Here is a 55,881-nt window from a genome sequence, read left to right as displayed (position 1 = left end):
GAGCACGGGGCTCGTGACGTCGGCACACCACTGCTCGATGGCGCGCCGGCCCGGTCGCGTGCCACCCGCCTCGGCGGCGAGCACCTCCGGCGTCGTGTCGAGCCCCCATCCCACGCAGTCCTCGATCTGCTTGGTCGAGTGCGGCTCGGGGAAGCACATGCCGAAGAAGAACCAGAGGAAATCCTCGTGGTGGCCCGCCCAGTACTCCGGGTCGAACTTCGCCCAGTGCTCGATCGGGTTCCGCTCCACGAACGGCACGCGCGACGGCGGCAGTCCCGCTGACGAGCCGGCCGCGACCCGCGCCGGATGACCGTCGCAGATGTCGAGCGACGGGCAGATGTGGACGGTGCCCAGCACGCGGTCGCCCGCCTCGGCGGCGAGCTGCAGCGCCCACGCGCACGCCTGGGAGAGCCCGACGACGACCGCACGGTCGGTGCCCGTCGCGTCGAGCACCGCGAGCGCGTGGCGCACCTGGACGTCGTGGTCGTATGCCGTGTGGTCGAGCGGGCGGTCGGAGCGGCCGTTGCCGGGCCCGTCGAAGCAGACGACCCGGAAGTGCCGCGACAGGTAGGGGACCTGCGCCTTCCACAGCCGCCGGTGCACGATCGTCCAGGTCGGCAGGAGCAGGATCGTCGGCGCTGCGTCGCCGGAGACCTCGTAGTCGATCGTCACGCCCTCGCTGCGCACCGAGCCCACCGTGTCGGCGCGCAAGACCTTCGTGGGAGCGGCCACGTCCCGATGGACGGGGTGCAGGGCCGAGTCGACGCGTGCGAGGTCCGCGTCGTACCAGCCCTCGAAGTAGTCCAGCGCGGTCGCGCGGACCGCATCGGCGTCGTTCACAGCAGCTCCTCCAGCATCGCGGCGGCTCGCTCGGCCCCGCCTGACTCGACCGGGAGCGAGGCCACCTCGCTGCCGACCTGCTCGACGATCGCCCCGGCCAGCCACTCCGGGTCGCGGGCGTCGTCGTAGTCCACGCGGCGCCCGGCCCGGTAGTTCTGCAGCCGGTGGTGGACGTGCACGCCCTGCTCGAAGTGGTGGCGCAGCGGCACGTAGAGGAACGGCACCCGGGCCGCCGCGAGCTCCATCGTCGTCGTCAGACCGCCCTGGACCACGGCCACGTCGGCGGCCGCCATCCGCAGGTAGAGGTCGGGGACGTAGCCGCGCACCTCGACGCCGTCGACCGACGGCAGCGACGTGGGGTCGATCCGCGGGCCGGTGACCACGAGGAACCTCAGCTCGGGCAGGCGCGCCCGGGCCGACGGCACCGCGTCGAGCACACGCCGCAGCAGGGGCTCGCCGACCCCGGACCCGCCGACCGCGACGATGCACAGCACGTCATCGGCCCCGTAGCCCAGCTCGCGCCGTGACCTCGCAACCTCCTCGGCGGACGGCGGCTCGAATCCCGTGACGTAGCCGGCGAACTCGTAGTGGGCGACCGTCCACTCGCGGATGTTCGGCAGTCCCGGTCCGAACGACTCGTCGACGACGTCCTCGGGGTTGCCCACGAAGACCTGACGGTCGCGCATGCGGCGGTGACGCGCCCGCTGCTCCAGCATCTCGGCGTTGTAGTCGGCCGTCAGGAGGGCCTCGCGGTCACCGAGGTCGGGCATCGGCAGCCAGCCGACGAAGTCGGTGAGCCACGCGAAGGAGAAGCGCTTCAGCTCGGGGTTCTCGTGCAGGAAGTAGTCCACCTCCCACGCCTCGTCACCGATGACGAGGTCGTAGGGCGTCTGCTCGACGACGTCGTGGAAGACCATGAAGTTGTTGACGGCGATCTCGTCCATGTCGCGGATCGCCTGGAAGACCCGGAGGTCGTGCTCCACGGACTCGGACTCGATGTGGGCCGACTCGCTGGCGAGCCACGCGGAGGCCGGGTGCACGCGCTCGCCGGCGTCGCCCAGCACCTTGGTCACGGGGTGCTGGGCGAGCCAGTCGATGCGCAGGTCCGGGTGCAGGTGCCTGAGCCGCTGCGCGATGGCCAGGTCCCGCCGGGCGTGGCCGAGGCCGATGGGCGAGGACAGGAAGAGCACCTGCCGCGGGCGGCGGCGCGCCCTGGTCCAGGTCGTGCTCACCATCGCAGTCTCCCGCCCGACGGGTCCGTCATCGCGCGAACGCCTCAGCCCGCTTCAGACCGTGCCTGACGGTGTCAGACCGTGGCTGGCTCGCCGGCGGCGAGCGCCCGGACGTCCTCGGTCGTCAGCGCGTTGCCGGCGATGCCCCAGTCGCCGCTGGCCACCTCGCGCACGACGCACCAGGTGACGGGCCGCATGTTCTCCCCTTCCACCTCGACCATGGCGTCGGTGAGCCGAGTGATGATCTCGCGCTTCTGCTCGGGGGTGAACACGTCCTTGATGACGTTGACCTCGATGAGCGGCATGGCGTCCTCCGTTCGAAAACTTTCATTCGGTCGATCGACCGAATATCGTCCAAGGTAGCATTCGGTCGACCGACCGACAAGAGACTGTGGAGTGGCGACCAGATGGCAGCAGAGACCCGCGAACGACTCCTCGAGGCGGCACGCGAGTGCCTCCTGAGCGACGGTCACGCGAACCTCTCGACGCGACGCGTCGCGGACCGCGCGGGCGCACCGCTGAGCCAGATCCACTACCACTTCGGCGGCCGGCAGGGCCTGCTCCTCGCCCTGCTCGCCCAGCAGAACGAGCAGCTGCTGCAGCGCCAGGAGACGATGTACGGCGCCGAGGAGCCGCTGTGGCGGCGCTACGAGCAGGCCTGCGCCTTCCTCAGGGACGACGTCGCCTCCGGCTACGTGCGCATGCTGCAGGAGATGATCGCCGCCGGCTGGACCGACACGGCGATCGGCACCGAGGTGAGTGGCCTGCTCCGCGGGTGGTTCGACCTGCTCGAGCGTGTCGTACGCGAGGCGGCGGACGAGCTCGGGGACCTCGGCCCCTTCTCCCCGCGCAGCATCGCAGCGCTCGTCGGTCTCGCCTTCATGGGCGGGGAGTCGATGCTCCTGCTCGGGGACTCCTGGGAGGCCGACGTCTTCGATGCCCTCGAGCTCGTGGGCGCAGCGCTGAAGGCGCACGGCGCCTGAGCCACCGGCCGCACCGGGTCGAGCCGCGCCTCAGTCAAGGCAGAACTCGTTGCCCTCGACGTCCTGCATGACGAGGCAGGACTCGTTGAACTCGTCGGCGAGCATGAGCCGCACGCGAGTGCCGCCGAGCTCGAGCAGACGCGCGCACTCCGCCTCGAGGGCCTCGACGCGCTCGTCACCCCTGAGGCCGGTGCCCACTCGCACGTCGAGGTGCACGCGGTTCTTGACGACCTTGCCCTCCGGCACGCGCTGGAAGAACAGCCGCGGCCCGACGCCCGAGGGGTCGACGATCGCGTAGGCCGAGCCCTGGTCCTGCTCCGGCAGCGTGTGGTCGAACTCCTCCCACGACGCGAAACCGGGCGGGGGCGGGGGCACGACGTAGCCCAGCACCTCGCACCAGAAGCGGGCGACGCGCTCGGGCTGCGCACAGTCGAACGTGACCTGGACCTGCCTCACGGTTGCCATGCCGCCACCCTAGGAGCGCGCGCCGACACCTGCCACGCGTTCGCGGATCCCTCAGGCGCGCAGGACCTTGTCCATCGCCTTGCCCTTGGCGAGCTCGTCGACGAGCTTGTCGAGGTAGCGGATCTTCTGCATGAGCGGGTCCTCCACGTCCTCGACGCGCACCCCGCACACGGTGCCCGTGATCGCGGAGACGTTCGGGTTGAGGTGCGCCTGGGCGAAGAAGTCCTCGAAGGTCGTGCCGTCCGTCAGGTGCCGGCCGAGCGCCGCGTCGTCGTAGCCGGTCAGCCACTCGATGACCTCGTCGAGCTCGGCCCGGCTGCGCCCCTTGCGCTCGAGCTTGTTGACGTAGGCGGGGTAGACCGACGCGAAGGACGTCGTGAAGATGCGGTGCGCCATCCTCCGAGGGTAGCGACGTGCTGCGACAGTGGGCCGCATGAGTTCCGCCCTCACCGTCCGTCCGCTCGACCTCGGTGACGATGCTGAGCTCGCCGCCGCGCATGCCGTCGAGTCGGCAGCGACGAGCCACGTCCGTCCCGGGTGGGTGCCCATGGGTGAGGCCTCCCGACTCACGGCCTGGCGCGCCGACGACGGCTGGCACCGGGTCCTCGTTGGGGCCTTCGACGGCGCTGAGCTCGTCGGGATCGCGTCGGCCCAGACAGCGCACGACACCCCCGACACGTGCTGGGTCGACGTCGCCGTCCACCTACGCGCAGGACGAAAAGGCTTGGGTATGCGTCTTGCCCGCGCCGTGGAGGACAGCGTCCTCCCCGACGTGAGCCGTTTCGTCGCCAGCGCCTACCGCCCCACGACGGCGGCTGTCGACGAGCTCGTGCACGGCTTCGCCCGGAGCCTCGGCTACACCGTCGCCACGACCGAGACCGTCGTCGAGCTCGACCTGACGCGCGCGGAGCTGGCCGACGACACGGCCGGCCACCACACGGCATACGCGATCTCGACACACGTCGACGGCGTCCCTGCCCACCTGCGCGCGGACGTCGGCGTGCTCACGGGGCTCGTCGACGCGGAGGCTCCCAACGGCGAGCTCGACTGGCAGCCCACGCCCGTCAGCGTGGAGGAGTACGCCGCCGAGATCGCGCTCCGGCAGGAGCAGGGGCGCACGACGATCGAGTCGGTCGCCGTGGACGCGGACGGCGCCGTCGTGGCGTGGACCGGGCTCGTCGTCGCACCGGACCCGGCCCGACCGGCCCAGATCGAGGGGACCCTCGTGCTCGCCGATCACCGCGGCCACCGGCTCGGGCGAGCCGTCAAGGTCGCCTCGCTCCGCGCCGCCCGCGAGCACGGGCGCGCGGTCCGGGTGCGCACGAGCAGCGACGACGCGAACGTGTGGATGCGCGCCATCAACGCCGAGCTCGGCTTCGTCCCCGTCGAGTCCGAGGTCATCCTGCATCGGCGCCGGTAGGTCTCGGGACTCGCTGGGCACGCTCTTGGCACTACTGGCGCACTGCGGACGCCGATCGTCCGGGAGCCGCCCTACCGTCGGGGCATGGCCATCGCTCGCTACCCCAGCTTCGTCATCGACTGCCCCGACGCGGAGGCACTCGCCACCTTCTACGGCAGCCTGCTCGGCTGGGACGTCAAGACGTCCGACGGGTGGGGCGAGATCCGCGACACCGAGACGGGCAACTGCATCTGCTTCCAGCAGGTCGAGAGCTACACGCCGCCGCAGTGGCCCGGACAGGACCAGCCGCAGCAGATGCACCTCGACGTCATGGTCCAGGACCTCGACGAGGCCGAGCCCGAGGTGCTCGCCCTGGGGGCCACCCGGCACGAGCACCAGCCCGGCACGTCGTTCCGCGTCTTCCTCGACCCGGCCGGGCACCCCTTCTGCCTCTGCGTCGACTGATCTTTCGTCTGGGCGGCGACCTCAGCCGATGAGGTGCTCGAGCGCGAGCTGGTTGAGGCGCACGAAGCCGTAGTCGCGCTCGGCCGCCTTCTCCGGGTCGAAGCCGTCGTCGCCCGCGAGGAAGTCCTCGAGCGACTCGCCCTCGCCGATCGTGGGCTCCGCGAGGTCGAGCACGCCGGCATACGCCCACGCCTCGGCCGTGCGCGGGTCGGCGCGGAAGGCGGCGGCCTTGTCGGCGAGCATGAGGTACATCGCCATGTTGGCCTTCGCCGACTCCCAGACCCCGTCGAGGTGCTCGGTGCGCGACGGCTTGTAGTCGAAGTGCTTGGGGCCGGTGTAGCGCGGCCCGTCGGGCACCCCCGGGAAGCCGTTCTCGAGCAGGTCGACGGTGAAGAACGCCGACGTCAGGTCGCCGTGGCCGAAGACGAGGTCCTGGTCGTACTTGATGCCGCGCTGGCCGTTGAGGTCGATGTGGAAGAGCTTGTCGCTCCACAGCGCCTGACCCAGGGCGTGCGTGTAGTTGAGGCCCGCCATCTGCTCGTGGCCCGTCTCGGGGTTGAGGCCGACGATGTCGCCGTGCTCGAGCTCGGCGATGAGCGCGAGGGCGTGCCCGACGGTCGGCAGCAGGATGTCGCCGCGCGGCTCGTTCGGCTTGGGCTCCAAGGCGATCCGCAGGTCGTAGCCCTGTCCCTTGATGTAGCCGGCGACGGTGTCGAGCCCCTCCTTGTAGCGGTCGAACGCGGCGTGCAGGTCCTTCGAGCCGTCGTACTCGCTCCCCTCGCGACCGCCCCACATGACGAACGTCGATGCACCCATCTCGGCGGCGAGGTCGACGGCGCGCAGCACCTTGCGCAGCCCGAAGCGACGCACGCCGCGGTCGTTGGCGGTCAGGCCGCCGTCCTTGAAGACGGGGTGGCTGAAGGTGTTGGTCGTGACCATCTCGATGGTGAGGCCGGCGCGGTCGGTGGCGTCCTTGAGCTGCCCGCAGATGCGCGCGCGGGTCGCGTCGTCGGCGTCGAACGGGAAGACGTCGTTGTCGTGGAACGTGATGCCCCAGGCGCCGAGCTCGGCGAGGCGGTCGGAGTACTCCCACGGGTCGAGCGCCGGGCGGGTGGGGCCGCCGAACGGGTCGGTGCCGGTCCAGCCCACGGTCCACAGGCCGAAGGAGAAGTGGTCGTCGAGGGTGGGCTGGCGCGTCATTGCGACTCCTGCTAGAAGGGTTTGTTTTGTCGTGCAACTTATAGCGGTGACCGGCTAGGGTCAAGGGCATGGCCAACCTGCGCCAGGCGAGCCTGCGCCACGCGAACCTCGCTCTCGTCACGCGCACCGTGCTGGCAGCGGAGGCGCCGCCGTCGCGCGCCGACGTCGCCACGGCGACCTCACTGACCCGCTCGACGGTGTCGCGCCTCGTCGACGAGCTCGTCGCCGGCGGGGTGCTCGAGGAGGTCGAGTCGGTCGTCGGCGGACCGGGGCGACCGGGTCGTCCGGCCACTCCGTTGACCGCCTCACGGGGGCGCTTCGCCGCACTGGGCCTGCAGATCGGCGTCGGCCACCTGGCTGCACGGCTGGTCGACCTGTCGGGGACCGTGCTGGCCGAGCGGCTCGTGAACGTGGACCTCGCGGGGTCGAAGCCTTCGAGTGCGCTGCGTCGGCTGGGAAGCCTCGCGGCGCAGGTGCTCGCGGAGGCGCCCGACGGATGCCGCGTGGTGGGTGCCGGCCTGGCGCTCCCCGGTCTCGTCGATGTCGAGAGCGGCCGGCTGCTCAGTGCGCCCAATCTCGGCTGGGAGGACGTGGTGCCTGGAACTGCCCTGTCAGACACGGTGGGTGGGCTGGGGCTGCGGGTCGGCAACGAGGCCGACCTGGCGGCGTATGCCTTCGCGCACCCGGCGCCCGGACGCGACAGCCAGCCCCAGGACTTCGTCTACCTCAGCGGTGAGGTGGGCATCGGTGGGGCCGTCGTGCTCGACGGTGAGGTGATGACCGGTCGGCACGGGTGGGCCGGCGAGATCGGCCACGTCTGCGTCGACCCCGATGGTCCGGTGTGCCGGTGCGGCTCGACCGGCTGCCTCGAGCAGTATGCCGGCCGGCTGGCCATGCTCTTGGCTGCCGGCCTCGATGCGGCTGCGATCGACGGCGAGCTGCGGGGGCGCGTCGAGGCAGGGGACGAGCAGGCTTGTGACGCGGTGCGATCGGCCGGTCGGGCCCTGGGGATCGCTCTGGGCGGCGTCGTCAACGTGCTCGACATCCCGACGGTCGTGCTCGGCGGTCATCTCGCACAGGTCGGGGAGCTGCTCAGCCCAGAGGTCGAGGCAGTCCTCGCCCGGCGAGTGCTCTCGGCGCACTGGGTGACACCGCGCGTCGCCATCGCCCCGGACGACCCGGCAGCCGGCGCGACGGGAGCAGCCCTCATCGCCCTCGACGAGCTCGTGCGTCACCCGGCCGACGTGCTGGGGACATGACGAAGAGCGCCTTGCCGTGAAAGGGAAAACGCTCTCTTTGGCGGCTCTTCCCAGATGAGGGTGTAGGTCGGCCGGGTGCGTCGGTCCGCAGATAGACGTCGAGGTCTCCCGACGACGGAGGTTCCTACGCCATCCATCCGAAAGACCTCGACGTGACCGACGCTACCCCGCCGGCCGGCTTCGGCCGCCCTGACCTGACCGCCTTCGCGTCTCATCCCAATCGACCCTGATCGAGTCTGCTGACCCCCTCGACGAGAACACAGCGACATCACAGCCACCCAACCCCGACCGTCCGGGAAGCCGGGACACGTCACATGGCCTGTGCTGCGGGCGTGTCGAGTGGGTCGTCCAGGGGCGACGCAGGAGCGTCGACGCGACGTGCTGAGAGGTGGTTCCAGTCAAGCACTAGGACACCGGCTACAGGCATGGCGATAGGTCAGGAACGGCGTCGCTCCCTACGCAGGAGGGAGCGCAGAGTCTCGGCGTTCGCGTAGCCGACCCGTAGCGCGATCTCGGCGGAGGTAAGGTCCGTGGTTGCTGAGAGGTGCCGAGCTCGTTCGATGCGAAGCCGTTGGACGAAGCCGAGCGGAGTGAGGTTGAGCGCCGCACGGACTCGTCGTTCGAGGGTGCGCCGGCTGGTGCCGAGCGACTGCGCGACGAAGGCGACGTTGAACGGTTCGTCCAGGCGGGCGCGCACGAAGCGTTCGAACTCGACGACGATCGGGTCCTCGTGCCGGAGATGTTCGTAGGCGACGAAGGCCGCCTGCGACGGACGCTCGTCGATGATGAGGAGCTTGGCGACATGTTGGGCCAGGTCGGGGCTGATCGATCGCACGAGTGAGAGCGCGAGGTCGATGTGGGCGAACGCGGCGCCGGCGGTGACGAGGTTCCCGTCGACCACGACCATGGTGTCGAGATCGAGGGCGACGGTCGGATAGCGCTTCAGGAACTCCGGCCCCAGGAACCAGCTGGTCGTCGCCCGCCGATGATGCATCCGTCCGGTCTCGGCGACAGCGAACACGCCGGTGCACGCCGCGGCGATCCGGGTGGTCGCGTCGTCGAGGCGCCCGAGCGAGGCGATGACCGAACGAGCATCTCGGCTCTGGAGGGCGTCGTTGGTAGCGGCGGCCGTGAGGGTTCCAAGCGCAGGGACGACGACCACGTCGAACTCTGCGGACTCCGACAGCGGGTGGTCCACCGACAGGGTCATCGATGCCGTCGTGGTCACTCTCCGTTTCGGTCCGAGGATGGCGAGTTCGATCGGGTCGATCCGCGGGTCGACATCGCCGCGGGCTCCGTCGGCCACCCGCACGATGTCGATGACCGACGCGACAGCCGAACCGAAGCAGCCGTCGATCGCGATCAGTCCGATACGCATGGCGCGAACAATAGCAATACTGCCGTATACGCCACTTCTCACATGCCCTTGCTCGTCATACGCTGAACTCGCTTCACCAAGAAACCTCGACACCTAGGAGAACCCCTCATGTCCACACCCGCATCACTTCCGTATGCCTTCGTCGCCAAGATCGTCGCGGCCGATGGACAGCACGACGCGCTCGCCGATCTGCTCGCCGGCGCTGTCGCGCTCGCCAACGAAGAAGTAGGAACGATTGTCTGGTTCGCGGTCAGGACCCACGCCGACACCTTCTGGATCTTCGATGCATTCCCCGATGAGGCCGCTCGCGACGCCCACGCCAACGGCGCCATCGTCGCAGCCCTGATGGCCAACCAGCACCTCCTCGGCGCAGCACCCGAGATCCTGGCGGCCGACGTCCTCGCGTCCAAGCTCCCGTAGTCCGCCAACGCACGAGACGATCGCGCCCCGCCGAGCCGTCGCCAGGTCGCGACGCAACGCCACGCTGCGTTGCCGAGCGGTGCGAGGCCTATCGGCACACGGACAGGATGCCGGCCGCGAGCGCTCAGCCGGCTAGGGGTCCGTCGCAGAGGAGAGCGACGTCGGTGTCGGGCAGAGCCGTGAGGCCAGCGCATCGCGCGACCACCAGAACCGAACCGCCCCTGCCCTGCGTTTCCGCAGGTCAGGGGCTGTTCGCCGGAGCCGCCTGTCGGAATCGAACCGACGATCTAATCACGTCGGCTTTGCGTCTATCGCTTGATGCGCCCACTGGGCGAACGAGCCGCTGACCTGAGCAAACGCCGAGCGTGGGGGACGCCGCCATCCGGTGGTGACCGACGACGACCGACCAGTACCGACCGTTTCACCGGAGCTTGCGGCGGCGTCGAAGCCGAGCAAGCTCCATTCCTTTAGCTCACCGCACCCTCCTCCTCGCCGGTCCCGTCGTCGTCGAAGACGTTTCAGGGGTCTTCTCAGATGACGGTGTAGGTCGGCCGGGCGCGTCGGTCCGCAGATAGACGTCGAGGTCTCCCGACGACGGAGGTTCCTACGCCATCCATCCGAAAGACCTCGACGTGTCCGACGCTACCCCGCCGGCCGGCTTCGGCCGCCCTGACCTGACCGCCTTCGCTCGACTCGACGGCCTCGGTCTGAGCGTGACCGGACAACGACTTGAACCGGATCGTGCGGTCCTCGCGTGCCGCGTGGTGGAACCAGATCAGTGGTGCCGACGGTGCGGCAGCGAAGGCGCTGCTCGTGACACCGTGATCCGGCGGTTGGCCCACGAGCCGCTGGGCTGGCGACCGACCGTGCTGGAAGTTGTAGTGCGCCGCTACCGCTGTGCCGACTGCGGACACGTGTGGCGCCAAGACACCAGCGCCGCGGCGGAGCCACGCGCGAAGCTCTCGCGCACCGGGCTGCGGTGGGCGCTGGAAGGGATCGTGGTCGCACACCTCACCGTCGCCCGTGTCGCCGAGGGACTCGGGGTCGCGTGGGACACCGCCAACAGCGCGGTCCTGGCTGAAGGCAAGCGGCTGCTGATCAACGACCCCACGCGGTTTGAGGGCGTGAAGGTCATTGGCGTCGATGAGCACGTCTGGCGCCACACCAGGCGTGGCGACAAGTACGTCACCGTGATCATCGACCTCACCCCGGTCCGCGATGGCGCCGGCCCAGCAAGGCTGCTGGACATGGTCGAGGGCCGGTCGAAGGCGGCGTTCAAGACCTGGCTCGCCGACCGCGACGACGCCTTCCGTGACGCGGTCGAGGTGGTCGCGATGGACGGCTTCACCGGGTTCAAGACCGCCGCTGCAGAGGAGATCCCGGACGCCGGTCACGGTGATGGATCCCTTCCACGTCGTGCGCCTGGCCGGTGACGCCCTCGACAGGTGCCGGCGCCGGGTCCAACTCGCGATCCACGGGCACCGTGGGTTCAGGGACGACCCGCTCTACAAGTCGCGGCGCACGCTGCACACCGGCGCGGACCTGCTCACCGACAAGCAGAGCGACAGGCTACGCGCGCTGTTCGTTGATGACGCTCACGTCGAGGTCGAGGCGACCTGGGGTGTCTACCAGCGCATGATCGCCGCCTATCGCCACGAGGACCGGCAACGTGGCCGCGAGCTCATGGAGAAGCTGATCACCGACCTCAGCGCCGGCGTCCCCAAGGTGCTCACCGAGCTCACCACCCTGGGCCGGACCCTGAAGAAGCGAGCCGCTGACGTGCTCGCCTACTTCGAACGACCCGGCACCAGCAACGGGCCGACCGAGGCGCTCAACGGACGGCTCGAACACCTGCGCGGCTCCGCACTCGGGTTCCGCAACCTGACCAACTACATCGCCCGAAGCCTGCTCGAGACCGGCGGCTTCAGACCCCAACTCCTACACCCCCGATTGGGATGAGCCTCTTTGGCGTTGTGACGCGAAAAGGATATGAGAATGCGACAACCCCGCCAACGGTGTTGGCGGGGTTGTCGTGAATGTGTGTCCGGCTGCGTCCTACTCTCCCACACCGTCACCAGTGCAGTACCATCGGCGCTGAAGGGCTTAGCTTCCGGGTTCGGAATGGAGCCGGGCGTTTCCCCTTCGCTATGACAGCCGAAACTCTATGGAGATATCAATCAGTGGGCTTGGGTTCCCGTTTGTATCTCGGGAACTGCACAGTGGACGCGTAGCATCTTTGTAAGTCAAGTTATCGGCTTATTAGTACCGGTCAGCTCCACACATTGCTGTGCTTCCACATCCGGCCTATCAACCCAGTAGTCTAGCTGGGAGCCTCTCGCCCTCGCGGGCCTGGAAACCTCATCTTGAAACGTGCTTCCCGCTTAGATGCTTTCAGCGGTTATCACTTCCGAACGTAGCTAATCAGCGGTGCTCTTGGCAGAACAACTGACACACCAGAGGTTCGTCCATCCCGGTCCTCTCGTACTAGGGACAGCCTTTCTCAAGTTTCCTACGCGCACAGCGGATAGGGACCGAACTGTCTCACGACGTTCTAAACCCAGCTCGCGTACCGCTTTAATGGGCGAACAGCCCAACCCTTGGGACCTACTCCAGCCCCAGGATGCGACGAGCCGACATCGAGGTGCCAAACCATGCCGTCGATATGGACTCTTGGGCAAGATCAGCCTGTTATCCCCGGGGTACCTTTTATCCGTTGAGCGACGGCGCTTCCACAAGCCACCGCCGGATCACTAGTCCCGACTTTCGTCCCTGCTCGACATGTCTGTCTCACAGTCAAGCTCCCTTGTGCACTTACACTCGAAACCTGATTACCAACCAGGCTGAGGGAACCTTTGGGCGCCTCCGTTACCTTTTAGGAGGCAACCGCCCCAGTTAAACTACCCACCAGGCACTGTCCCTGATCCGGATCACGGACCGAGGTTAGATATCCAGAACGACCAGAGTGGTATTTCAACGTTGACTCCACCATCACTGACGTGACGGCTTCACAGTCTCCCACCTATCCTACACAAGCCGTACCGAACACCAATACCAAGCTGTAGTAAAGGTCCCGGGGTCTTTCCGTCCTGCTGCGCGTAACGAGCATCTTTACTCGTAGTGCAATTTCGCCGAGTTCGTGGTTGAGACAGTGGAGAAGTCGTTACGCCATTCGTGCAGGTCGGAACTTACCCGACAAGGAATTTCGCTACCTTAGGATGGTTATAGTTACCACCGCCGTTTACTGGCGCTTAAGTTCTCAGCTTCGCCGTGAGGCTAACCGGTCCCCTTAACGTTCCAGCACCGGGCAGGCGTCAGTCCGTATACATCGTCTTGCGACTTGGCACGGACCTGTGTTTTTAGTAAACAGTCGCTTCTCCCTGGTCTCTGCGGCCGATCACGCTCAGACAGCTTGTGTCGTCACGATCAGGGCCCCCCTTCTCCCGAAGTTACGGGGGTATTTTGCCGAATTCCTTAACCACGATTCACTCGATCGCCTTGGTATTCTCTACCTAACCACCTGAGTCGGTTTGGGGTACGGGCGGCTCGAACCTCGCTAGAAGTTTTTCTCGGCAGCATAGGATCACCCTCTTCCCGCATTCGCGGTCACTATCAGGTCTCAGGCTTCATGCGACCCGGATTTGCCTGGATCGCGCCCTACACCCTTGGACGTGGACAACCATCGCCACGCGGAGGCTACCTTCCTGCGTCACTCCATCGCTTGACTACTACCAGATCGGGTCGTGCGCTCCACACACCCGGTAACCCCGAAGGGCTGGTGGGCGTGCTTCAGGCACTTAGCATCACTGGGTTCATCATGGGCGGTCCTTCGCCGGTTCCGGAATATCAACCGGATGTCCATCGACTACGCCTGTCGGCCTCGCCTTAGGTCCCGACTTACCCAGGGCAGATTAGCTTGACCCTGGAACCCTTGGTTATTCGGCGGACGGGTTTCTCGCCCGTCATTCGCTACTCATGCCTGCATTCTCACTCGTGTGGCCTCCACGGCTGGTTCACACCGCCGCTTCCCTGGCCACACGACGCTCCCCTACCCATCAACACGCCTGGACACCAGTCCCGCAGGAGTTGGTGCCGAGCAGTATGTCAATGCCACAGCTTCGGTGGTGTGCTTGAGCCCCGCTACATTGTCGGCGCGGAATCACTTGACCAGTGAGCTATTACGCACTCTTTAAAGGGTGGCTGCTTCTAAGCCAACCTCCTGGTTGTCACAGCAACTCCACATCCTTTCCCACTTAGCACACGCTTAGGGACCTTAGCTGGTGATCTGGGCTGTTTCCCTCTCGACTACGGAGCTTATCCCCCGCAGTCTCACTGCCACGCTCTCACTTACCGGCATTCGGAGTTTGGCTAACGTCAGTAACCTGGTGAGGCCCATCAGCTATCCAGTAGCTCTACCTCCGGCAAGAAACACGTGACGCTGCACCTAAATGCATTTCGGGGAGAACCAGCTATCACGGAGTTTGATTGGCCTTTCACCCCTACCCACAGCTCATCCCCTCAGTTTTCAACCTAAGTGGGTTCGGTCCTCCACGCAGTCTTACCTGCGCTTCAACCTGGCCATGGGTAGATCACTCCGCTTCGGGTCTAGACCCAGCGACTCAAACGCCCTATTCGGACTCGCTTTCGCTACGGCTTCCCCACACGGGTTAACCTCGCCACTGAGCACTAACTCGCAGGCTCATTCTTCAAAAGGCACGCTGTCACCCCACACGCCCAACGGCGGGAGGCTCCAACGGATTGTAGGCACACGGTTTCAGGATCTATTTCACTCCCCTCCCGGGGTACTTTTCACCTTTCCCTCACGGTACTTGTCCGCTATCGGTCACCAGGGAATATTTAGGCTTAGCAGGTGGTCCTGCCAGATTCACACGGGATTTCTCGGGCCCCGTGCTACTTGGGAAACACCACCGGGAGTCCACACCATTTCGTCTACGGGGGTCGCACCCTCTATGCCGAGCCATTCAATGCTCTTCGACTATGACGCAGATTTCTCACTCCCTACAGAGGTGTCAGCCCCTGTTGGCGGGTCCCACGACCCCGAACGTGCAACGCCTGACAGCTATCACACACGCCCGGTTTAGCCTCATCCGCTTTCGCTCGCCACTACTCACGGAATCACATGTTGTTTTCTCTTCCTGTGGGTACTGAGATGTTTCACTTCCCCACGTTCCCTCCACACACCCTATATATTCAGGTGCGGGTGACTGGACTTGCCTCCAGCCGGGTTTCCCCATTCGGAAATCCTCGGATCACAGTCTGGTTATCGACTACCCGAGGCTTATCGCAGATTCCTACGTCCTTCTTCGGTTCCTGGTGCCAAGGCATCCACCGTGTGCCCTTAAAAACTTGAACACTACAAAGATGCTCGCGTCCACTGTGAAGTTCTCAAAATACAACCGGCACCCCACACCCACCACAGACAAACTGCAGCTTCGGCAGGGCCCACATCCAGAAGAAACCTGGCTCCACCACCACAACCACTGGAAACCAGCAGCCGGCAGTGTTGCCCGATCCTTCAGGACCCAACAACGTGTCAGACACCGCACCCCACATCCCCCACGTTCCACTGCGAAGCAAGCTCCGCTTGTACTGGTGAGAGACACCGGGACGGTGTCAAGTAATCGATGTTCCACCCTTGAGCACCCGCTGCCCCACACTCGGGGACAGACCGGGCTGCCATAAATGACTGCTCCTTAGAAAGGAGGTGATCCAGCCGCACCTTCCGGTACGGCTACCTTGTTACGACTTAGTCCCAATCGCCAGTCCCACCTTCGACGGCTCCCCCCACAAGGGTTGGGCCACCGGCTTCGGGTGTTACCGACTTTCGTGACTTGACGGGCGGTGTGTACAAGGCCCGGGAACGTATTCACCGCAGCGTTGCTGATCTGCGATTACTAGCGACTCCGACTTCATGGGGTCGAGTTGCAGACCCCAATCCGAACTGAGACCGGTTTTTTGGGATTCGCTCCACCTCGCGGTTTCGCAGCCCTTTGTACCGGCCATTGTAGCATGCGTGAAGCCCAAGACATAAGGGGCATGATGATTTGACGTCATCCCCACCTTCCTCCGAGTTGACCCCGGCAGTCTCCTATGAGTCCCCACCATGACGTGCTGGCAACATAGAACGAGGGTTGCGCTCGTTGCGGGACTTAACCCAACATCTCACGACACGAGCTGACGACAACCATGCACCACCTGTACACCAGTCCGAAGACGCACCCATCTCTGAGTGATTCCGGTGTATGTCAAGCCTTGGTAAGGTTCTTCGCGTTGCATCGAATTAATCCGCATGCTCCGCCGCTTGTGCGGGCCCCCGTCAATTCCTTTGAGTTTTAGCCTTGCGGCCGTACTCCCCAGGCGGGGAACTTAATGCGTTAGCTGCGGCACGGATCTCGTGGAATGAGACCCACACCTAGTTCCCAACGTTTACGGCATGGACTACCAGGGTATCTAATCCTGTTTGCTCCCCATGCTTTCGCTTCTCAGTGTCAGTAATGGCCCAGAGACCTGCCTTCGCCATCGGTGTTCCTCCTGATATCTGCGCATTCCACCGCTACACCAGGAATTCCAGTCTCCCCTACCACACTCTAGTCTGCCCGTACCCACTGCAAGTCCGAGGTTGAGCCTCGGATTTTCACAGCAGACGCGACAAACCACCTACAAGCTCTTTACGCCCAATAATTCCGGACAACGCTCGCACCCTACGTATTACCGCGGCTGCTGGCACGTAGTTAGCCGGTGCTTCTTCTGCAGGTACCGTCACTTTCGCTTCTTCCCTGCTGAAAGAGGTTTACAACCCGAAGGCCGTCATCCCTCACGCGGCGTCGCTGCATCAGGCTTCCGCCCATTGTGCAATATTCCCCACTGCTGCCTCCCGTAGGAGTCTGGGCCGTGTCTCAGTCCCAGTGTGGCCGGTCGCCCTCTCAGGCCGGCTACCCGTCGTCGCCTTGGTGAGCCACTACCTCACCAACAAGCTGATAGGCCGCGAGTCCATCCCAGACCGAAAAACTTTCCACACCATGCCCATGCGGACTGGTGTCATATCCGGTATTAGCTCCGGTTTCCCGGGGTTATCCCAGAGTCTGGGGCAGGTTACTCACGTGTTACTCACCCGTTCGCCACTGATCAGACCAAGCAAGCTTGATCGTCACCGTTCGACTTGCATGTGTTAAGCACGCCGCCAGCGTTCGTCCTGAGCCAGGATCAAACTCTCCGTTGATGTTCAAACACCCACCCCCGAAAAGAGGACGAGCAAACTTTGAACCCATGAAGGGCTCGAAAACCTGACTGAAGTCGAACAACCAGCTCAAAAAGAGTTGATCATTCAGTTTCAACCAAAGGATAATTCGCACCAAAACCAACCCAGACCACCCTCATGGATGACTCCGAGCCAGCCTCGGGACGAGGTAATTGGCATCGATTTTTGACACGCTGTTGAGTTCTCAAGAATCGGACACACACCATCAACCACCTCTGTGAGGAGGCCTCCGGGGCAACCCTTCAAACTTACCCGCCTCAAGCTTGGGAGTCAAAACCGTGAAACAATCTCAGATTGCCCGATTTGGACCCGCTTGGTGTCAGCGGTTTGTGCTCACCGAACTGTACCGGATCAACCGGAGTGGTTCGGACCATGCTGGTCAGCCCCGGGACCGGCCAACTTCGCTGGCGATGACTCGCTCCGCGGTGGCGTCCGTTTCGCCCTGTCGGGCTGACGAAGAGAACGTTACATGGAGGTCCCGGAGATCTCAAAACCGGGCGGTAGCCGGCGCCCCCAGCAGCCCGAAAGCCCTTGCGGCGTCAGCGGATCCGAGCCAGATCGACGGTCCAGACCGGGTTGCCGGGCACGGCCGTCACCCGCTCACCGCTCGCGAAGCGCGTCGAGGGCTGGAGCAGGGGGACGAACGGGCTGCGCTCGTTCATCGCAAGCTGCCACGCCGCATACGCCCCCGCACGGTTGTCGCCCACGGACGCACGTGCCGCCTCGGTGAGGTCGTCGATGACCTGGTCGGTGCCACGCGCCCACCCGGCACGTGAGCCGACGAGCTCACCCGGCGCGAAGGCGAGGTAGTTCTCGGGGTCCGGGAAGTCAGGGCTCCAGCTCCAGAGGCTGAAGGCACTGCGCCCGGACCGGTAGGCGGCGAGCGCCTCGGCGGCCGGCGCGGGGTTGAGCTGCACCTTGATGCCCACCTGGGCCAGCTCGGAGCGCACGGCCACGGCGAGCGCACTCGTCGGGATCCCCTGGATGGGCAGGTCGGCGGCATACGACAGCGGGATCGGCTGCCCCCGGTAGCCCGAACGGCGCAGCGCCGCCTTGGCGGCCGCGAGGTCACGTGCGGGCACGAGCGGCAGCGTCACCACGGGAGTCGGCATGCCGTTGGGCCCGGTCGTCACGGCACCGCCCGGTGTCGCCGTGGAGGTCGACGTCGCGGAGGTGCCGGTCGGCGGGGAGGTCGTGGGCGAGGTCGTCGAGGACGGGGCCGGGGTGCCCGTGCCCGCGTCACCGGTGCCGGAGGTGGTGGGCGCCGGTGAGGGCGCGAGGTCCTCGAGCGCCCCGACGAGGCCTGCGGGGATCAGGCCCGCCGCCGGGGTCGAGCCGGCCGCGACGCGACTCAGCGCCTCACGGTCGAGGCCACGGCGCACCGCCTCGGCGAAGTTCGGGTCGGCCGTCCACCGGTTGAGCGAGGCGTTGCGGTTCAGCGCGAGGTAGACGAGCGAGCTCGAGCGCATCGACGTGACGGTGATCGTCGAGGAGGATTCCCCCGTGACGGCCTCGGACTGGCTCGGCGACAGGTCGAGGGCGAGGTCGATGCCACCCGACCGCAGCTCGGAGAGCTGGCGCTTCGGGTCGAGGTTGCGCACGACGATCTCGGGGAAGGCGGGCTTGGTCCCCCGCCACAGCGGGTTGGCCTTGAGCCGCACCTCCGAGGTGCCGCGCGCGCTGTCGATGACGTAGGGGCCCGACCCCACCGAGTGCTGCGAGAGGTAGCCGCCCGCCGTGTCGGCCGGTCCGATCGTGCCACCGTGGGCCTTGACGGCCGAGGAGTTGAGGATGCCGAAGGCGGGGTTGGCGAGGATCGCCGGCAGGGCGAAGTTCGAGCCCGTCGAGCTGAGCGTGAAGGTGCGGTCGTCGACCTTGGTCGTCGAGACCGTGCCGATGATCGAGGCTGCCGGACCCGACAGCCCCTTGGCCCGCTCGAGGGTGAAGATGACGTCGTCGGTGGTGACGGGCGTGCCGTCGGAGAAGACGAGCCCCTTGCGCAGGCGCAGCGTGAGCCAGCGTCCCTCGGGGGAGAGGGTGTACTCGGCCATCCCCGGCACGACCTTCGTCGGGTCGTCGGGGTCGAGCGTCGTCAGCGTCTCGTAGAGCGCGTGCGTCAGCATCGAGCCGCTGCGGTCGAACTGCCGCGTCGGGTCGAGGGTCGTGTGGTCGAAGACGGCGCCGACGACGAGCGGCGGGGACGCCGTGGTGGGGGCCGGGATCGTCGCTCCCGTGCCCGGCGTCACCGCGCCGGCGGGCGTGCTGGCCAGCGGCGTCGCATCGGTGGTGGCCGTCGTGCAGGCGGCGGCGCCGAGCGCGAGCACGCCGACCGTCGCCACCATCGCGGGGCGGACGAGACGTCGACGCATGGACTTCCTTCGGGGGCACCCGGCCAGGTGTCGACCGGGCCGGACTCGGGACTGCGGCGGGCACAGGGAGCAACACGGCGAGCGGCGCCGACGGCGACCCGGAGCACCCCTGCCCGTGGTCCGGAGTCTAGCCGCCGCCACCCGCCGCGGTGGTCGCCTGCGACGCGCTCGGCGCGAGAACGAGATAGGCCTGCGCGACGAGCACGACCCCGATGGCGATCCACTTGCCCGTCGGCAGCTCCACGCCGTAGCGCCAGCGGTCGATGAGGACGAGCCCCACCTGGAGCATGACGACCCAGCCCATCGTGACGAGGGCGAGCTCGGCGTACTTCAGCGACGACGCATACACCCAGAAGAGGACGAGGAAGACGCCCGCGCCGAGGACGAGCGCGCGGACGCTGCCGTTCTCGGCCCACTCCTTGGCGAAGAGCGCACCCGCCAGGTCGAGGCCGGCGAGGCAGACCATCGCGATGGTCGCGACGACGGGCACGGGCCACGCCTCGGGCGCCTTGATGAGTGGGAACACGTCGGTCACGCTCATGAGCCGTCCTTCCGGGAAGGGCCCGACCCCACGGACCCTGTCTCCTCAGAGGACGCCGACCGGCGCGGTGATACCCCTCGGCCCGGGGCGAGCCCGCTCAGGCTCCGACGTAGGCGGCGAGGTGCTCTCCCGTCAGCGTCGAGCGACCCGCGACGAGGTCGGCGGGCGTGCCCTCGAAGACGACGGTGCCGCCGTCGTGGCCGGCGCCCGGACCGAGGTCGATGATCCAGTCGCCGTGGGCCATGACGGCCTGGTGGTGCTCGATGACGACGACGGACTTGCCCGAGTCGACGAGCCGGTCGAGCAGGCCGAGAAGGTTCTTGACGTCGGCGAGGTGCAGTCCGGTCGTCGGCTCGTCGAGGACGTAGACGTCGCCCTTCTCGGCCATCTGCGCGGCGAGCTTGAGGCGCTGGCGCTCGCCACCGGACAGCGTCGTGAGCGGCTGGCCGAGCGTGAGGTAGCCGAGGCCGACGTCGGCGAGCCGCGCCAGCACCGTGTGCGCGGCCGGGGTGCGGGCCTCGCCCTCGGCGAAGAAGTCGAGCGCCTCGGTCACCGGCATCGCGAGCACCTCGGCGATGTTGCGGCCACCGAGCTCGTAGTCGAGCACGGCGGCCTGGAAGCGGCGGCCCTCGCACTCCTCACACGTCGACTCGACGGTCGCCATGACGCCGAGCTCGGTGTAGATGACGCCGGCGCCGTTGCAGGCCGGGCAGGCACCCTCGGAGTTGGAGCTGAAGAGGGCGGGCTTGACGCCGTTGGCCTTGGCGAAGGCCTTGCGGATCGGCTCGAGCAGGCCGGTGTAGGTCGCCGGGTTGCTCCGGCGCGAGCCGCGGATCGCGCCCTGGTCGACGACGACGACACCGTCGCGCTTGGCGACCGAGCCGTGGATGAGCGAGCTCTTGCCCGACCCGGCGACGCCCGTGACGACGCACAGCACCCCCAGCGGGATGTCGACGTCGACGTCGCGCAGGTTGTGCGTCGAGGCGCCGCGGACCTCCATGGCGCCGGACGCCTCGCGCAGCGACTCCTTGAGGCTCACCCGGTCGTCGAGGTGGTGGCCGGTCACGGTGTCGCTGCCGCGCAGGCCCTCGACGGTCCCCTCGTAGACGACCTCGCCGCCCGCGGTGCCGGCGCCCGGACCGAGGTCGACGACGTGGTCGGCGATGGCGATGGTCTCCGGCTTGTGCTCGACCACGAGGACGGTGTTGCCCTTGTCGCGCAGCTGGAGGAGCAGCTGGTTCATCCGCGCGATGTCGTGGGGGTGCAGACCGATCGTCGGCTCGTCGAAGACGTAGGTCACGTCGGTGAGCGAGGAGCCGAGGTGGCGGATCATCTTGGTGCGCTGGGCCTCGCCACCCGAGAGCGTGCCGGCGGGGCGGTCGAGCGAGAGGTAGCCGAGGCCGATGTCGGCGAACGAGTCGAGCAGGTGCTGGAGCCCGCGCAGCAGCGGCGCGACCGACGGCTCGTCGAGGTCGCGCAGCCACTCGGCGAGGTCGCTGATCTGCATCGAGCACAGCTCGGCGATGTTCTTGCCCCTGACCTTCGAGGACAGCGCCTCCTTGGACAGGCGCGTGCCGTTGCAGTCGGGGCACGTGGTGAAGGTGACGGCCCGCTCGACGAACCGGCGCACGTGCGGCTGCATCGCGTCGAGGTCCTTGGACAGCATCGACTTCTGCACCTTGGTCAGGACGCCCTCGTAGGTGAGGTTGACGCCCTCGACCTTGATCTTCTCCGGCTCGCCGTAGAGCAGCTTCTGCCGCTGCCTGTCGGTGAACTTCGCGATCGGCTTGTCCATGGGCAGGCCCGCGCCGCTGAAGATCCGGCCGTACCAGCCGTCCATGCTGTAGCCGGGCACGAGCAGGGCGCCCTCGGCGAGCGACTTGGACTCGTCGTAGATGGCGGTGAGGTCGAAGTCGTTGATCGAACCCATCCCCTCGCAGCGCGGGCACATGCCGCCCTGGTAGACCGCCTCGCGCACGATCGAGGTCTCCGTGCGGTTGCCGCGGTCGGTCTTCATGACCCCGCTCGCGACGCGCGTCGGGACGTTGAAGGCGAAGGCGGTGGGCGGCCCGATGTGCGGGGTCCCGATGCGGCTGAAGAGGATCCGCAGCATGGCGTTGGCGTCGGTGGCGGTGCCGACGGTCGAGCGCGGGTTGGCTCCCATCCGCTCCTGGTCGACGATGATCGCCGTCGTCAGGCCCTCGAGGCGGTCGACCTCGGGACGGGCCAGCGACGGCATGAAGCCCTGGACGAAGGCGCTGTAGGTCTCGTTGATCAACCGCTGCGACTCGGCGGCGATGGTCGCGAAGACGAGCGAGCTCTTGCCCGAGCCGGAGACGCCGGTGAAGGCGGTCAGCCGGCGCTTGGGCAGCTCGAGGCTGACGTCCTTGAGGTTGTTCTCGCGGGCGCCGTCGACGCGGATCGTGTCGTGGACGTCGGCCGGATGCGAACCGCCGGTCCCGACCGAGGAGGGGCGGGCGGCGCTGCTCTTCGTCACCATGCTCGTACGCTACGACGCCGGGCACCCCCGCGGCCTCCTGGTTTGTACATCTGGCGAACGAGCCGTGAGGCGCATCAGGCGAACCCGGCGACGAAGCGGCGCAGGACGTCGTGGGCGGCCGAGACGTCGGCCCGGTGCACGCGCTCGATGATCGCGTCCTGCTCGTCGGGCCGGAAGTAGCCGAGGTGGGCGTAGGCCCGGATGCGCTCGACGAAGGTCTCCGCCTCCAGCTCGGGGTGGAACTGGGTCACCCACGCGCACGGCCCGATCCGGTAGGCCTGCACCGGGCAGGCGTCGCTCGTCGCGACGACGACGGCTTCGGGTGGTGGCTCGGTCGCGGCCTCCTTGTGGCCGACGAAGGCGTCGAACGTGGGAGGAAGCGCGCGGAAGATCGGGTCGTCGCGCCCGCCGTCGGTGACGCGGACGGTCGTCGTGCCGACGGGCTCGCCGTAGGTCCGGTCGACGACGCCGCCGAGCGCGAGGCTCGTCGCGCCGACGCCGTAGCAGAGGCCGAGGTAGGGCACCTCCCGCTCGACGAGCTCGCGCACGAGCTCGGCCAGCTCGTCCTCGACGCGGCGCTCGGTGGGCGACTTCGCCGACTCGGGCTCGCTGACCGTGAAGGGGCTGCCTCCCAGCACGACGCCGGAGTATGCCGTCACGTCCACGGGCAGGACCGGACCCTGCTCGAGGCGCACGTGCACGACCCGCTCGGCGGGGAGGCCGGTCAGCCGCCGGAACGCGGCGCGCTCCTGCTCGGCGAGGGCGTCGTCGACGCGGGAGGTGAGGAGCAGGAAGGGGCGTCCCGTCACGGGAGCAGGTCGTCGAGGTAGAGCGGGAGCATCGCCCACCACGTGGGCCAGTCGTGGTCGTAGGACGGGCCCCAGTCGTCGACGCGGTTGGGGATGCCCTTGCTGCCGAGCACGTCGGCGACGGCGCGCGACTCACCGACGTCCTCCCACCGGCCGCTGCCCGAGGCGAGGACGACCATCCGGGTGCGCAGCTGGTCCAGGGCCGGCCCCTCGAGCCCGGGCAGGAAGCGCAGCGGCGAGCTGAAGTAGAGGTCGTCGTTGACGTGGCCGCCGAGGAACTGCTCGATGGCATACGTCCCGCTCATGCACACCGCCGAGTGCACGAGCTCGGGGTAGCGGCAGGTGATGGCGAGGGCGTTGAAGGCCCCGATGGAGGCGCCTGCGACGGTGACCGGGACGTGGTGGCCGCCGAGGTCGGAGTGGATCGCGGGGATGACCTCGCGGGCGATCGTCTCGTGGAAGGCGTTGAAGAGCGAGAGGCGGTAGTCGACGGATCCACGGTGCTGGGCCAAGGCCCGTCCGGCGACACTGTCGACGGAGTAGACCTTGGCGCGTCCGGCGGAGATGAGCGGCTCGAGGTGGGCGATCATGTGGTGCCGCTCGACCTCCTCCGCATCACCGCCCGCGGTCGGGAAGAGCAGGACGGGCGCGCCGTAGGTGCCCCACCTCGCAACGCTGATGTCCTGGCCCAGACGGTCGGAGTACCACCGGTCGGTCACCTTCATGAGCTGCCTGCCCTCTCAGTCGGATTCACTCGTAGACGAACTTCTGGGGTCCGGGGAAGAGCCACGACAGCCCTTCGCCGAGACGGTCGCGCCAGTTCTCCCAGTTGTGGCCGTCGCGCGACTCCGTGTAGCGCACGCGCATGCCGGTGTGGCGGAAGACCGGCACCATCGACCGGTTCGGGGTGATGAGCGGCTCGTAGACGCCGCACGACATGAAGATCCGGTCGACGACGGCGGTCGGCTTCTCACGGAACCGGTTGACGAACTTCACGACCGGGTCGAAGGCCGGGCCGCCGCCGTGGTCGAAGCCGATGTCGGTGAAGACGAGCGACGCCGACTGGAGCAGGAGGGAGCCGAAGAAGCCGGGGTAGCGCACCGCCGTCGAGAGGGCGGCAATGCCGCCGAACGAGCTGCCCATGAGGCAACGCGCCTCCGGGGTGTTGACGAGCGGCAGCCGCTCGGTGAGCAGCGGCACGAGCTCGCGCGCGATGAACCGGGCGTGCGGCGCGTGGTTGGGGTACTCCTTGAGCCGGTCGCGGGGCGGCACGAAGACCGCGACGAGAGGATCGATGTCGAGGCGGTGGATGAGGTTGTCGAGCACGGTCTTCATCGCCGCGAACTGGAGGTAGTCGGTGCCGTCGTGGACGACGAGCAGCGGGTATCGCTGGGCCCGGTTGAAGCGCGCCGGCAGGTAGATCTGGACCGGCTGGTCGCGGCGCAGCGCCTTGCTGCGCACCTGCTCCTCGACGAGCGTTCCCTCGCGGGCCTCCGGGTCGAAGACCGCCCACTCCGGCACGCGGTAGCCGATCGCCGCGCACACCGACGAGGAGCCCATCGGGCTGTGGGCGAGCCGGGGGTTGAGCGGGTCGTTGAACCGCTCGTAGTGCTCGCCCTTGCGGATCTCGATCTGGTACTCCACCCGAGAGCCCTCGGGGAGCACGGTCGTGACGGCCCACAGATCGGAGTCGCCGATCCGCTTGAGCGGCAAGGGGTCCGGTAGGCCGACCACACGGTGCCGCACCCAGACCTCGTCGACGTCGCCGCGGTAGAGGAAGGTGGCGCGCTCGCCCTCGATGATCGGGCAGCCGTAGCGCTCGACGAAGCGGTCGATCGTCGGGCCGTCGAGCGGCAGCCGCTCGCGGAGCCGGTTGACGGCGAGGCGCTCCATGGCGCTCATGCGGCGCCCACCACGGAGACGTGGCCGGTGCGGTCGATGACGCGGGCACCGGCCGGCAGGTCGGTCGCGCCGTCGGGGAAGCGCACGACCGCCCCGTCGTCGAGCAGGAGCAGGCGGTGCTCGGCGAAACGCCTGGCCAGCACCGACATCCGGTCGTGGTCGTCGAGGCGCAGGCGCCGCTTGGCGTGCGGCAGGGCGATGATGCCGGGCAGCCGTCCGAGGCCCCTGTCGTGCACCTCGGCCGCGGTGACGCCCTGCGGGCTGAAGTCGTGGAAGAGGACGACCTCGTCGGTCAGCACCATCGCCCCGGCCGACCACGCGACGACGGTCTGCTCGGGGCGGAGCCTCACGTCGAAGAAGCGCAACGTCCACAGCAGCGTGCGCACGTTGCCCCCGGCGATGACGACGGCGTCGACCTCGTCGAGGACCGCCCCGATCTCGCCGCGGTGCCAGCCGATCGTGCCGTTCTCGTCGGGAGCCGCGGTGGCACGGACCGCGCGGTAGAGCTCGTCGAGCTGGCCGGCATACCACCGGTCGACGTCACGGACGGCCTCGATCGCCGCCTCCTCCGCGACAGGACCCACCGCGTGGATGGACGTGCGGTGCGAGACGGCCTGCACCGCGTCGATGGCCGCCTGGAGCCGGATGCCGTAGAAGGCGCGCAGCTCGTCCATGCGGTCGCGGAAGGCGAGCGCCGCCGCCGCGACCTGCTCGTCCTTGCCCAGCACGTCGAGCATCCGGTGGTGCAGGCGCAGGTTGACGCCCCGACCGTCGAGGTGGCCGGCGAGCTCGCCGTCGTCGGACTCGCGCTCCTCCCACCCGGAGTTGACCATCGCGATGCGGCCGCTGATGTCCAGGGAGCGCACCGTGGACCCGACCGTCGTCGTGAACCGTTGGGGCCCAAGGAGAATCGTCGTCGACATGAACTGGTGACTCAGCCGCTCAGCCCGCGTGCATGTGGATCGTGCGACCCACGTCGTCGAGCATGGCGCGCGCGGTGTCGAAGTCAGGGTGGCGCAGACGCACCCACGCGTTGGCCATGTAGCCGGCCTCGACCGCCTGGGTGCCGTGCCCGACCGGCGGGAAGTGGCCGTCGATGATCCACTCGCCGTAGCGCGACCGGACCTCGTCGATGCCGGAGTAGCCGGTCACCGCTCCGTCGCGGTCAGGCCGCAGCGCGACGATGCCCGCGGCATACGACCTCTGCATCTGCTGCTCGGGCGCACGGTGGGTGATGACGTGCGCCCACTCGCGGTAGACGTCGACGTCGTTGGCCGCGGAGTAGACGTCCCACGCGCCGACGCCCGGCGGCCGGGCGCCGATCTCGCTGAACTTCAGGCCCTTCGGGCCGTAGAACCACTCCATGTGCGTCGCCGACGTCTCGATGCCGAGCGCCTCGATGACGCGGCGGCCGAGGTCGCGCACCTCGGCGTAGAAGGCGTTGCCGGGCTCGTCGATGCGGTTGGTCGTGATGAACTGCGGCGAGATCCAGCGGTGGCGCATCGCCTCGAGGACGTTGGGGTAGTAGTGCGTCGCCCAGTCGTGCACGACGTGCCCGTCGAGGGTGATGGTGTCGTAGAAGCCCTCGTGGCCCTCGACGAACTCCTCGATGGCGATCGAGCTCTGGCCCTCGCGACCGTAGGCAGCGAGCGCCTGCTCGAGCTCGTGGTCGCTGTCGACGCGGACCGTGCCCTGGGCGCCGGCGCCCGCGCGCGGCTTGAGGATCAGCGGGTAGCCCTCGCGCTCGGCGAACGCGCGCGCCTCGGCGGCCGAGTCGACGGCGGCGCTGGCGGCGGTGGGCACGCCGGCCTGCCGGAGCGCCTCCTTCATCGACGGCTTGTCGCGGCACAACCACGTCGTCCGCACGCTCGTGCCGGGGATGCCGCACGCCTCGCGCACCTGCGCTGCGGTCATCGTGTGCGACTCGACGACGGCCTCGAGGGCGTCGATCCACACCTTGTCCTGGAAGTAGCGGACCGCCTCGACCATCTGGTCGACGTCGGTGACGTTGCCGACGCGGTAGTAGCCGCGCAGCGCCCCCAGCACCTCGTCGTCGAGGTCGTGCTCATCGGTCTCGCCGATGCCGTAGACGTTGGCGCCCACCGACGCGAGCGCGTGCACGAAGCGGCGCTGGTTCGCCGGGAACGACGGCTCCACGAAGATGATGTTCACCTCGCCGACGCTATCGGTCCTCCGGAGCGGTTGCCATGGACCGACGCCCGCGGCCGTGTGCCGCCGGGCGGGTCGCGTGCGAAAAGCGGGCGCCCGCGCGCGTCGGGAGCCAGACTGGAGGCGTCGCACCTCGGGCAGGACCTCACCCCTCAGGAGGAAGCATGTCGAGCACGGTCCCGAACCCCGCGTCACCCGACCCGACCGATCCCGCCGACCCGTCGCCAGCCTCGTCGTCATCGGCGTCATCGGCGTCATCGGCGTCGGAGCCACGGACCCGCCGAGAGGCCGCGGCCTCGAGCAGCTGGGCCGTGGCGTCGACCTCGTCCGGATGGTCGGGCGCCCTCATCGCCATGGGCATCCTGTCCGTCGTCCTCGGCGTGCTCGTCCTCGTCTGGCCCAAGGCGACGCTGCTCGTCGTGGCGATCACCTTCGGCCTGCAGCTCATCGTGGCAGGCGCCGTGCGCCTCTCGGTGAGCCGCGACCTGCCGAGCGAGCCGGGCTGGCTGAAGCCCGTCTCGATGGTGCTCGGCGTGCTGTCGATCATCGCCGGCATCATCTGCCTCTTCCGGCCGGGCACCTCGCTCTTCGTCATCGCGATCTTCATCGCCGCCGGCTGGATCGCCGAGGGCATCGCCGCCCTCGCCCAGGGCTTCGGCTCGGACCGCTCGACCGGCGCGCGCGTCTTCCTCATCGTCAGCGGCGTCGTCTCGATCATCGCCGGCTTCGTCGTCGCGGTCTTCCCGGGATCCTCGCTCGTGCTGCTCGCGCGGCTCGCCGGCATCATGCTCATCCTCATCGGCATCGCCGAGCTCGTCACGGCCTTCATGGCCCGCCGTGCCGCCGGCACCGGTGCGGGCACCGGCAGCACGGCGGCACCTGCCCCGGCCTGACGGCATACGCCACGCCCGAGGGCACACGCCGCCCGACGGCGCACGACAGCGTGGAGGTTCGCACCCCCTCAGCGGGGTGCGAACCTCCACGTTCACGTCGGCCGCCTTGCCGAAGACCGACGCTGGCTAGGTTGTCGCGCATGAGCGACGTCGCGGCCCGGCTGGTGGACTACTACGAGCGGGAGATGGCCGAGCGCGCCACCCGGCCACTCGCCGACGAGCGCGAGCAGCGGCTGACGGCGTTCGTCGAGCTCCTCCGGGACGAGGGTCTCGGGTCGGTGGTCGAGGTCGGCTGCGGCGCCGGGCGCGACGGCGTCCGGATCGCGGGGGCCGGCGTCGCCTACAGCGGGGTCGACCTGACCCCGGCCGCCGTCGACCTCTGCCGCGGGCTCGGGCTCGACGCGCACGTCGGCTCGGCGACCGAGCTGCCGTTCGCGGACGACTCCTTCGACGCCGGCTGGACGATGAGCACCCTGATGCACCTGCCGGGTGATGAGATGGTGAGAGCGCTCGCCGAGCTGCGCCGGGTCGTGCGGGCCGGGGGTCTGCTCGAGGTCGGGGTGTGGGGCGCCGACACGAGCAGCGAGTGGACCGACGACGGCGGGCGCTACTTCCGCAGCCGCACCGACGAGGGGCTGCGGGGGCTGCTGGGCGCGGTCGGTGAGGTCGTCGCCTTCGACACGTGGACGCACTTCACCGACGGCGGGCACTACCAGTGGGCGCGCGTCGTCGTCTCCTGACGTTCGACCCCGCGGCGCGGGCTCGTCAGAGCCAGCCGCGCTCCTGGGCGACGCGGGCCGCCTCGGCACGGGTCGACGTGCCCGTCTTGCCGATCGCCGAGCTGAGGTGGTTGCGCACCGTGCCCTGCGACAGGTGCACGACGCCGGCGATGGCGGCGACCGTGCCACCGCGTAGCGCGACGGCGAGCACCTCCCGCTCCCGGGCGGTGAGCGGGTTGGCGCCGTCGACGAGCGACTCGGTGGCGAGCGACGGGTCGACGACCCGCAGCCCTGCGTGCACGCGGCGGACCGCCTCGGCGAGCTGGCGCGCCGGGGTGTCCTTGACGACGAAGCCGGACGCGCCCGCCTCGAGCGCGCGCCGCAGGTAGCCGGGCCGGCCGAACGTCGTCACGACGAGCGTGCGCACGGCCGGGAGCGCCGCGCGGACCTGGCCTGCCGCGGCGATGCCGTCGATGCCGGGCATCTCGATGTCGAGCAGGCACACGTCGGCGCCCGAGGCGCGCGCGGCGTCGACGACCTCGTCCCCGCGGCCGACCTCGGCCACGACCTCGAGGTCGGGCTCGAGCGCCAGCAGCGCCGCGAGCGCCCCTCGCACGAGGGCCTGGTCGTCGGCGAGCAGCACCTTGATCGTCTCGCTCACAGCGTCACCTCCAGCACGGTCCCGTGGCCCTCCGGGCCGGTCTCGATCGAGAGTCGACCTCCCGCGGCCCCGACCCTCTCACGCAGACCACGTATGCCGTTGCCCTCGGGCCGCTCGCCGAGCCCGCGTCCGTCGTCGCGGACCGTCAGGCAGTTCGTCGCGAGCTCGACCCAGCACTCGTCGGCGTCGCTGTGCCGCACGACGTTGGTGGTCGCCTCGCGCAGCACCCAGGCGAGCACCGTGCGGTGCCGTGGGTCGACGACGGAGGGGTCGTCGGGCACGTGCGCCTCGATGCCGGCGCCTGCGAGTGCTGTTCGGGCAGAGGCGAGCTCGTCGGCGAGGCGCGCGACGCGTAGCCCTCCGACGGTCGCCCTGATCTCCGCGAGCGCCTGGCGGCTCAGCGCCTGGATCTCGGCGAGCTCGCCCTTGGCCCGCTCGGGGTCGAGGTCGACGAGCCGCTCGGCCAGCTCGGCCTTGACCGTGACGACGGTGAGCGAGTGGCCGAGCACGTCGTGGACGTCGCGGGCCACGCGTTCGCGCTCCTCGACGATGGCCAGGTCTCGCGACATCCGCTCGTACTGCTCGCCGCGGTCGGCGACGACCCGCACGCCGCCGGTCATGACCCCGACCGCGAAGACGATGATGGCGACGCTCCACGTGCCCTCGCCGGGATCGGTGACGACTGCGGCGGTGCCGGCCACGACCGTCGCCACGACGCCGAGGCCGACGGCAGGCAGGATCGGGAGGGCGAACATCCCGAAGGCGACGACGAAGGGCAGGAAGCCGAGGCTGTTGGCCCCGATGATCAGGGCCGAGCCGACGGTGCACGCCAGCAGGAGCGCGAGGTAGGCGACCGCCCCGCGCGTCGTCGACGGCCCGCGGCGGCCCATCCGCTCGAGGTGGCTCGACCCCAGGACGTAGGCCACGGCGAAGACGACGACGAGCACGAGCCCGACGACGACCTGCCACAGCGGGCGCGGCGCCCCGACGAGGGCGATGACGGGGAAGACGAGGAAGACGAGCCACACCCCGCGCACGATCCAGCCGTAGCGCTCCCACGGGTTGCGGCCCGGCGCCCCGGTCGCCAGTGCCCCGTTCGCCGCCGTCCCGCCCGCCGGCTCGGCGGGCGGGATCTCGGCGCTGACCTGCTCGGTCACTGGCGCTCCCGCCCGCGACGGACGAGGAGCACGGCGGCGGTCCCGAAGATGGCGAGCCAGGCGAGCACGTTGACGATCGGCAGCCACAGCGGGTCCTGCGACCCGTCGGGCAGGTAGCCCTCGGTGAGCGGGTAGCGGGCCAGGGCGGCATACCCGTAGAGCGGCGTGAACTTCGCGAACGCCAGCAGCGTGCCCGACAGCGGGATGAAGAGGTTGCCGAGGAAGGCGAAGATCACCATCGTGCCGCTCGCGGCGCCGACCGCGGCCTCGGAGCGGAATGCCGTGCCCACGAGGAGACCGTAGACGGCGAAGACCGCCGAGCCGAGCAGGCACAGGACCGCGCTGAGGGCCCAGGCCCGCATCGACCCGCGGGCACCGGTGATGGCGCCGAGGGTGAAGGTCAGCAGGATCGGCACCGCGGCCACGGTCATCGCGATGAGCGCCTTCATGGCGATGTAGGACGAGTCGGCGAGCGGCGTCAGGCCGAGCTGGCGGCCCCAGCCCTGCTGGCGCTCGACGGCCGCGTTGCCGCCGATGCTCGTCGTCGCCGTGACGGCGCCGTAGGCGGCCATGCTGATCATGACGTACATCGCGACGTTGCCGTTGCCGATGGTCGCGTCCTTGGCGTCGACCGTCGCGCCGAAGATGAGGTAGAAGAACGCCGGCAGCACGGCGGTGAAGAACATGCCCGCCCAGTCGCGGGTGATCCGCCGCATCTCGAGCAGCGTGAAGGTGGCGTTCATCGGACGAGCTCGCTCTCGGTGCGGTGGGTGCCGTCGGTGTGGGCAGTGTGGGGAGTGCCGGGAGGGACGGGGCGGTCGTCGCCGGTCAGGGTCATGAAGGCCTGCTCGAGGCCGGCGGTGACGATCTCGAGGTCGGTGCCGCCGAGCTCGAGCAGCAGCAGGCGGGCCACGGCGTCGGAGTCGGTCGCGGTGACGACGACGCGCGAGCCGCGCTCCTCGACGTCACGCACACCGTCGACGCCGCGCAGCCGCGCGACGCTCGAGGCGACCGACCCGGACGGCATCGTCGCCGACACGGTGCGGCCGCTCGCCCGGGCCCGGATCTCGGCGGTCGTGCCGTCGGCGACGATGCGGCCGCCGGCGACGAGGACGATGCGGTCGGCGAAGGCGTCGGCCTCCTCGAGGTAGTGCGTCGCGAAGACCACCGTGCGTCCGGTGCCCGCATCGGCGCGCATCGTGTCCCAGAAGTCGCGCCGCGCCGTGACGTCCATGCCCGCCGTCGGCTCGTCGAGGACGAGCAGCCGCGGGTCCGGCAGCAGCGCCAGGGCGAACCGCAGCCGCTGCTGCTCACCGCCCGAGCACTTCGAGACACGCCGGTCGGCGAGCGCGGCCAGCCCGGCACGCTCGATCACCTCGTCGACGGGGGTCGTGACGGCATACGTCGAAGCGACCATGCGGACCGTCTCGCGCACGGTGAGGTCGCGCAGCAGGCCTCCGGTCTGCAGGACCGCGGACACGTGCCCGCCGATGACCGCCTCGCGCGGGCGGCGGCCGAAGACCTCGGCGGTGCCGCTCGTCGGCTCGGTGAGGCCGAGCACCATGTCGAGGGTCGTCGTCTTGCCGGCGCCGTTCGGCCCGAGGAAGGCGACGATCTCGCCGGCCTCGATGCGCAGGTCGATGCCGTCGACGGCGCGGACCTCGGTGTCGTGGGAGCGGCGGGCCGGCGCGAACGTCTTGACGAGGCCGCGCAGCTCGACCGCCGGGGCCCCCGAGGCCCCGGCGACGGAGATGGGTGTTGTGGTCATGGCCCCACTCTCCCGTGCGGACACCACCTCGCGGCAGCAGCAGGCGTCACGTCGTGGCCATGACAGGTGTCACGGGAGCCGTGACCGGAGAGACTGTCGGCATGGCCGACTTCGAGGTGCACCTCGTCCCACCGCTGACCGCCCCCGAGGCGTGGCGCCGCGTGCTCGACCTGCGCGCGCACACCGCCGTCATCCCACTCACGACCGTGACCGGGGACGCCATGGCGGCGAGCGATCTCGTCGACGGGTCGCGCTTCGTCGCCCGGACGGGACTCGGCCCGGTCGGCTTCGACGACGTCATGGTCGTCGACAGCATCGTCCCGCCGACCCCGACGACGGCGGGGACCGCGCGGATCCGCAAGGAGGGCAAGGTCGTCCGCGGCGCGATCGACCTGTCGGTGACCCCGACCGCGGCGGGGTCGACGGTCGTCTGGAGGCAGCAGATCAGCGTGCGTGGCGTGCCGGCCGTGCTCGATCGCGTCGTGGCCACGGTGGCGCGCGTCGCCTACGGCACCGCCCTGCGCAAGCTGCTCGCCCGCGGCTGACGGGGCGCGCCCGCGGAGGTCGGGCGCCCGACCGCGGTGGTCAGCGCCAGCCGAGCTCCGGCGCGACGTGCGTCAGCAGGCTCTCGATGACGTGCGCGTTGTAGTCGACGCCGAGCTGGTTGGGCACCGTGATGAGCAGCGTGTCGGCGGCCGCGACCGCCTCGTCCTCGGCGAGGTCACGGACGAGCTGGTCGGGCTCGCCGGCATACGTCTTGCCGAAGCGCGCCGTGCCGCCGTCGATGATGCCGACCTGGTCCTGGCTGGCCGACTCGCGACCGAAGTACGCCCGGTCGACGTCGCTGACGATGGGGAAGACGCTGCGGCTGACCGACACCCGCGGCTCACGCTCGTGGCCGGCCGCCTTCCACGCGTCGCGGAAGCGCTGGATCTGCTCGGCCTGCAGGCGGTGGAAGGGCACGCCGGTGTCCTCGGTCAGCAGCGTCGAGCTCATGAGGTTCATGCCCTGCTGCGCCGTCCACTCGGCGGTCGCCCGGCTGCCGGCGCCCCACCAGATGCGATCGCGCAGACCCGGCGAGTGCGGCTCGATGCGCAGCAGGCCCGGCGGGTTGGGGAACATCGGCCTCGGGTTCGGCTCGGCGAAGCCCCGGCCCGACAGGACCTCGAGGAAGACCTCGGTGTGCTGGCGCGCCATCGCGGCGTGGTCGCCGTCGGTGGGCTCGTAGCCGAAGTAGCGGTAGCCGTCGACGACCTGCTCGGGTGACCCACGGCTGATGCCGAGCTGGAGCCTGCCGCCGGAGATGAGGTCCGCGGCGCCAGCGTCCTCGGCCATGTAGAGCGGGTTCTCGTAGCGCATGTCGATGACACCGGTCCCGATCTCGATCCGGCTCGTGCGAGCGCCGACGGCGGCGAGCAGCGGGAACGGCGACGCGAGCTGGCGGGCGAAGTGGTGCACCCGGAAGTAGGCGCCGTCGGCGCCCAGCTCCTCGGCCGCGACCGCGAGGTCGATGGACTGGAGCAGGACGTCCTGGGCCGACCGCGCCTGCGACTGCGGCGACGGGTTCCAGTGCCCGAACGAGAGGAATCCGATGTTCTTCACGTGCGGTCAACAACCGCGGTCACGACGCTCTTCCCGCCCTTCGAAGGGCAACCGGACAATCCGGGAACGCCTCCCGCGGCGAACCACCCGGCATGATGCGCCTACGACTTGCCCTCAGCGGGATCCTCGCGGCCGTGGCCGGGATCGCCGCCGGCCACCTCGTCGCGGGCTTCCTCGCTCCAGCGTCGTCGCCGGTGCTCGCCATCGGGTCGACCGTGATCGACCTGACCCCCACCCCTGTCAAGGAGTGGGCCATCGCGACGTTCGGCACCAACGACAAGGCGATCCTGCAGGGGTCGGTCCTCGTCGTGACGCTCGTCCTCGCCGCGGTGGCGGGCCTGCTCGCCCAACGCCGTATGCCGCTGGCCGTCGGTTTCATCGTGCTGCTGACCGGGCTGGCCGGCGCCGCTGCGCTGCTGCGCCCTGCAGCCCGCCCGCTCGACGTCCTGCCCGCGCTGGCAGCCATGGCCGCCGGCGTGGCGACGCTCGCCTGGCTCGTCCGCCTCGCCCGCCGTGCCTCCGACGCGGCCGTGGCGAAGGGAGACGAGGCGACGGTCGACGGCCCGCGTGGCTCCAAGATGCCCCCCGCCGCCGACTCCGCGGCCCAGCGGGGCACCGGACGACGCGGCTTCATCGGCGGCGCCCTCGGCGTCACCGCGCTCTCCGTCCTCGCCGCCGCCGGTGGCCAGCTGCGCGCCGGCGCCCAGTCCGTCAAGAAGATCGTCCTGCCCGCTGCCGCCGACAAGGCCAAGCCGCTGCCGACCGGTCTGGAGACGCAGGTGTCCGGCATCTCGCCCTTGCGCACGCCGACCGCGAAGTTCTACCGCGTCGACACCAACCTCGTCGTGCCCAAGGTCGACGTCGACACCTGGACGCTCGAGGTCGACGGCATGGTCGAGAAGCCCTTCACGATGACCTTCGCCGAGCTGTCGGCGATGCCGCTCATCGAGCGCGACATCACGATGACGTGCGTCTCCAACGAGGTCGGCGGCGGCTACATCGGGGCCGCCCGCTGGCTCGGCGTCCGCCTGACCGACGTGCTCGACCGCGCCGGCACCAAGGGCAGCCCCGACCAGGTGCTCAGCACGGCCGTCGACGGCTTCACCATCAGCACCCCGCTCGGGGTGGTGCGCGACGGCCGCGACGCGATGATCGCCATCGGCATGAACGGCGCCCAGCTCAGCGACACCCACGGCTTCCCGGCCCGCCTCATCACGCCCGGCCTCTACGGCTTCGTCGGCGCGACCAAGTGGCTGACCAAGCTGACCCTGACGACGTATGCCGCCGACCAGGCCTACTGGACGAAGCGCCAGTGGGCGACGGACGCACCCATCAAGACGAGCGCCCGCATCGACACCCCCGCACCGCTCACGACGATCCAGGCCGGCACCACCGCCATCGGCGGCGTCGCCTGGGCGCAGCACCGCGGCGTCGGCAAGGTCGAGGTCAAGATCGACGACGGCCCTTGGCAGGCAACGAAGCTCGGGCCCGACGTCGGTGTCGACTACTGGCGCCAGTGGTACCTCCCGTGGGACGCCAAGCCGGGGCTGCACCGCATCTCCGTGCGCGCGACCGACCTAAAGGGCCAGGCCCAGATCACCGAACGTGCCACGCCGTTCCCCAGCGGGTCGAGCGGCATCCAGGAGGTGGTGGTGACCGTCGCGTGAACGCCTACGACGAAGAACCCACGAAAAAACTTGTCCGACAAGCAATCCGGAGCCACAGCGGCACCGAATCCCAGATGACCGTGCACCACACAGCCACAAGGAGTGACTGACATGAAGAGCATGAAGACCCGTACCGGCCTCGTCGCCCTCGCCATCGCCCTGCCCCTGAGCCTCGCGGCCTGTGGCAGCTCGAGCGACAACACCGCCTCCGCCGGCGCCGGCAACACGCCCGCCGCCACGTCCTCCGACGCCATGACGAGCACGCCCTCCGACACGATGACCTCCTCCGAGTCGATGGACGCCTCGTCCGCCGTCTTCGGTGAGGGCTGCGCGGCCGTGCCGAAGGACGGCAAGGGCTCGTTCAACGGCATGGCGACCGACCCCGTCGCGACCGCCGCGAGCAACAACCCGCTGCTCTCGACGCTCGTCACCGCCGTCAAGCAGGCCGGCCTCGTCGACACCCTCAACTCGGCCCCCGAGATCACCGTCTTCGCGCCCGTCAACGACGCGTTCGCCAAGATCCCGGCCGCCGACCTCAAGAAGGTCCTCGCCGACAAGCCGACCCTCACCAAGATCCTCACGAACCACGTCGTGGCCGGCAAGCTCTCGCCGGACCAGCTCGCGGGCGACCACAAGACGCTCGCCGGCACCACGATCACGGTCAAGGGCTCCGGCGAGAACTTCACCGTCGGCAAGGCCGACGCGAAGGTCATCTGCGGCAACGTCCCGACCGCCAACGCCACGGTGTACATCATCGACGGCGTGCTGATGCCCTGATCGTCTGCCGACCAGGCTGACGCAGAGCACGACGACGGGCGACACAATGGACCCCATGTCACGGTTCTCGGTGGTCCCCTCCGGCGATGAGTCGCCGGAGGGGGCCCCCCGCCCAGTCCAGCTGGAGCAGCTGCTCCGCCGAGCAGCGACGGGAGACGAGACGGCGTTCGCAGACCTCTACGACGCCGTCTCCTCCCGGCTCTTCGGTCTCGTCCGTCGCGTCGTGCGCGACCCGGCCCAGTCCGAGGAGGTGACCCAGGAGGTCTTCCTCGAGATCTGGCGTCACAGCGCGCGCTTCGACCCGAGCAAGGGTGGTGCGATGTCGTGGATGCTCACGATCGCCCACCGCAAGGCCGTCGACCGGGTCCGCTCGGCCGAGGCGGCCCGGCACCGTGACGAGGGTTACGGCGCCAGCAACCAGGACGTCACGCACGACTCCACCGCGGAGGCCGTCGTCGAACGGCTCGATGCGGAGCGGGTTCATCGGGCGTTGGAGACACTGACAGCGGTTCAGCGGCAGGCCCTCGAGCTGGCCTACCTCTCGGGATACACGCACACGGAGGTGGCGACCATGCTCGACCTGCCACTCGGGACCGCGAAGACACGCATCCGTGATGGACTCATCAGACTACGAGACACGTTGGGGGTGACCCTGTGAGCGAGGACATCCACGCGCTCTCCGGCGCGTATGCCGTCGACGCCCTCGACGACGTCGAGCGGGCCCGGTTCGAGCGCCACCTCAGTGGCTGCTCCGCGTGCCGGGCCGAGGTCGAGAGCCTCGTCGCCGCGGCGTCGGAGCTGTCGGTGCTGACCGAGGTCGCCCCGCCGCCCTCGCTGCGGGCCAAGGTGCTCGCCGAGATCTCCACGGTCCGTCCGCTGCCGCCGCTGACGGCTCCGCAGCGCGACTTCGCCGACGAGGACGTCACGTCCACGCCGTCGGCGCCCGAGCAGGGTCCGGCTGCAGGTCCGGCCACTCCTGCCATCCCGGTCGAGCGCCCCGACGAGCTCACCGAGCGCCGCCGGTCCCGCTCCACCCGTGGGCTCGCCCGCGGCTGGCGTATGGTCGTCGCGGCCGCGACGGTGGCCGTGCTCGCCATCGGCGGGTTCACCGTCTGGAAGCAGATCGACAAGGACCCGTCCCGGGCCATCGCCGACCAGGTGCTCGCGGCTCCCGACGCCACGCGCTACGGGACGCGGCTCGCCGGCGGCGCGACGGCCACGGTCGTGCGCTCCAACTCGCTCCAGAAGGCCGTCATCGTCACGTCCGGCATGTCGCAGCCGCCCTCGGGCAAGGTCTTCCAGCTGTGGCTCCAGGACGCGACCGGTCACATGACCTCGGCGGGCCTGATGCCCGGCGGCGGCGACCAGGTGGTCGTGCTGAGCGGCGACGCCAGCCACTCCAAGGGCGCGGGCATCACCGTCGAGCCCGCGGGCGGCTCCGACCAGCCGACGTCCAACCCCGTAGCGTTCGTCGCCTTCGCCTGACCCGCACGACCGGCCGCCCGACCGTCGGGCGGTCACGAGCCCGCTCCCGGCTTCCCCCGCCAGGGGCTCGTGACCGCCCGACTCCGGCGTGTCCGCACGCGTGTACGTTGACGCACCATGGACTGGACCGAGGTCGCGGGCTTCGTCACGGGGGCGGCCTGCGTGGCCCTCGTGGTGCGCCGCAGCGTGTGGAACTTCCCCGTCGGCATCGCCAACAACCTCCTCTTCCTCGTGCTCTTCACCGGCTCGAGCCTCTACGGCGACGCGGGCCTGCAGGTGCTCTACATCGCGCTCGCGGTGCTCGGCTGGTGGGCGTGGCTGCGCGGCGGACCCGACCGCGGCCCGCTGACGGTGCGCCGCACGCCGCGCTGGTTCTGGCCGGTCGCCGTCGTGCTCGTGGCGGCCGCGACGTGGGCCGTCTGGTCGCTGCTGACCCGGCACACCGACTCGGACGTGCCGACGTGGGACGCCCTGACGACGTCGCTCAGCCTCGTGGCCCAGCTCATGCTGAGCTTCAAGTGGATCGGCAACTGGGCGCTGTGGATCGCCGCCGACCTGGTCTACGTCCCCCTCTACCTCCACAAGGGCCTGACGCTCACCGCGATCCTGTATGCCGGGTTCGTCGTCCTCTGCGCCGTCGGCCTGCTCCAGTGGTGGCGGTTGCGCGACGCGCCCGCGGACGTGGCCGGCAACCACGACGCGGCCCTGGCAGGCGTGGGTTCGCGGTGAGCCCGGCACGTCACGGGCACGGGCTCGTCATCGGCAAGTTCTACCCCTTCCACGCCGGGCACCAGGCGCTCGTGCGGGCGGCGACGAGCTCGTGCGACCGGGTCACCGTCGAGGTCATGGCGCACGCCGTCGAGTCGATCCCCGTCGACGTGCGGGTCGGCTGGGTGCAGGGCGAGCACCCGACAGCGAGGGTCGTCGCGGCCCCCGACGACCACGACGTCGACTTCGACTCGCCGGAAGTGTGGGACCTGCACATGGCCGTCATCGAGTCGCACCTCGACGGGCCGGTCGACGCGGTCTTCACCAGCGACGCCTACGGCGAGGAGATGGCCCGGCGGCTCGGCGCGACGTGGGTGCAGGTCGACCCCGGCCGTGCCTCGACCCCGATCTCGGGGACCGCGGTGCGCGCGGACGTAGCGGGCTCGTGGTGGGCGCTGCCGTCGCCGGTGCGCGCGTGGTTCGCCAAGCGGGTCGTCGTCGTGGGCGCCGAGTCGACGGGCACGACGACTCTCGCCGACGCGCTCGGGGCGCACTACGGCACGACCGTCGTGCCCGAGTTCGGGCGCGAGTGGACCGAGCGGCGCCCGGGCGGCCTGGCCGCGCCGTGGCACACGGCCGAGTTCGACCTCGTCGCCCGTGAGCAGGCCGCGCAGGAGGACGCCGCTGCCGCCGCGGCCCCGCGACCGCTCGTCGTCTGCGACACCGACGTCTTCGCGACGACGCTGTGGCACGAGCGCTACGTCGGGTCACCGTCGCCGACGGTGCGCGCCCTAGCCGGGGCCCGACCGGCGCCGGCGCTCTACGTCCTCACCGGCGACGAGATCCCCTTCGTCCAGGACGGGATGCGCGACGGCGAGCACGTGCGCGAGTGGATGCAGGGGCGCTTCCGCGAGGAGCTCGCCGCCCGCGAGGTGCCGTGGGTCGAGGTGCGTGGCAGCCACGAGGAGCGGCTCGCCGTCGCCACGGCTGCGGTCGACGAGGTCGTCGCCGCGGGCTGGGACCTCGCCGACCCCGTGGGCTGACGGCCCGGCCACCACCCGGCTGGCACAATCGCACGGGTGACCACGTCAGGGGAGCAGGCACACACGGGGCTCGGCCACGTCTCGAACGCACCGACGCGCCCGGGCGCCGCCGGGCGGCACACGGACGAGCTCGACCTCACCGACCTCTACGGCACGTCCCGCGGGGCCACGCCCGACGCGGGGCCGCCGCTCGACGAGAAGCTGCGTCAGGCGTACTTCTGGATCACGAACCACGCCATCATCAGCCCGCACTACGACGTCGAGTTCCACGACGGTCCCAGCGAGCGGATCCCGTTGGGGGACAGTCGCGGTGAGCTGACGCTGCCGAGCGGGCAGTCCTACTCGAGCTACGTGCTCATGCCGCTGCTGACCTTCATGGTGCGCGGGCGCTGCCTCATGGTCGGCGGCCCGGGCCGTGGCAAGACCGCGAGCGCCCTGCTCATGGGCGTGCTCGCCGGCTACACGCCGACGGAGATGCGCCGCGGCATGCAGCACGGACACCCGCAGCTGACCGTGGCCGACCTCTTCGGCACCCCACTGCCGCGCGACCTCGTCGAGGCCGAGAAGCTGTCGGACGTCGACGTCGCGTGGCGCTCGTGGCTGGGCATGCGCGTCAAGATCGTCGACGAGTACAACCGCATCCCGACGCGCACGCAGTCGGCGCTGCTCACCGTGCTCGCCGACGGCTACGTCGAGACCTTCGACCAGGTCTACGAGACCGGCGCGAGCGCGTGGTACCTCACGGCCAACGACGACGCGGGCGGCGGCACCTACCAGGTCATCGACGCGCTCCGGGACCGCATCGACGTCGTCGTCGCGGCGCTGCCCTTCAACAACCGCTTCCTGTCGGCGCTCGTGGCCCGGGCCGAGCGCGGCGTGCGGCCCGAGGACGTCGTGCCCGACTCGATCGTCTTCACCGAGGCCGAGCACGACCGGCTGCACCGGGCCGTCCTCGACGTGCCCATCCCGCGGCCGGTGCTGCGCCGGATCGAGCACTTCGCGGGGCAGTTCGAGTACCTCGAGCGTGCAGGCAGCCAGTTCGAGTACCGCACCAAGGACACGGCCCGGCTCGCCGGTGTCGACCCGCACCTCGTGCAGCAGGACGACACCGGCCGCGATGCGCTCAGCGACGTCGGCACCCAGACGACCGCGGGCCTTTCGGTGCGCGCGCTCCAGTCGCTCGTGCTCTACAGCAAGGCGATGGCGCTCTTCCGCGGCGACGACGCCGTCGGGGTCGACCACGTGCGCGCGGTGCTGCCCTTCGTGCTCTTCCAGAAGCTGCCGATGGACACCGAGGCCCGCGTGTTCGAGCAGGACGACACGGCGGCGCTGCGGCTCGACCGGGTGTCGTGGCTGCACGCGATGTTCGACACGACGTGCCGGCAGTTCGACGCCGGCGGCCTCGACCGCGACGACCCCGTCGGTGACGCCCTCGCCCTCTTCGACCGGGGGCTCGACGGGCTCGGCGCCGACGAGGTGCGCGCCCGGATCACCCACGTCGGGCGGCTGCTCACGTCGATCGCCGCACAGCGCAAGGTCTACGGCCACACCTTCGACGACGCGCTGACGCTGAAGTACCTCCACCAGCGCTACACGAACTACCTCTCCTGGTTGCGCTGGTCGTCATGAGCACGTATGCCGTGGGGCCGGGCGGAGCGGCCGAGCCGGCGCCGCTCTGGGCTGCGGCCCTGCGGCGGGTCTCGGGCACGTTGGCGCGGGACCTCGACGTGGCCCGGGCCGGGAGGGCGTCGGACGGTGCGCTGGCCGAGGGCCTGCGGGCGGTGGGGCCGGGCTTCGACCGGCTCGTCGCGCGCCAGGGCGGCGCAGGACCGGCCGTCGCGCAGCCGGTCGTCGACCGGTGGGCGACGCACTGGGCGCGCTCCGTCGTCGCCCTCGTCGGTGCAGGGCGATTCGGCGAGGGGTCGGTCTCCCGCTGGGTGCTCGAGTGGGTCGTGCCGGCGCTGCGCCTGGACCTGCGCACCGTGACACCGCTCGTCATCGACGACCTCGTCACCGCGGCCGCGCAGGTGTCCGGTCGGGCTGACGCCACCGACTGGGCGCGCGGCATAGAGGCGGGACTGGCGGCCTGGCCGTCCGGCGTGCCGCTCACCGACGACCGGGTGCGCGAGGTCGGCGCCGTGTCGGCCTGGCGGGCCGGTCACGTGCGGCTGCGCTCCGCCGCGAGGGCGCTCGTGCCCAACCTGCCCGAGGCCGTGGCAGGTGCGGTCCTGCGGGCCGAGCCCGGTCAGGACGTCCCCGACCTGCTCGCCCGCAATGCCGAGACGCCCTGCGCCTGGGGTGGGCCGGTGGTGGAGCGACCGATCGGCGCCTTCCGGGGCTTCGGCGGCGCCTGGCTGCTGCCGCCGGTCGTCACCGGCGGGGACGGGCACCGCTGGAGCGTCGTGTCGGGCCAGACCCGCTGGACGGTGCTCACCGACGCGTTCGGCGAGGCCGTGCTCCCCGACGAGAGCGAGCCGGACTCCGATGCGGCGGCGCCGGCGCCCCGGCAGGCGTCGTGGGAACGCTACGGCGACGACGTGACCGGGGCCGTGCGCGCCGGTGGGGTCGTCCTCGTCAGCCGGCGGTCGAGCCACCGACTGCTGCTCGTCGCCGACGGCGGAGCAACGCCGTGACGGTCACCGCCCGGGTGGATGCCGTTGACTGGGTCGGGCTCGAGTCCCGCTGGCGCGCAGCCTGGCCCGCGGCCCTCGAGTGCTGGGGACCGTCCCTGCGGCTCGGCGAGCCGCGCTTCCTGACCCCCGCAGACCCGCCCGGCACGACGAGCTTCGCCTGGTTCGACATGGACGCCGTCGGGGCGACGATCGACCTGCGCGCCGTCGTCCGTCTCGGCATCGAGGACATCCCGGTACCAGTGCTGGCGCACGAGATCGGCCACCACGTGCTCGCGCCGGCCGACGCGACCGGACGGGCGTGCATCGTCGAGCGCTGCCGTCGCGGGCTCGTCGACCGTGACGCGGACGCCCCGATGGTCTCGAACCTCTGGACCGACCTGCTCATCAACGACCGCCTCACGCGGCTGTCCGGGCTGGACATGACCGCGCCCTACCGGGCCTCGCGCAGGACCGTCGCCGCCCAGCAGGCCGAGCCTGCGTCCGCAGTGGACACCACCCGGTCAACCGGGCGAGGCAAGCCACCTACGGAGGCGACGTACTTCGACATCTACCTCAGGGCATACGAGCTCCTGTGGTCGCTGCCCAGGGGCAGCCTCGTGCCACCCCTGGGCGCGGAGGAGGAGGTAGACGCCGGCTTCCTGGCCCGCCACGCGCGGGTCTTCGCGCGCGACGCGGTGGGCGGTGCGGGCGGCTTCGCGGCGCTCATGCGCCGGTGGCTGCCCGATCCCACCGAGGCGGGGCTGCAGGGTCCGTGCCGGGTGACCGGCGGAGCCGGCACGGCGCCCGACGTCGCCGAGGACGACTCTCTCGCGGACCTGCCCGTGCACCCGGCGCTCGACCCCCGGGTCAACAGCCAGGCGCCCGCGTCGGGTGGCGCCGGCGCGCCGGGGACGGCCGACGGCGAGGCCCAGGACACCGGCCAGGGGTCGGGCCAGGTCTTCGGGCCGGCCGACCTCGCGACGCTCTACGCCACCCTCGGCACCACCCGCGACGCCGCGGTCGACTGGTACGTCGCCCGAGCCCGGCGCCACCTCGTGCCGTTCCCGGTCGACCACGAGCAGCCCGTGAGCGAGCCCGAGCTGCAGGGGCTCGAGACGTGGGAGCTCGGTGACGACCTGACTGACCTCGACTGGACCGGCACGACCCTGCGCTCGGCCACGGTGCTGCCCGGGATGACGACCCAGCGCCGGGTCGTCGAGGCGGCCGAAGGGCTCGACCCCGTCGAGCGTCCCGTCGACCTCGACCTCTACGTCGACTCGAGCGGCTCGATGCCCGACCCGCGTGGGCTCGTGTCGCCCGCCGTCCTCGGCGGTGCGGTGCTCGTGCTCTCCGCCCTGCGCGCCGGGGCCCGGGTGCGCGTGACGAGCTGGTCGAGCCCGGGGCAGGTCACCTCGAGCGGCGACCTCGGCACCGACCGCGACCGGCTGATGACCGCCCTGCTGACCTACCACGGCGGCGGCACGAGCTTCCCACTCCACGGCCTCGCCGCCGCCCACGACGGGCTGCCGGCGGCGCGGTCGACGCGTCGCCGCTGCCACATCGCCGTCATCTCCGACGACGGGGTCGAGTCGATGTTCGGCCGCGGGCAGGACGCCGGCCTCGAGACCGCCGCCGCGCGGGCGCTCGAGCACGCCGGCGGGGGCGGCACCCTCGTGCTCCGGGTCGCGCCCCAGGTTGCCGAGCGCACCCGCACCATGGCCGGCGACTACGTCGTGGAGGCCGTCGCCGGACTCGACGACGTCGTGACGCTGGCCCGCCACTTCGCCCGCCGGCACTGGGACACTGGCCCGAGGAGGACCCTCCGATGACCGACCGCACCGCCCCGAACCCGCTCGAGCAGCCGCTCGCCCACTCCGACGAGGGCCCGTGGCTGCGCACCCTCACCGACCGGCTCGTCGCCACGCCCCAGGCGTTCCTGCGACCCGAGGTCGTCACCGAGGCCGTGCTGCGCGACGCCCTGGAGCTCGTGACGGGCGCTCCCGTGGAGGCGGACGCCCTGTCCGCCGTGCGCCGTCTCGGCGGCGCTGCCCTGCCGGAGCGCCTCGCGGCCCAGGTCGCCGCCCACCTCGTGATGGAGCCGTCGCTGCGACCCGTGCTCGACGCGCGAGCCCCCGTCGACACCGCCGCGGGCATCGAGCACTTCACGGCGCTCGTCGGCGTCGTGCCCCTGCGCCAGTGGTTCGGTGACGACCCGGACCGCCACGAGGAGGTCGTGCGAGCCCTGTTGCGCTGCCTGGCGATCCGTCCCCGCGGGGAGACGCACGCGCAGTCCGAGGACCGGTGGCAGTCGGTGAGCACAGGCCTGCGGTCCGACGCGCTGCGCCTCGCGGCGCTCGAGCAGCAGCGTGCCGCCGAGCTCGCCAAGGCCCTGGCCGACAAGCGCGCCCAGGAGGCGGCGGCGCAGTACACCCATGTCTGAACCGGTCTCGCGCCCGACCGCGCTCCCGGGCTACGAGCCGATGGGGGCGGCCGTGCGCTCCGACGCCGAGCGCTTCCCCGCCCTCGACCACGGCGGACGCGAGCGCCTCGACGCCCTCCGGCACCACGCATACGCCCCCGCCTGGAGCCACGCGTGCGGTGACCTGCTCACGGACGCCGACCACACGACCATCGCGGAGTGGGCGCGCGACGTGCCCGCGATCGCCGCAGCGGCGACGGGCCAGCCACCCGACTGGCTGCTCGCCGAGACCGAGCGGCTGGCCCGAGTCGTGCCGCACCTGCGGCGGCTCGGGATCCGTGACTGGGCCGACGTGCCGACGACGACCCGCGCCGACCTCGCCCGCGGCGTGGCCGACTTCGTGCCCGTCGACGTGCCGCTCGACCGGGTGGTGCAGGGCACGAGCTCGGGCTCGAGCGGCTCGGCGCTGGTCATCCCGTGGCACCCCGTCGACATCGCCAAGGACCTCGCCCTGCTCGACCTGCTCCTCGCCGGCGTCGGGGTGCAGTGGCGCGAGGACCCCTCTCGCATGGGCCTGCTCAGCGTCGTCGACCAGGAGCAGGCGTTCACGTACGCGTCGGCCATGACGTTGCGCGGCGGCCAGTCGATGTCGCGCGTCAGCCTCCACCCGTCGGCCTGGCCGGACGACGACGCGCGGCGGGCCTTCCTGACCGCGGTCGACCCGCAGGTCGTCACGGGCTCCGCCCTCACCCTGCAGACGTATGCCGCCCTCGACCTCCCGCGCTCGCCGCTCGCCCTCGTCTCCGGTGCCGTCGACCTCGCGACCCCGGCGCGCGCCCACCTCGAGTCGGCGTTCGGCGCGCCCGTGCTCGACCTCTACGGGCTGCGCGAGGTGGGGCCGGTCGCCTGCGAGACCGCTGCCGGGGCCGGGCACGTGCTCGTGCCGCGGCGGATGTGGGTCGAGGTCGTCGACGACAGCGGCCACCCCGTGCCGGACGGTGTGCCGGGCGACCTCACCGTGTCGTCGCTGGAGAACCCCTACCTGCCGCTCCTGCGCTACCGCACCGGTGACCGCGGCGCGCTCGTCGGGACCGGCGCCGACCGTCGGATCGTCGGTCTCGAGGGTCGCTCGGCGGTGGTCTTCACGGCGGGCGACGGGCGACGCGTGCAGTCCGTCGAGCTGACCCAGCAGCTCCAGCGCTTCGGCGTCAGGGCGTGGTCGGTGCAGCAGGACGCGGACGGTGCCGTCACGGCGCGCTGCCTCGGCGGTGAGGGCGAGGGTCTGCGCCGTGCGCTCGAGGTGCTGCTCGACCGCCCCGTCGCCGTCAAGCAGGTCGGCGATGCCGCCGACCTCGGTCCCGGCAAGCCCCGCCGCTTCGCGAGCGCGCTGTCGACGCTGTCGACGCCGTAAAGGAGTGCGCCGGGACCGCCGCGGTTCGCTAGGTTCGCCGGGTGGAGATCACGCGGATCGGACCCGACGACTGGGAGCGCTTCCGGGAGGTGCGGCTGGCGTCTCTCGCCGATGCCCCGGCGGCCTTCGGGTCGCGCCACGAGGACTGGGTCGACGCGCCCGTCGAGCGCTGGCGGGACCGCCTGACTCAAGTGCCGCTGAACCTGGTGGCGCAGGAGTCCGGCCGTGACGTCGGGGTCGTCAGCGGGCAGCCGGACGGGGACGACTGGGTCGAGCTCATCTCGATGTGGGTGGCCCCGGAGGCCCGCGGCACCGGGACCGCCGCGCAGCTCATCGGGGCCGTGGTGGACTGGGCCGCCGCCCAGGACCGCAGGACCTGCCTCATGGTCCGCAGCGACAACGTGCGCGCCCGCACGGCCTACGAGCGGGCCGGTTTCGTCGACGTGGGCGTCCCGGAGGACTGGCCGGCCGACGAGCCCCCGGAGAACCGGATGGAGCGGCGCGCCTGACGCGACCGGGTGGCGCGGGCGGCTCGCACCGCTCGCGCCCTCAGGCTCGCGCGATCGTGAGAGTGCGTGTGCCGTGCAGGTGCAGGTCCGCGCGCCGCAGCAGTCCGTGCGGGCCGGAGTCGTCGAGCAGCGCCGCGAGGGTGCGCTCGTCGTCGGCGTCGAGGCGCCCGTCGAGACCGTGCGCCAGCCGCGCGAACCAGGCGCGGGCGTAGGCGCCGGCGAGCGGGTGCTCCGGCGACCGCTCGTCGATGACGACGTCGTGCTCGTCGACGACGGTCCAGCCGGCCTCGGCGAGCAGCGCGGCCCACGACGCCCCGATGTGCGGCAGCGCCTCCGCGTGCACCGAGCCGAGCACCTCGAGCGCCCGGCTCTCGAAGCCGGGTCGGCCGGTGCCGAGGTCCTCCGGCAGGAAGCGGACCGGCTCGACGAACTCCGAGACGGCGAGCAGCCCACCCGGAGAGGTGATCCGGCGCAGCTCGGACAGCGAGCGCACCGGGTCGGCGAGGTGGTGCAGCGACATCGACGCCCACGTCAGGGCGACCGGCGCGAGGTCGGGCCAGCCCCGGTCGAGGTCGGCCACCACGGTGCGCACCCGGTCGCCGAGACCGGCGGCCTGCGCCTTGACGGCGACGCGCTCGAGCGACGGCTCGGACACGTCGACCGCAACGACCTCCGCATCGACCATCGCCCCGGCCAGCCGGGAGGCCAGCCCGAGCGCCCCCGTGCCGGTCCCGGCCCCGAGGTCGACGACCCGCACCCGAGCCCCCGACTCCCGCGCAGTCGCGAGCGCCGGAGTCACGGCGGCCATCACCCGGTCGAGGGCACGGCCCCAGTTGGCGGCGAGGACCTCACCGTCGAGGTCGAGCAGGTCGGCGCTCTCCGCCTCGGAGGCCAGGTCGTCGTGGGAGAGCCGGGCGGCCGCGTGCTCGTGACCGGCGTGCTCGTGACCGGAGTGCTCGTGATGGGGGTGCGTCATGACGGCCACGCTACGACGGCCTTGCGCACACGGCATACGATCTTGCCGATGACGCAAGAACTCGACCTCGATGCCGTGATCCGCGCCCGGGTACGCGGCCTCCGACTGGCCCGCGGATGGTCCCTCGACGCCCTCGCGGCCAGGTGCGGCCTCAGCGCCTCGACCCTGAGCCGGATCGAGACCGGGCACCGACGCATCGCCATCGACCAGCTCAGCCCCATCGCTCGCGCGCTGGGCACGAGCGTGGACCAGCTCGTCGAGCTGACGAGCGAGGACGACGTCGTCATCCACCCGCGGCGCAACGCCGCCCACGGGCACACGACGTGGCTGCTCACCCGCGAGGACGAGCCGCACGGCCTCGTCGTCGCGAAGATGCGAATCACGGCCCGCCGCCGCACGAGCACGCCGGGAGTGCACCCGGGCCACGAGTGGTTCACCGTGCTGTCGGGGACCGCGAGGCTGCACCTCGGCGAGCGCGTCCTGCTCGTCGAGGAGGGGCAGTCGGCCCAGTTCTCGACGATGGTGCCGCACGCGATCACGGCCGTCGACGGGCCGGTCGAGGTCATCGTCGTGCTCGACCGGGAGGGCCGACGCGCCCATCTCGACGCGAGCGAGGGGCACGACCACCCCTAGCGCGGGGACGGCCGCGCCCGAGGACGCGGGAGGTCACCGCTCGGGTCGGTCGCCCGTGTCGGCCCAGATGTCGAGCGGCACCGAGCGGATGCTGCGGCCGTCGAGGTCGAGCTCGCGGCCCATCCGCTTGATCGAGCGGAGCACCATCGAGCGGTCGTGGATCGTCATCTGCGGCACCTCGGCGGCCAGCCTCGCCTCGACCTGCGACAGCTCGTGCAGCGAGTGCGTCGTCAGCGCGAGCATGAGGTTGGGCCCACCCCCGGAGATCCGCCAGCACACGCGGATGCCGGGCAGGCGGCGCAGCGTCATCGCGACGGCGTCGATGTCACCGGCATCCGCGGAGGCCCACAGCCAGCTGATGACGGGCCAGCCCGAGTCGGGCAGCGCCATGTCGCAACGCAGGACGACCCTGCCGTTGCCGACGAGGCCCGCCACACGGCGCCGCACGGTGCTCTCGCTGAGCCCGGCGCGCGCGGCCATGGTCGCCACCGGCATACGACCGTCCTCGCCGAGCAGCAGGATCAGCTGCCGGTCGACGGGGTCGTAGCCGCGGGCCAGGTCGGCCTGCTCGGACGTCAGGCCGTCGAGGCGGGGCTGCTGCCCGCGCAGCATGATGGCCTGCTGCGCAGGGTCGAGCACGTGCAGCTGCCAGTGGTCGCCCATCGAGTAGACCTTGGTCACCGCGTGGCTGCTCGTCGCGACGACGCCCGGGATCGTCCCGACCGACTCGAGGAGGAAGCGGGAGAGGAAGGCGAGGTCGCGCACCTCGACGAGGATGGTCAGCGAGCGCGGTCCGGACGTGTGCTCGACGCTGAGCACGTGGGGCAGCTCGGTCACGCGCCGCGCGATGGCGAGCGTCTCGGCCGCGCTGCAGCTCAGCTCGACCACGGCGAGGCACGACTCGGGGCGCCCCTGACCGGTCGCCCGACCCGACACCCAGGCGATGCCGGCCGAGGAGAGGCGCTGCCACCGGCGGGCCACCGTGACGGGGTCGACGTCGAGCGCCCGGCCCACGAGGGTCCACGAGGCGCGTGGCTGAAGCTGGAGGCAGTTGACGATCGCCAGGTCCAGCTCGTCGGCGCGGGCGGCGGAATCCTGCGTCATCTCATGACGCGTCGCGTCATCCTGCGTCGAGCGGCCTCTCGGTGGCATGCCTGCCATCCTCGGTCACCAGTGCGGAACACCTCAAGTGCCGCATTCGGACCACGACCCGGGAGAGCTGCATGCCGTCCGTTGGCACCACCCGCGAGACCTCGCACCCCACCCAGCCGGCCAGCCTGGACTGGACCACGCGGCTGCTGCAGGTCGACACGACGAGCCGCGAGACCAACCTGCCGCTCATCGACCTCGTCGCGGACGAGCTGCGCGCGCACGGCGTCGAGCCGGTCCTCGTCGCCAACGAGGACGGCACCAAGGCCAACCTCCTCGCGACCTTCCCGGCGGCCGACGGCACGACCACCGGAGGCGTCGTCCTCTCGGGGCACACCGACGTCGTGCCGGTCGACGGGCAGGACTGGTCGAGCGAGCCGTTCGTCCCCGAGATCCGCGACGGCCGCCTCTACGGCCGGGGCACGTGCGACATGAAGGCCTTCATCGGCTCCGTCATGACCGCGGTGCCGCGGCTCAGCACCACCCCGCTCAGCGAGCCGGTGCACCTCGCCTTCTCCTACGACGAGGAGGTCGGCTGCGTCGGCGCCGTCTCGCTCGTGGACGAGATCGTCGCGCGCGGGCTGCGTCCCCGCGCCTGCATCGTGGGCGAGCCGACGAGCATGCGCGTCATCCGCGGGCACAAGTCGCTGACGATGATCGAGGTCGTCTTCCACGGCGTCGCGGCCCACTCGTCGCGGACTCCCCACGGCGTCAACGCGATCGAGTATGCCGCCCAGCTCGTCCGCTTCGTCCGTGGCGTCGCCGACGGGTTCCGTGCGGACGGCCCGTTCGACGAGCACTACGACGTGCCCTTCACGACCGCCACGGTCAACCAGATCCAGGGCGGCATCGCCGTCAACACCGTGCCCGCCGAGTGCTCCCTCACCTTCGAGTTCCGGGCGGTCGGGGCCGTCGACGTCGACGCCACCGTCGAGGCGTTCCGCGCCGAGGCGCGCCGCATCGAGGAGGCCATGCGGGAGGAGAACCCGGACGCCCGCGTCGAGGTCTCCATCGGCGCCCAGGCGCCCGGGCTCGACACGGCCGACGACGAGGACGTCATCGACTTCGTGACCGGCCTCGGCGCCGCCGCGAGTGAGGAGAAGGTCGCCTACGGCACCGAGGCCGGGCTCTTCCAGCGCGCCGGGATCCCGACCGTCGTCTGCGGCCCCGGCGACATCGCCCAGGCCCATGCTCCGGACGAGTTCGTCGCGCTCGAGCAGATCGAGCGCTGCGACGAGCTGGTCGACCGGCTCATCAGCCACCTCACGGCCTGACCACCCACCCCACGCCCGCACGCCCACGCCCACGCCGGACCGAAGGAGAACCATGACCCTGACCGCCACCCCCACGGAGGTGACTCCCGAGCGGCTGGCGGACGCCCGCAAGGCCGTCCTCAGCAGCTCCATCGGTGCCGCCCTCGAGTGGTTCGACATCATCGTCTACGCGTCGTTCGCCATCGTCATCGCGGAGAACTTCTTCCCCGAGGGCGACCAGACGCTGGGCCTGATCCTCACCTTCGCGACGTTCGCCATCTCCTACCTCGTGCGACCGCTCGGCGGGATGATCATCGGCGGCTACGGCGACCGCCACGGGCGCAAGAAGGCACTGACCCTGACGCTCCTGCTCATGATGGTCGGCACGATCCTCATGGCCGCGGCCCCGACGCACGCCATGGTGGGCGCCTGGGCGGGCGTCCTCATCCTGATCTCGCGTCTCGTCCAGGGCTTCTCGGCCGGCGGCGAGTTCGGCTCCGCCACGACGTTCCTCGTCGAGACGGCCCCGCACCGAAAGGCGTACTACGCCTCGTGGCAGGTGGCGAGCCAGGGCATCTCGATGTTCCTCGCCTCGGCCTTCGGCTACGTGCTGTTCAACCAGCTGTCCAAGCAGGACCTCTACTCGTGGGGCTGGCGCATCCCGTTCATCCTCGGCTGCCTCATCGGCCCGGTGGGCCTCTACATCCGGGCCCGTCTGACGGAGACCAAGGAGTTCACCGACAGCACCCCGCACGAGGCGCCGATCCGCGCGACCTTCACCGAGCACCTGGGCCGCGTGCTCACCGGCTCGGCCTGCGTCGGCGTCGCGACGATCTCGGTCTACCTCATCCTCTTCATGCCGACGTATGCCGTGAAGAACCTCGGGGTCCCGGCGAGCGCCGCCTACCTCGGCGGCGTCGTGGCGGGCATCGTGACGATGGTCGGTGTGCCGCTCGTGGGCCGTCTGGCCGACCGGGTCGGTCCGGCGCGGGTGATGACGTGGGCGGCCGTCGGTGCGCTCGTGCTCGCCTGGCCGCTCTTCGCCGTGGTCATCGCCTCGCCGACGGTGCCGGTCCTCGTCGTCTCGATCGGGATCCTCGGCGTCATCATGGCCTTCTACTTCGGCCCGCTGCCGGCCCTGCTGACGACGCTCTTCCCGCGCGACGTGCGTGCCACGGGTGTCTCGGTCGCCTACAACGTCGGCGTCACGGTGATGGGCGGGATCGCGCCGCTCGTGCTGACCTGGCTCATCAGCCTCACCGGGTCGCTCAATGCGCCCAGCGTCTACTACATGGCCGTCGCCGTGATCTCGCTCGTCGGGCTCGCCGTGGCCCGTCGCCGCTACGACGCCAGCTAGGAGCGCCCATCTGTGCGGCCCGCCTCACCCGACGAGCTGGTCCCGTCGCCGGGTGAGGTGGGCACGCTCGCCCGGGTTGCCGGTCAGCTCGATGGCGCGGTCGTATGCCGTCCGCGACTCGCCGCTGCGACCGAGCCGACGCAGCAGCTCGGCCCGGGCGACGTGGAACGCGTGGTAGCCCTCGAGCACGTCGCCCAGGCGGTCGACCTCGGCGAGGCCGACGAGAGGTCCGTCGAGCTCGGCCACCGCCACGGCGCGGTTGAGCCGGACGACCGGTGACGGGTCGAGTCGCGCCATCGCGTCGTAGAGGGCGACGATCCGTGACCAGTCCGTGTCGCGTGCGGTCGGGGCGTCGGTGTGCACGAGGTTGATGGCGGCCAGCAGCTGGTAGCGCCCCGGCCTCTCGCCGCCCGCCGCGACGACCCGCAGCCGCTCCTCGACGAGGGCCCGGCCCTCCGCGAGCAGGTCCCGGTCCCAGGCGCCACGGTCCTGCTCGTCGAGGGTCACCAGCTCGCCGGTGCTCGAGACCCGCGCCGCGCGCCGGGCGTCGGTGAGGAGCATGAGGGCGAGCAGCCCGGCCACCTCGCCGTCGTCGGGGAGCAGGTCGTGGAGCAGCCGGCCGAGGCGGATCGCCTCGTCGGACAGGTCGACCCGGACGGCGTCGTCCCCCTCGCCGGCGAGGTAGCCCTCGTTGAAGACGAGGTAGACGACGGCGAGCACGCCGGTGACGCGCTGGCGGAGGTCCTCGGCGGACGGCACCCGGTAGGGGATGTGCGCCGCCGCGATCTTGCCCTTGGCGCGCGTGATGCGCCGCGCCATCGCCGTCTCCTGGACGAAGAAGGCGCGCGCGATCTCGGCGACGGTGAGCCCGCCGAGCAGGCGCAGCGTCAGGGCCACGCGCGCCTCCATCGCGAGCGCCGGGTGGCAGCACGTGAAGACGAGCCGGAGCCGGTCGTCCTGGACCGGGCCGGTCGGCTCGGCGGGGGTGTCGTCGTGGACCATGAGGGCCGCCTGGTACTTGGCGTCGCGCAGGGACTCGCGGCGCAGCCGGTCGATCGCCCGTCGGGTCGCCGTCGTCGTCAGCCACCCGCCGGGGTTGGGCGGTATGCCGTCCCGTGGCCATCGCTCGACGGCGACGGCGAACGCCTCGGCCGCGGCCTCCTCGGCGACGTCGAGGTCGCCGAAGCGGCGGGCGAGGCCGGCGACCACCCGCGCCCACTCCTCGTGGTGGACCCGGGCGATCGCCTGCTCGACGGCGGGGTCGCTCACGGCTCCATCAGGGCCTGGACCGACGCGGGCGTCTGGAACGGCCGCACCTCGACCGTGCCGCGGCACGCCTTGGACGCCTCCGCGGCGAGCGCGAGGGCGACGTCGAGGTCGGGGGCCTCGATGACCCAGAAGCCGCCGAGGTGCTCCTTGGTCTCGAGGTAGGGGCCGTCGGTGAAGGCCGGTCGCTCGCCCCGGCCGTCGACGGTCGTGGCGGTCGTCGCCGGCTCGAGGCCGTCGGCGAAGACGAGGCGGCCCTCCCGCTCGAGCCGGTCGTTGAAGGCGCCGGTGTCGGCGAACGCCTCGAGCATCTCCTCGCGCGAGGGGTAGGGCCCGAACTCGGTGGGCTCGGCCGGTCCGAACACGGACAGCAGGTACCTGGCCATCGGTCTCACGCCTTCCCGGACTCGTCGTCCCGGGCCATGCCGGGACCGCGGAAACGGTGGACCTCCTGCGGCCAGTCGAGGACCACGGCGAGGCGCCCGGCCCAGTAGCGGGCCGTCTCGTCGTCGGGCACGTCGATGGCGCAGAAGCCGCCGAGGTGCTCCTTCGTCTCGACGAAGGGACCGTCGGTGAAGACCGGCTTGCCGTCCTCGGCGACGACGCTGAAGATCGCCGTGTCGGCATCGAGGCCGCCGTTGCTGAAGATGAGGACGCCCTGCTCCCGCATCTCGCGCACCACGGCCCTGCTCGCGTCCCCCTTGACCGCGATCTCGTCCTCGGTGTGCTCCCGCACCCACTCGTCGTTGAAGCTGATGAGGTACTCGGGCATGTTCGTCTCCTCCTGGTCGTCGGCGAGGGCCGTCTCGGCTCCCTCGCGTGCGGCGAGCGCCGCACACGAGGTCCACGAACGACCACGTCCCGATACGACACCTTTCCGGAAAAGTCCCGGTCGCGGCGGCATCGGCGCCACGCCGCCCACCGCGGGGTACGTTGTCGCCATGAGCGAGCCCCCCGGTCCGGCCGGGTCCAGCGGGCCACCCCCGCCCGACGAGCAGTTCACGGTGCCGGTGCCCAACGTCCAGCGCGGGCCCGCACCGACGCAGGCCATCCCGGTGTTCGACCCGACGCGGGAGCTGCCCGTCGCCGTCCCGTCCGCGCAGCCCACGGCGTCCTCACCGGCCGTGCCCTCTGTGCCTCCGGTCCCGTCGAACCCGTATGCCGGGCAGCCGGTCTGGCCGGGCACGCCCGGCACCACGGCCCGCGTCGCAGGCGAGGACGTCGACCCGCTGCTCGGGCAGATCGGCGTCGCGCTCTTCTGGGTCACCGTCGGCTGGTGGGTCTTCTTCCTCATCCGGGTGCTGGGCTACCTCACCCGCTACGGCCTCACCGACACGATCCTCATCCGCACCATCGATCTCGGCGCGGAGGAGACCGTCGTCGCCGCGGTGCTCTCGGTGCTCGCCGCGCTGCTGCTGCTCCTCGGTCGTGGGCGCGCCGGACGTTCGGCGCTCGGATGGTCCTCCCTGGCCCTCGCGGTCGTCACGGTGGGCGTCGCCGTCTGGCGACTGCTGCCGTGAACGGAACCGACTGAGACGCAAGGGAACCCGGTGCTCAGGGTCACCTCGGCGCAGGAGGTCGCCGACGCATACGACCTCGGTGGCGCAGCCACTCTGACCGGCCCGGTCGCACGCGGACAGCTCGGCCAGGTGTGGCGGCTCGACACCGGTGAGGGCAGCCATGCCGTCAAGGAGTGGTTCGCGACGCCCGACCTCGACGACCTGTCACGCGGCGCCGAGCTCGTCGACGCCGCGCGCGAGGAGGGCGTGCTCACGCCGGCCGTCCGGCGCACCCCGTCCGGCGACGTGGCCACGACCGTCGACGGCACGGCCGTTCGCGTCTTCGAGTGGGTCGACCTCCAGCCCCGGTCGCGCCGGCTCGACCCCGTCGCGGTGGGCGAGGCGCTCGCGGCCCTGCACCGTGCCGGCAGACCGACCGATGAGGGCGTCGACAACTGGTTCGCGACCGGCTTCGGCGAGCAGCGCTGGCGCGAGGTGCACCAGCGCGTCGTCGACGAGGGCGCCCCGTTCGCCGGTGAGCTCGGGGCGCTCGTCGACGAGCTCGTCGCCGTCGAGTCGGTCATCGAGCCGCACGAGTCGCCGATCCTCTGCCACCGGGACCTCTGGGCCGACAACGTGCTCGCGACCCATGACGGGCGGGTGTGCGTCATCGACTTCGAGAACCTCGGGCCGGCCGACCCCAGCCAGGAGCTCGCCATGGTGCTCTTCGAGTTCGGCGACGACGACCCGGCTCGGGCCCGCCTGCTGCACCGGGCCTACCGCGACGCCGGAGGTCCGGGACGGGTGACCAGGCGCGGGCACTTCACGATGCTCGTCGCCGAGCAGGCGCACATCGGTCAGCTCGCGTGCTCGCGCTGGGTCGGGGCGAGCAGCGAGTCGGAGCGCGAGCGCCTCGCCCGGTGGTTCCTCGAGATCCCCGAGGACCCGGTGACGCTGCCGCGCATCGACCGGGTGCTCGCCGCCGTCACCTGACGACGACGCGCCTCACCAGCCGCCGCGCGCGGCCCCGATGAAGCTCGACGCCTCGCGCATCAGCGGCAGCACCGTGGCCTGGTAGGCGTGGTAGACGTCGGGACGTCCCGACCACAC

The 55,881-nt window shown here is 70.5% G+C and carries 52 protein-coding genes, 3 rRNA genes and 1 pseudogene (2 of these 56 only partly in view); 26 read left to right on the top strand and 30 right to left on the bottom strand.

All coding sequences use genetic code 11. The annotated features are described in order from the left end of the window. From U5C87_RS05520 to U5C87_RS05510, 3 genes are all read right to left on the bottom strand, one after another. Positions 1–840 carry the 5' portion of an alpha/beta fold hydrolase gene (locus U5C87_RS05520; RefSeq protein ID WP_330475622.1) on the bottom strand. It extends 180 nt beyond the left edge of the window, so only the first 840 of its 1,020 coding nucleotides appear in the window; its start codon is at positions 838–840; the stop codon falls past the left edge of the window. Further along, positions 837–2,072 (bottom strand): glycosyltransferase, encoded by a 1,236-nt coding sequence (locus U5C87_RS05515; protein ID WP_443082101.1) that lies wholly within the window; start codon positions 2,070–2,072, stop codon positions 837–839. Before U5C87_RS05515 ends, U5C87_RS05520 begins: the two co-directional genes overlap by 4 nt. Positions 2,073–2,146: 74 nt before the next feature. Then, positions 2,147–2,377, bottom strand: a complete 231-nt coding sequence (locus U5C87_RS05510) for a tautomerase family protein (RefSeq protein WP_030203920.1) — start codon at positions 2,375–2,377, stop codon at positions 2,147–2,149. 102 nt (positions 2,378–2,479) lie between these two features. Between U5C87_RS05510 and U5C87_RS05505 the strand changes: the two genes are divergently transcribed. Next, positions 2,480–3,055 (top strand): TetR/AcrR family transcriptional regulator, encoded by a 576-nt coding sequence (locus U5C87_RS05505; RefSeq protein WP_330475620.1) that lies wholly within the window; start codon positions 2,480–2,482, stop codon positions 3,053–3,055. Positions 3,056–3,085: 30 nt separating this feature from the next. Here the strand turns inward: U5C87_RS05505 and U5C87_RS05500 are convergent, their stop codons facing one another. Together U5C87_RS05500 and U5C87_RS05495 are read right to left on the bottom strand one after the other, a co-directional pair. Further along, on the bottom strand, positions 3,086–3,520 hold the full coding sequence (locus U5C87_RS05500) for a VOC family protein (protein ID WP_330475619.1): 435 nt from the start codon (positions 3,518–3,520) through the stop codon (positions 3,086–3,088). Between the two features lie 51 nt (positions 3,521–3,571). Beyond that, entirely contained in the window at positions 3,572–3,916 is a 345-nt protein-coding gene (locus tag U5C87_RS05495) for a DUF2200 domain-containing protein (protein WP_330475618.1), read from the bottom strand. A 37-nt stretch (positions 3,917–3,953) separates the two neighbouring features. Here U5C87_RS05495 and U5C87_RS05490 point away from each other — a divergent pair, with 37 nt between their 5' ends. Continuing rightward, a complete protein-coding gene (locus U5C87_RS05490; RefSeq protein ID WP_330475617.1) occupies positions 3,954–4,940 on the top strand; it encodes a GNAT family N-acetyltransferase in 987 nt (328 codons plus the stop codon). 84 nt (positions 4,941–5,024) lie between these two features. Next, entirely contained in the window at positions 5,025–5,384 is a 360-nt protein-coding gene (locus tag U5C87_RS05485) for a VOC family protein (RefSeq protein ID WP_330475616.1), read from the top strand. Between the two features lie 21 nt (positions 5,385–5,405). Here the strand turns inward: U5C87_RS05485 and xylA are convergent, their stop codons facing one another. After that, positions 5,406–6,584: a xylose isomerase gene (gene xylA, locus U5C87_RS05480; RefSeq protein WP_330475615.1), complete on the bottom strand. Its 1,179-nt coding sequence runs from the start codon at positions 6,582–6,584 to the stop codon at positions 5,406–5,408. Between the two features lie 68 nt (positions 6,585–6,652). Here xylA and U5C87_RS05475 point away from each other — a divergent pair, with 68 nt between their 5' ends. Beyond that, positions 6,653–7,843, top strand: a complete 1,191-nt coding sequence (locus U5C87_RS05475) for an ROK family transcriptional regulator (protein WP_330475614.1) — start codon at positions 6,653–6,655, stop codon at positions 7,841–7,843. 436 nt (positions 7,844–8,279) lie between these two features. Here U5C87_RS05475 and U5C87_RS05470 read toward each other — a convergent pair whose 3' ends face one another. Continuing rightward, the gene (locus U5C87_RS05470) at positions 8,280–9,221 is read right to left on the bottom strand and encodes a GlxA family transcriptional regulator (RefSeq protein WP_003941078.1); all 942 of its coding nucleotides are present in this window, start codon (positions 9,219–9,221) and stop codon (positions 8,280–8,282) included. A gap of 108 nt (positions 9,222–9,329) precedes the next feature. Here U5C87_RS05470 and U5C87_RS05465 point away from each other — a divergent pair, with 108 nt between their 5' ends. Beyond that, positions 9,330–9,641 (top strand): putative quinol monooxygenase, encoded by a 312-nt coding sequence (locus tag U5C87_RS05465; RefSeq protein WP_003941073.1) that lies wholly within the window; start codon positions 9,330–9,332, stop codon positions 9,639–9,641. A gap of 632 nt (positions 9,642–10,273) precedes the next feature. Beyond that, positions 10,274–11,600, top strand: a pseudogene (locus U5C87_RS05460) (ISL3-like element ISPfr2 family transposase). A gap of 83 nt (positions 11,601–11,683) precedes the next feature. Here U5C87_RS05460 and rrf read toward each other — a convergent pair. The 12 genes from rrf to U5C87_RS05400 all read right to left on the bottom strand — a co-directional run bounded on the left by rrf (position 11,684) and on the right by U5C87_RS05400 (position 27,556). Continuing rightward, a 5S ribosomal RNA gene (gene rrf / locus U5C87_RS05455) occupies positions 11,684–11,800 on the bottom strand. 80 nt (positions 11,801–11,880) lie between these two features. Continuing rightward, positions 11,881–15,011 (bottom strand): 23S ribosomal RNA (locus U5C87_RS05450). A 345-nt stretch (positions 15,012–15,356) separates the two neighbouring features. Then, positions 15,357–16,878 (bottom strand): 16S ribosomal RNA (locus U5C87_RS05445). Together the 16S, 23S and 5S rRNA genes form the textbook arrangement of a ribosomal RNA operon. Positions 16,879–17,456: 578 nt before the next feature. Then, positions 17,457–19,286 (bottom strand): ABC transporter substrate-binding protein, encoded by a 1,830-nt coding sequence (locus U5C87_RS05440; RefSeq protein ID WP_330475613.1) that lies wholly within the window; start codon positions 19,284–19,286, stop codon positions 17,457–17,459. Positions 19,287–19,413: 127 nt separating this feature from the next. Then, complete coding sequence (locus tag U5C87_RS05435; protein WP_330475612.1) at positions 19,414–19,827, bottom strand: hypothetical protein; 414 nt, start codon at positions 19,825–19,827, stop codon at positions 19,414–19,416. 97 nt (positions 19,828–19,924) lie between these two features. Further along, complete coding sequence (locus tag U5C87_RS05430) at positions 19,925–22,327, bottom strand: excinuclease ABC subunit UvrA (RefSeq protein WP_330475611.1); 2,403 nt, start codon at positions 22,325–22,327, stop codon at positions 19,925–19,927. A gap of 74 nt (positions 22,328–22,401) precedes the next feature. Continuing rightward, entirely contained in the window at positions 22,402–23,136 is a 735-nt protein-coding gene (locus U5C87_RS05425) for a glutamine amidotransferase (RefSeq protein WP_330475610.1), read from the bottom strand. Further along, the gene (locus U5C87_RS05420; protein WP_330475609.1) at positions 23,133–23,861 is read right to left on the bottom strand and encodes an esterase family protein; all 729 of its coding nucleotides are present in this window, start codon (positions 23,859–23,861) and stop codon (positions 23,133–23,135) included. The genes U5C87_RS05425 and U5C87_RS05420 overlap by 4 nt, the downstream gene beginning before the upstream one ends. A 25-nt stretch (positions 23,862–23,886) precedes the next feature. Then, positions 23,887–25,038: an alpha/beta hydrolase-fold protein gene (locus U5C87_RS05415; protein ID WP_330475608.1), complete on the bottom strand. Its 1,152-nt coding sequence runs from the start codon at positions 25,036–25,038 to the stop codon at positions 23,887–23,889. Continuing rightward, complete coding sequence (locus tag U5C87_RS05410; protein WP_330475607.1) at positions 25,035–25,904, bottom strand: Type 1 glutamine amidotransferase-like domain-containing protein; 870 nt, start codon at positions 25,902–25,904, stop codon at positions 25,035–25,037. Before U5C87_RS05410 ends, U5C87_RS05415 begins: the two co-directional genes overlap by 4 nt. A gap of 76 nt (positions 25,905–25,980) precedes the next feature. After that, positions 25,981–27,210 carry an ATP-grasp domain-containing protein gene (locus U5C87_RS05405; RefSeq protein WP_330475606.1) on the bottom strand — a complete coding sequence of 410 codons (1,230 nt, stop codon included), beginning with the start codon at positions 27,208–27,210 and terminating at the stop codon, positions 25,981–25,983. Between the two features lie 142 nt (positions 27,211–27,352). Next, positions 27,353–27,556, bottom strand: coding sequence for a hypothetical protein (locus U5C87_RS05400; RefSeq protein WP_330475605.1), 204 nt, complete (start codon positions 27,554–27,556; stop codon positions 27,353–27,355). Positions 27,557–27,560: 4 nt separating this feature from the next. Between U5C87_RS05400 and U5C87_RS05395 the strand changes: the two genes are divergently transcribed. Both U5C87_RS05395 and U5C87_RS05390 read left to right on the top strand, forming a co-directional pair. Next, complete coding sequence (locus U5C87_RS05395) at positions 27,561–28,100, top strand: HdeD family acid-resistance protein (protein WP_052358472.1); 540 nt, start codon at positions 27,561–27,563, stop codon at positions 28,098–28,100. Between the two features lie 140 nt (positions 28,101–28,240). Continuing rightward, on the top strand, positions 28,241–28,840 hold the full coding sequence (locus tag U5C87_RS05390) for a class I SAM-dependent methyltransferase (protein ID WP_330475604.1): 600 nt from the start codon (positions 28,241–28,243) through the stop codon (positions 28,838–28,840). A 25-nt stretch (positions 28,841–28,865) separates the two neighbouring features. Here the strand turns inward: U5C87_RS05390 and U5C87_RS05385 are convergent, their stop codons facing one another. Genes U5C87_RS05385 through U5C87_RS05370 form a run of 4 tightly spaced genes read right to left on the bottom strand, consistent with a single transcriptional unit; the run spans position 28,866 to position 32,405 of the window. After that, positions 28,866–29,480, bottom strand: a complete 615-nt coding sequence (locus U5C87_RS05385) for a response regulator transcription factor (RefSeq protein WP_330475603.1) — start codon at positions 29,478–29,480, stop codon at positions 28,866–28,868. Next, positions 29,477–30,637: a sensor histidine kinase gene (locus U5C87_RS05380; RefSeq protein ID WP_330475602.1), complete on the bottom strand. Its 1,161-nt coding sequence runs from the start codon at positions 30,635–30,637 to the stop codon at positions 29,477–29,479. Before U5C87_RS05380 ends, U5C87_RS05385 begins: the two co-directional genes overlap by 4 nt. Beyond that, positions 30,634–31,380 (bottom strand): ABC transporter permease, encoded by a 747-nt coding sequence (locus U5C87_RS05375; protein ID WP_330475601.1) that lies wholly within the window; start codon positions 31,378–31,380, stop codon positions 30,634–30,636. The genes U5C87_RS05380 and U5C87_RS05375 overlap by 4 nt, the downstream gene beginning before the upstream one ends. Beyond that, entirely contained in the window at positions 31,377–32,405 is a 1,029-nt protein-coding gene (locus tag U5C87_RS05370) for an ABC transporter ATP-binding protein (protein ID WP_330475600.1), read from the bottom strand. Before U5C87_RS05370 ends, U5C87_RS05375 begins: the two co-directional genes overlap by 4 nt. Positions 32,406–32,506: 101 nt before the next feature. Between U5C87_RS05370 and U5C87_RS05365 the strand changes: the two genes are divergently transcribed. Then, the gene (locus U5C87_RS05365) at positions 32,507–32,950 is read left to right on the top strand and encodes a hypothetical protein (protein WP_330475599.1); all 444 of its coding nucleotides are present in this window, start codon (positions 32,507–32,509) and stop codon (positions 32,948–32,950) included. Between the two features lie 40 nt (positions 32,951–32,990). Here U5C87_RS05365 and U5C87_RS05360 read toward each other — a convergent pair whose 3' ends face one another. Further along, entirely contained in the window at positions 32,991–34,007 is a 1,017-nt protein-coding gene (locus U5C87_RS05360) for an LLM class flavin-dependent oxidoreductase (RefSeq protein WP_330475598.1), read from the bottom strand. 92 nt (positions 34,008–34,099) lie between these two features. Here U5C87_RS05360 and U5C87_RS05355 point away from each other — a divergent pair, with 92 nt between their 5' ends. The 12 genes from U5C87_RS05355 to U5C87_RS05300 all read left to right on the top strand — a co-directional run bounded on the left by U5C87_RS05355 (position 34,100) and on the right by U5C87_RS05300 (position 46,638). Further along, entirely contained in the window at positions 34,100–35,674 is a 1,575-nt protein-coding gene (locus tag U5C87_RS05355) for a molybdopterin-dependent oxidoreductase (protein ID WP_330475597.1), read from the top strand. Between the two features lie 111 nt (positions 35,675–35,785). Further along, positions 35,786–36,451: a fasciclin domain-containing protein gene (locus tag U5C87_RS05350; RefSeq protein ID WP_030197084.1), complete on the top strand. Its 666-nt coding sequence runs from the start codon at positions 35,786–35,788 to the stop codon at positions 36,449–36,451. Between the two features lie 46 nt (positions 36,452–36,497). Next, positions 36,498–37,109, top strand: coding sequence for an ECF RNA polymerase sigma factor SigK (gene sigK / locus U5C87_RS05345; RefSeq protein ID WP_330475596.1), 612 nt, complete (start codon positions 36,498–36,500; stop codon positions 37,107–37,109). Next, positions 37,106–37,936 carry an anti-sigma factor gene (locus tag U5C87_RS05340; RefSeq protein WP_330475595.1) on the top strand — a complete coding sequence of 277 codons (831 nt, stop codon included), beginning with the start codon at positions 37,106–37,108 and terminating at the stop codon, positions 37,934–37,936. The genes sigK and U5C87_RS05340 overlap by 4 nt, the downstream gene beginning before the upstream one ends. A gap of 117 nt (positions 37,937–38,053) precedes the next feature. Continuing rightward, a complete protein-coding gene (gene pnuC, locus U5C87_RS05335) occupies positions 38,054–38,665 on the top strand; it encodes a nicotinamide riboside transporter PnuC (RefSeq protein WP_330475594.1) in 612 nt (203 codons plus the stop codon). Beyond that, complete coding sequence (locus tag U5C87_RS05330) at positions 38,662–39,687, top strand: AAA family ATPase (RefSeq protein WP_330475593.1); 1,026 nt, start codon at positions 38,662–38,664, stop codon at positions 39,685–39,687. The genes pnuC and U5C87_RS05330 overlap by 4 nt, the downstream gene beginning before the upstream one ends. A 36-nt stretch (positions 39,688–39,723) precedes the next feature. Continuing rightward, on the top strand, positions 39,724–41,316 hold the full coding sequence (locus tag U5C87_RS05325) for an ATPase (protein WP_330475592.1): 1,593 nt from the start codon (positions 39,724–39,726) through the stop codon (positions 41,314–41,316). Then, on the top strand, positions 41,313–42,320 hold the full coding sequence (locus U5C87_RS05320) for a hypothetical protein (RefSeq protein WP_330475591.1): 1,008 nt from the start codon (positions 41,313–41,315) through the stop codon (positions 42,318–42,320). The genes U5C87_RS05325 and U5C87_RS05320 overlap by 4 nt, the downstream gene beginning before the upstream one ends. Beyond that, entirely contained in the window at positions 42,317–44,128 is a 1,812-nt protein-coding gene (locus U5C87_RS05315; RefSeq protein WP_330475590.1) for a vWA domain-containing protein, read from the top strand. Before U5C87_RS05320 ends, U5C87_RS05315 begins: the two co-directional genes overlap by 4 nt. Further along, the gene (locus U5C87_RS05310; RefSeq protein WP_330475589.1) at positions 44,125–44,739 is read left to right on the top strand and encodes a hypothetical protein; all 615 of its coding nucleotides are present in this window, start codon (positions 44,125–44,127) and stop codon (positions 44,737–44,739) included. Before U5C87_RS05315 ends, U5C87_RS05310 begins: the two co-directional genes overlap by 4 nt. Beyond that, entirely contained in the window at positions 44,732–46,129 is a 1,398-nt protein-coding gene (locus U5C87_RS05305; RefSeq protein ID WP_330475588.1) for a hypothetical protein, read from the top strand. The genes U5C87_RS05310 and U5C87_RS05305 overlap by 8 nt, the downstream gene beginning before the upstream one ends. A gap of 41 nt (positions 46,130–46,170) precedes the next feature. Then, the gene (locus tag U5C87_RS05300; protein WP_330475587.1) at positions 46,171–46,638 is read left to right on the top strand and encodes a GNAT family N-acetyltransferase; all 468 of its coding nucleotides are present in this window, start codon (positions 46,171–46,173) and stop codon (positions 46,636–46,638) included. A 40-nt stretch (positions 46,639–46,678) separates the two neighbouring features. On the opposite strand, the gene U5C87_RS05295 is transcribed toward U5C87_RS05300, so the two are convergent. Beyond that, a complete protein-coding gene (locus U5C87_RS05295) occupies positions 46,679–47,614 on the bottom strand; it encodes a class I SAM-dependent methyltransferase (protein ID WP_330475586.1) in 936 nt (311 codons plus the stop codon). Between the two features lie 48 nt (positions 47,615–47,662). Between U5C87_RS05295 and U5C87_RS05290 the strand changes: the two genes are divergently transcribed. Next, positions 47,663–48,247: a helix-turn-helix domain-containing protein gene (locus tag U5C87_RS05290; protein ID WP_330475585.1), complete on the top strand. Its 585-nt coding sequence runs from the start codon at positions 47,663–47,665 to the stop codon at positions 48,245–48,247. A gap of 33 nt (positions 48,248–48,280) precedes the next feature. Here the strand turns inward: U5C87_RS05290 and U5C87_RS05285 are convergent, their stop codons facing one another. Beyond that, on the bottom strand, positions 48,281–49,351 hold the full coding sequence (locus tag U5C87_RS05285; protein WP_330475584.1) for an Lrp/AsnC family transcriptional regulator: 1,071 nt from the start codon (positions 49,349–49,351) through the stop codon (positions 48,281–48,283). A gap of 119 nt (positions 49,352–49,470) precedes the next feature. On the opposite strand from U5C87_RS05285, the gene argE reads away from it, so the two are divergent. Together argE and U5C87_RS05275 are read left to right on the top strand one after the other, a co-directional pair. Next, positions 49,471–50,670: an acetylornithine deacetylase gene (gene argE, locus U5C87_RS05280; protein ID WP_330475583.1), complete on the top strand. Its 1,200-nt coding sequence runs from the start codon at positions 49,471–49,473 to the stop codon at positions 50,668–50,670. Positions 50,671–50,722: 52 nt separating this feature from the next. Continuing rightward, positions 50,723–52,006, top strand: a complete 1,284-nt coding sequence (locus U5C87_RS05275; protein WP_330475582.1) for an MFS transporter — start codon at positions 50,723–50,725, stop codon at positions 52,004–52,006. A gap of 24 nt (positions 52,007–52,030) precedes the next feature. Here U5C87_RS05275 and U5C87_RS05270 read toward each other — a convergent pair whose 3' ends face one another. From U5C87_RS05270 to U5C87_RS05260, 3 genes are read right to left on the bottom strand one after another with little or no spacing between them, the layout of a single operon-like run. Continuing rightward, positions 52,031–53,275 carry an RNA polymerase sigma factor gene (locus U5C87_RS05270; protein ID WP_330475581.1) on the bottom strand — a complete coding sequence of 415 codons (1,245 nt, stop codon included), beginning with the start codon at positions 53,273–53,275 and terminating at the stop codon, positions 52,031–52,033. Then, entirely contained in the window at positions 53,272–53,658 is a 387-nt protein-coding gene (locus U5C87_RS05265; RefSeq protein ID WP_330475580.1) for a YciI family protein, read from the bottom strand. The genes U5C87_RS05270 and U5C87_RS05265 overlap by 4 nt, the downstream gene beginning before the upstream one ends. A 5-nt stretch (positions 53,659–53,663) precedes the next feature. Further along, positions 53,664–54,044 carry a YciI family protein gene (locus tag U5C87_RS05260; RefSeq protein WP_330475579.1) on the bottom strand — a complete coding sequence of 127 codons (381 nt, stop codon included), beginning with the start codon at positions 54,042–54,044 and terminating at the stop codon, positions 53,664–53,666. Between the two features lie 169 nt (positions 54,045–54,213). On the opposite strand from U5C87_RS05260, the gene U5C87_RS05255 reads away from it, so the two are divergent. After that, positions 54,214–54,792 (top strand): hypothetical protein, encoded by a 579-nt coding sequence (locus U5C87_RS05255; protein WP_330475578.1) that lies wholly within the window; start codon positions 54,214–54,216, stop codon positions 54,790–54,792. A gap of 30 nt (positions 54,793–54,822) precedes the next feature. Beyond that, positions 54,823–55,764, top strand: a complete 942-nt coding sequence (locus U5C87_RS05250; RefSeq protein WP_330475577.1) for a phosphotransferase enzyme family protein — start codon at positions 54,823–54,825, stop codon at positions 55,762–55,764. Between the two features lie 12 nt (positions 55,765–55,776). On the opposite strand, the gene U5C87_RS05245 is transcribed toward U5C87_RS05250, so the two are convergent. Further along, positions 55,777–55,881 carry the 3' end of an AGE family epimerase/isomerase gene (locus tag U5C87_RS05245; RefSeq protein WP_330475576.1) on the bottom strand. The gene runs 1,128 nt beyond the window's last position, so only the last 105 of its 1,233 coding nucleotides appear in the window; its start codon lies beyond the right edge, outside the window; it ends in the stop codon at positions 55,777–55,779.

The sequence above is a fragment of the Terrabacter sp. C0L_2 genome (assembly GCF_036352015.1).
Classification (GTDB): Bacteria; Actinomycetota; Actinomycetes; order Actinomycetales; family Dermatophilaceae; genus Terrabacter; species Terrabacter tumescens.
Note: the sequence above shows the minus strand (reverse complement) of the source record. Positions and strands in the feature narration are given on the sequence as shown.

What these genes read in the sequence shown, in the direction of transcription:
- U5C87_RS05510 (WP_030203920.1), bottom strand. Translation starts at nt 2,377, where the DNA reads ATGCCGCTCATCGAGGTCAACGTCATCAAGGACGTGTTCACCCCCGAG.
- U5C87_RS05505 (WP_330475620.1), top strand. Translation starts at nt 2,480, where the DNA reads ATGGCAGCAGAGACCCGCGAACGACTCCTCGAGGCGGCACGCGAGTGC.
- U5C87_RS05500 (WP_330475619.1), bottom strand. Translation starts at nt 3,520, where the DNA reads ATGGCAACCGTGAGGCAGGTCCAGGTCACGTTCGACTGTGCGCAGCCC.
- U5C87_RS05495 (WP_330475618.1), bottom strand. Translation starts at nt 3,916, where the DNA reads ATGGCGCACCGCATCTTCACGACGTCCTTCGCGTCGGTCTACCCCGCC.
- U5C87_RS05490 (WP_330475617.1), top strand. Translation starts at nt 3,954, where the DNA reads ATGAGTTCCGCCCTCACCGTCCGTCCGCTCGACCTCGGTGACGATGCT.
- U5C87_RS05485 (WP_330475616.1), top strand. Translation starts at nt 5,025, where the DNA reads ATGGCCATCGCTCGCTACCCCAGCTTCGTCATCGACTGCCCCGACGCG.
- xylA (WP_330475615.1), bottom strand. Translation starts at nt 6,584, where the DNA reads ATGACGCGCCAGCCCACCCTCGACGACCACTTCTCCTTCGGCCTGTGG.
- U5C87_RS05475 (WP_330475614.1), top strand. Translation starts at nt 6,653, where the DNA reads ATGGCCAACCTGCGCCAGGCGAGCCTGCGCCACGCGAACCTCGCTCTC.
- U5C87_RS05470 (WP_003941078.1), bottom strand. Translation starts at nt 9,221, where the DNA reads ATGCGTATCGGACTGATCGCGATCGACGGCTGCTTCGGTTCGGCTGTC.
- U5C87_RS05465 (WP_003941073.1), top strand. Translation starts at nt 9,330, where the DNA reads ATGTCCACACCCGCATCACTTCCGTATGCCTTCGTCGCCAAGATCGTC.
- U5C87_RS05440 (WP_330475613.1), bottom strand. Translation starts at nt 19,286, where the DNA reads ATGCGTCGACGTCTCGTCCGCCCCGCGATGGTGGCGACGGTCGGCGTG.
- U5C87_RS05435 (WP_330475612.1), bottom strand. Translation starts at nt 19,827, where the DNA reads ATGAGCGTGACCGACGTGTTCCCACTCATCAAGGCGCCCGAGGCGTGG.
- U5C87_RS05430 (WP_330475611.1), bottom strand. Translation starts at nt 22,327, where the DNA reads ATGGTGACGAAGAGCAGCGCCGCCCGCCCCTCCTCGGTCGGGACCGGC.
- U5C87_RS05420 (WP_330475609.1), bottom strand. Translation starts at nt 23,861, where the DNA reads ATGAAGGTGACCGACCGGTGGTACTCCGACCGTCTGGGCCAGGACATC.
- U5C87_RS05415 (WP_330475608.1), bottom strand. Translation starts at nt 25,038, where the DNA reads ATGAGCGCCATGGAGCGCCTCGCCGTCAACCGGCTCCGCGAGCGGCTG.
- U5C87_RS05400 (WP_330475605.1), bottom strand. Translation starts at nt 27,556, where the DNA reads ATGAGGGCGCCCGACCATCCGGACGAGGTCGACGCCACGGCCCAGCTG.
- U5C87_RS05395 (WP_052358472.1), top strand. Translation starts at nt 27,561, where the DNA reads ATGGGCATCCTGTCCGTCGTCCTCGGCGTGCTCGTCCTCGTCTGGCCC.
- U5C87_RS05390 (WP_330475604.1), top strand. Translation starts at nt 28,241, where the DNA reads ATGAGCGACGTCGCGGCCCGGCTGGTGGACTACTACGAGCGGGAGATG.
- U5C87_RS05375 (WP_330475601.1), bottom strand. Translation starts at nt 31,380, where the DNA reads ATGAACGCCACCTTCACGCTGCTCGAGATGCGGCGGATCACCCGCGAC.
- U5C87_RS05370 (WP_330475600.1), bottom strand. Translation starts at nt 32,405, where the DNA reads ATGACCACAACACCCATCTCCGTCGCCGGGGCCTCGGGGGCCCCGGCG.
- U5C87_RS05365 (WP_330475599.1), top strand. Translation starts at nt 32,507, where the DNA reads ATGGCCGACTTCGAGGTGCACCTCGTCCCACCGCTGACCGCCCCCGAG.
- U5C87_RS05355 (WP_330475597.1), top strand. Translation starts at nt 34,100, where the DNA reads ATGATGCGCCTACGACTTGCCCTCAGCGGGATCCTCGCGGCCGTGGCC.
- U5C87_RS05350 (WP_030197084.1), top strand. Translation starts at nt 35,786, where the DNA reads ATGAAGAGCATGAAGACCCGTACCGGCCTCGTCGCCCTCGCCATCGCC.
- sigK (WP_330475596.1), top strand. Translation starts at nt 36,498, where the DNA reads ATGGACCCCATGTCACGGTTCTCGGTGGTCCCCTCCGGCGATGAGTCG.
- pnuC (WP_330475594.1), top strand. Translation starts at nt 38,054, where the DNA reads ATGGACTGGACCGAGGTCGCGGGCTTCGTCACGGGGGCGGCCTGCGTG.
- U5C87_RS05320 (WP_330475591.1), top strand. Translation starts at nt 41,313, where the DNA reads ATGAGCACGTATGCCGTGGGGCCGGGCGGAGCGGCCGAGCCGGCGCCG.
- U5C87_RS05310 (WP_330475589.1), top strand. Translation starts at nt 44,125, where the DNA reads ATGACCGACCGCACCGCCCCGAACCCGCTCGAGCAGCCGCTCGCCCAC.
- U5C87_RS05305 (WP_330475588.1), top strand. Translation starts at nt 44,732, where the DNA reads ATGTCTGAACCGGTCTCGCGCCCGACCGCGCTCCCGGGCTACGAGCCG.
- U5C87_RS05295 (WP_330475586.1), bottom strand. Translation starts at nt 47,614, where the DNA reads ATGACGCACCCCCATCACGAGCACTCCGGTCACGAGCACGCCGGTCAC.
- U5C87_RS05290 (WP_330475585.1), top strand. Translation starts at nt 47,663, where the DNA reads ATGACGCAAGAACTCGACCTCGATGCCGTGATCCGCGCCCGGGTACGC.
- U5C87_RS05285 (WP_330475584.1), bottom strand. Translation starts at nt 49,351, where the DNA reads ATGACGCAGGATTCCGCCGCCCGCGCCGACGAGCTGGACCTGGCGATC.
- argE (WP_330475583.1), top strand. Translation starts at nt 49,471, where the DNA reads ATGCCGTCCGTTGGCACCACCCGCGAGACCTCGCACCCCACCCAGCCG.
- U5C87_RS05275 (WP_330475582.1), top strand. Translation starts at nt 50,723, where the DNA reads ATGACCCTGACCGCCACCCCCACGGAGGTGACTCCCGAGCGGCTGGCG.
- U5C87_RS05265 (WP_330475580.1), bottom strand. Translation starts at nt 53,658, where the DNA reads ATGGCCAGGTACCTGCTGTCCGTGTTCGGACCGGCCGAGCCCACCGAG.
- U5C87_RS05260 (WP_330475579.1), bottom strand. Translation starts at nt 54,044, where the DNA reads ATGCCCGAGTACCTCATCAGCTTCAACGACGAGTGGGTGCGGGAGCAC.
- U5C87_RS05255 (WP_330475578.1), top strand. Translation starts at nt 54,214, where the DNA reads ATGAGCGAGCCCCCCGGTCCGGCCGGGTCCAGCGGGCCACCCCCGCCC.